Origin of the sequence: Streptomyces sp. NPDC028722 (assembly GCF_040637655.1) — a bacterium.
Taxonomy (GTDB): Bacteria; Actinomycetota; Actinomycetes; order Streptomycetales; family Streptomycetaceae; genus Streptomyces.
In genome coordinates, this window is the sequence record NZ_JBEZWU010000031.1 from 31051 (window position 1) to 88721 (window position 57671).

Consider the following 57671-nt stretch of genomic DNA (forward strand, 5'->3'; position numbering starts at 1 on the left):
GGGGCCGGCCGGTGGTGGGGACGGGCGGCCCGTGGTGGCGGGGCGGACCGTGTCGGACGTGCGTACCGAGGGGCCGGCCGGTGGTGGGGACGGGCGGTCCGTGGTGGCGGGGCGGACCGTGTCGGACGTGCGTACCGAGGGGCCGGCCGGTGGTGGGGACGGGCGGACCGTGGTGGCCGGGCGGACCGTGTCGGACGTGCGTACCGAGGGGCCGGCCGGTGGTGGGGACGGGCGGACCGTGGTGGCCGGGCGGACCGTGTCGGACGTGCGTACCGAGGGGCCGGCCGGTGGTGGGGACGGGCGGACCGTGGTGGCCGGGCGGACCGTGTCGGACGTGCGTACGGAGAGCGCGGCCGGTGGTGGGGAAGCGCGGCCCGGGGTGGCCGGGCGGACCGCGTCGGACTTGCGTGCCTCGGACGTGCGTACCCCGGACGTGCGTACCGAGAGCCCGGCCGGTGGCGGTGGGGACGCGCGGCCGGGTGCCGGGCGGACCGAGACGCGGGCACCGCTGTCCGCTCCCGCCGGTCGCGGGGGCGAACCCGGCGATCAGGGCCCGGCGCCCGCCGACCGCGCGTCGGAGCAGCAGCAGTCGGGGCACACCGGGGACCAGCCGTCACCGGCGCGGGACGGCGACGGAGGCACTCCGCCGCCTCACCCGGGCACCGGCGAGCAGGACGCCGGCATCGCGCCGGGCACCGGCGCGCACGACGCCGGTGTCCTGCCGGGCGGCGGTACCGGACGCTTCGAGCCGTACGCGTTCCACGGCGACGCCCAGGCGCGCGCCCAGCGGTGGAGCGAGGAACAGGGGCGCGTGGTCGGCACGCACCAGGGCCGGTTCGAGGAGGAACAGGACCGGTTCCGGCAGCAGCAGGAGGCCGACCGCCGGGTGGAGGAGGCGTTCGCCGGGCGACTGGCGGACCCCGACCCCGCCTTCCGGGGGCCCGACGACATCGACGCGATCCGCCTGCGGATCGCCGACATGGAACGTCAGCGGGCCGTGGAGGAGCGCGCGACGCTCGCGGAGAACTCCGACGGGGCCGCGACGGAGCAGGACACCGCTGCCCAGAGCACCGCTGCCCAGGGCCCCGCGGACCGGGCCGAGGTCACGCCGGAACTCGTCGAGCAGGTCCGCGAGCAGTGGATGCGGGAGGTGAAGTCCCGGTTCGACGAACGCTGGCAGGAGTCCTTCGACGAGTACCTGCGGGGCGAGATCACCCGTTCCGAGTTCGCCGAGACCTTCGACCGGCTCTCCGCCGGCCTGCACGACGAGTTCGAGCTGTCCGCCGCGGTCCACGTCGCCCGGCGGGCGGCCGACGAGGTGTTCGACGGCGGGTCCGGTCCCTGGCGGCACGCCCTGTCGGAGGCCGATCTGCTGCGGGTGCGCGAGGAGTTCGCCGCGGACGCCGCCGGTGAGGTACACCGCGCGGCCGAGGGCATGTGGCGGGACGGCGAGCGCGTCGACTCCTTCGACTGGTCCCAGGTGCACCGCGCCTACGACAGCGGGCTGCGGGACCTCACCCGGGGCCTGCGCACCCGGCTGGAGCTGGCGGCCGAGGCCGCCGACACGTTCGACTTCCTCAGCAGGCGGGTGGGCGCCGACGCGAAGGCGCCGTGGACGCGTGAGGCCCGTACGGACTTCCACACCGAGTTCGAGGTGACGACCCGGACACTGCCCCGCGGGGACGGCACACCGATCCGCCGGATGGACCACGAGCAGTGGCGGGCACAGCGCCACACCCTGCGCGACCAGCTGGAACAGTTCCGCGACCGGTGGGAGGCGCGCCTGCGTGCCCGGGTCACCGAGGAGGAGCTGAAGGCAGGAACCGGGCAGGAGGTCGAGGCGCGGCGCGCGGAATGGCAGCGGTCCACGCGGTACGACCTGGCGGAGGCCGCCGGCGTCGACACCGACGCGGTGATCGCCTCCCACCGCGCGGAGCTGACGGCCGAGGGAGAGAAGCTCCTGGCGGGCAGGGAACCGCGCGCACTGACCCGCGAGCAGTGGGAGGAACACGCCACAGAGCTGCGGAACACGCAGGACAGGCTGGCCGGCGAGCTGCCGGCCCGGCTGGAGTACCAGGTCGGCCTGGACCGGGCCCTGGCCGAGGCCGACCGGCTCTTCGAGCGGCTGGGGGCCGAGGGACCCGGCGCGCAGCGCGCCCACGAAGGGCTGCGGGAGGACGTCACCCGGGTCTTCCGGGAACTCGCGGGCCGCGCCGAGGACGGCACGTGGGGGCCGGACCGGGTCGCGGCGGGCGGGGACCTCTTCTTCCGCGAGTACCTGCCGGCCGTGGAACGGTCCCTGCCGGACCGGCTGCGGTTCGAGTGGGGCATGGAGCGTGCGCTGCGGGACGGCGGTGCCGCCTTCCACCGGCTGTCCGGGCCCGGGCTCGACGAGCTGACCGAGCGCCCGGTGCGCGGCTACACGGTCACCGAGGAGACCTTCGACCGGCTGGCGGAGGACTTCCGCGGTGACTGGGCCGGCCGCTACCAGGACATCTACGGCCCGTCCGGGCGGGATCTGCGCGGCTGGCTGGAGCGCGAGAAGGAACGCGGCGACGCGTTCGGCAGCACGGTCCGCGAGGAGTGGGAGGCGGACAGCGCCGAGCTCCGGGCGCCGCGGGACGCCGCCGTGCGCGAGCGCGCCCAGGCGGAGAGCCTCCAGTGGCGGCAGCGGGTGGCCGCCAACTTCCAGGGCATGCTCGGCAAGGGCGCGGCGCTGGAGGACCTGGCCCGTGAAGTGGAGATCCCGCAGGGCGAGATCCGTTCCGCCCGAGTGTCCGCCGAGTACCAGCGGGGTCTGTCGGAGCTGAAGTCGTGGTTCTCCCAGGAGTGGGACGCCGCCGGCCGCACCCCCTCCCCGGACGGCGAGGCGGGGGCCCGTGCCGCCCTGGTGGACGAGGCACGGCAGCGCTGGCAGCAGCTCGGTGAGCGGACCCGCGCCGAGGACGAGGCGGTCCAGGCGTGGCAGCGCGAACCGCGGTGGTCGCTGGACCTGGGCCGGATGGAGATCACCCGGAACACCCGTGCGCCGTTCGAGGAGACGGCCGCGACGGCCGCCGGTGACGGCGCGGGCCGGGCGGCCCGGGGCGGCGACCGGACCGGTGACGGGGACGGGCAGCTCCAGTCCCAGGAACTCCTCGCCGCCCGCGAGGAGCAGCCGGCCCCGCCCCCGCTGCCCGCTGCCGCCCCGCCCCGGGCGGCGGCCACCCGGACCGACGCACCCCCGGCCCAGGCGCCCGCCCCCGAGGCCCTGGCCGGGCTGCGCGACACCGTCGAGGCCCGCGACCGGGCGTACCAGGAGTTCGAGACCCGGCTGGCGCCGTTCCCCGAGCTGCGCACCCCTCAGGCCACGGACCGGGTCGCCGCCGCCCGGGAGGCGTTCGCCGACGCCTGGACCGAGGACCGTACGGCCACGGGCCCCGCCGAGATCACCGCCGCCCGCGACACGGCCCTCGCGGACCTGACCACGCGGCTGGCCTCCGTCCGCGACCGACTGACCGCGTACGCGGACGCGTCGGACGTCTTCCACCGCGACATCGCCTCGACCGTGCCGGACACGCGGCACGGCGAAGCCTTCGCGAACGCAGAGCCGGCGGTCGCGCTGGCGCAGGAGTTCGAGCAGGAGGCCGCCGGTCAGCCGCCGGCCCGCCTGGCCGGCCTGGTCCAGGAGTTCGGGCAGCGGTACACCGAGGCGCACGCCGCCTGGGTGGCCGGGCGACAGCACCGCGCCGCCTTCGACGCCGTACTCGGCGGCGCGGGCGGACGCGCCGACCTGACCGACGGCCGGGCGGACTGGAACGGCCCGGCACGCCGCTGGTACTCTGGACAGCTGGCCCAGCTGCGGCAGCAGTACGTCACCGACCGCGCCGAGGCCTCGGCCGTCGCGGACGAGGCCGAGCGCCGGGAACGGCTGGAACGGCTCGACGCGGACGTGCGCCAGAGCGCGCTGTACGAGCAGCGCCGGGCACAGACGGTGGCGGCCCACAACCGCGGCCTCGCCGACCACATGGCCCGGTTCACGGCCGACCCGGCCTGGGACCATGAGCTGACGGCCTGGTACGAGCAGCGGCGCCGAGCGCTCGCCGAACCGCTGACCGACCGGCTCCACCTGTACAGCCCGCAGACGCGCGAACAGGCGCTGGCCCGGTTCGACGCGCAGGCCGCCGCGCTGCGCGAGGTCGCCGACGCCCGGCACACGGCTTACCAGGACTTCGCCCGGCAGCTCGCCGGCGACACCCAGGACACGGTGACGCTGTCCCACGCCGCCACGGTCGACTGGACCCGGCGCCACATCGCCGCACTGCGCGAGGCGTATCTCGTGACCGCCCGGCAGACCGCTGACACCGCCCTGCCGACGGAGTTCCAGGCCGCGCATCCGCAGGCCGCCGCCGAGGACGACTGGCGGGTCCCGGCCTGGCAGGAAGCGCAGCGGGAGCTGCACCGCCGCTACGCCGATCTGCTGGCGCAGACCCGTACCGAGGACTCTGCGGCCGCGACCGACGCCGACGGCAAAAAGGCCGCTGGGGCCGCGGCGCAGGAGCGGGAGAGCGCCTTCGACGAGGCGTTCCGCCAGTGGGCGCGCGAGCAGGTCCCGGGCGTGTCCGAGGAGCGGCTGGCCGCGGTCCGGGAGCGGGTCCGGCAGAACCCGGACCGGTTCGGCGAGCCGACCGCCGACCGCCCGGCGGCGCACCGTCTGCGGGACGCCTTCGCCCTGGGGGCGGCCCGCGAGCTGGCCGTGGTCCGTGGCGAGGAGGCGTTCCACCATGCCTTCCGCGGCTGGGGTCTGCGGCTGACCGATGCCTGGCGCAACCGGCTCACCGACGGGGCGCCGGCGCCGTTCGAGCTGGTCCTGGACATGGCCGAGTCGGTGCACGAGCTGGCCGCCGGCGACTTCCGCGAGCGGTGGGAGGGGATGCTCCAGGACACCCTGGTCTCCGGCACCGACCTCCGCACCGGCGACGACGCGGTACGGCAGTCGGCCCGGCTGCTGCGCGGGCTCGTCTCCGGCCTGGACGGGGAGTTCGACCGGTACGCGCTCCTCTTCGGCCAGCTCTCCCGGCTCGACAGGGTCTTCGGGGAGCTGGTGGACGGGGCCTTCCTCGACCGCCTCGACCAGGGCAGCCGGGATCTGCTCGCCGGCTTCGACGCCGAGCACGTCGAGGTGTCGGAGGCGGGCCGGACCCGCATCCTCGCGGACGCCCGCCAGACGCTGAGGGAGGCGTTCGACAAGGTCTTCCCGAGCGCGGCGTCCGCGGCCGGGCTGGCCGCCGGCGGCGGCGCGCTGCCTGAAGCCTGGCAGGACCAGGTGCGCGGGGTCCTCGACGCGCTGCCCGGCCGGCTGGCCCTCCAGGCGGCGCGCGAAGCGGCGATCCTGCGTTCGCAGGAGGACGTCGCGGACGCCGTCGCCTCTTGGGCGGACTCCGGCGGGGGCACGGGCCGGGCCTTCCTCGACCGTTTCCCCGTCTCCTTCGGCCAGGTGCGCCCCCAGCTCCGCCGCACCCTGGACGTCTCGGTGGCCGCCGCCGTCAACGACCACTTCGAACAGCTCTTCGGCCACGACGGCCTGACCGCCGGCCTGGCGGACGTCCGGTCCCGGCTGGAGCGCTGGAACACCGCGTACGGCGAGCTGACCGGCCGGGACCGGCTGCACACCTGGCTCACCGTGCAGCACGCCCGGGACACCGTGGTCACCACCTCCGGGCGCCTCTTCGACGAACGGCTCGACCAGTGGCGTGCGGCCCACGGCCACCAGGCGCTCACCGAGGCCGACCTCGCCCGCGCCCGGTCCGGCCTGGACGAGCGGCTGCTGGCCGCCTTCGACGCGTTGTTCACCGGCCGTCCGGTCGGCTCCGACGAGCTGGCCGGTGCGGTACGGCAGTGGGACGCCCTGCTTGCCGAGCAGGCCCGCGCGCTGCCCGCGCACCTCACCTTCGAGTCCTGGACCGACGCCGTACTGCACGACGCCGCGCGGTCCTTCCACGCACTGCGCCCGGACGACGACACCGCGCGCGAGGAGTGGGAGAGACTCACCGAGGACTTCCGCACCGACTTCCTGGCCGCGTACGAACTGCTGTGGGCGCCCCAGGCGCTGTCCACGTCCTGGGCCGCCCACGAGGCCGAGTACGCCGACGCGTTCCGCGCGGGCCTGGAAGCCGCGCACCTGCGCGCCCTGGGTGGCGACGAGAAGGGCAAGGGCCGGGCCGACGGCGAACGGCCGGCCGAGTCGCTGCCGCCGGAACTGCGCGGACTGGACCACGACCGGCTGGCCGCACTGATCGGCAGGGCCGGCCAGCTCGTACCGGCGAAACCGACCATCAACGAGATGGGGGAGACCGAAGCACTCCGCGAGGCCCACCTCCGGCGCGTGCTGGAGGTCGCCCGCGTCCTGCACACCGAGGACGAGGCGGCGGCCCGGCGGCGGGCCACGGAACTGGGCGCCGACCCGGCGCCGGCCGGGATCCGCGCGGGTGCTCCGCCCGCGGACACGACGCAGCAGCAGGCCGGTCCTTCGTCCTCCGCACAGGGCCTCACCGGTCTCTTCATGCCGCGTTTCGGACGCGACGAGCAGCAGCGGGGCGCCGCGCCGCAGGAGCAGGCGGACGACGACCTGATGGCGGATCTCTTCGGCGACAGTCCCCCTGGGCAGGAGCCGGAAGAGTCCGAGGAGCCGGAGCCCGGCACCCGCACGCATCCGATCGAGATCGACGAGCACGAGCAGGCCGGGGCCGGAGGCGGAGCCGCAGAGCAGTGGCGGACCAGGCGGTGGAGTTCCCTGGCACAGCCGCCGTCCGTACGCCCTTTCTGGGCCGACTGGCTGTCACTGGACCAGCAGGCCGAGCTGTTCACCCAGCTGCGGGAACGAGGCGCTCAGTCGTCGGAGGTGACGTTCGGCAGCGTCGCCGACGCGGCCTTCGCCACCTGGGGAAAGGTCCTGGAGCCGCGGCAGCTGGAATGGCTGCACGCCGAGTACTGGACGCAGCACCGGCGCAGGCAGGGACGTGCTCCTGGGCAGAGGGGCAGCCTGCGCGGCTACGTCACCGGCGGGGCGGCACACCAAGTGGCAGCGGCGCAGCACTACTTCGACACGCACGGGAACCTCGAAGTGCCTGCCCGGGTGGACGGACGGACCGATCCTCTCGGCCACTACATCGATGTGCTGCGCCGGACGCCTTATACAAAACTTGCCCAGACGACCGTGGACACCTGGAACGCGAGGGGTATGCGCTGGGCGGACTCCACCGCGCTGGAGGCCGCCAAGGCATATCTGGAGAGCCGGGGCATCACCGGCGGACAGCTCGACGCGCCGCCGCCGGCGGAAGAGATCCGAGCGGTGCGGGTGCCCGGCTGGAAGTCCACGTTCGACCTGGCTCACTGGGGCAGGGTGCTTCCCCATGTGTCCCGGATGGCGGAGGCCAAGCGGAAGGAGATCCGCGACGTTCTCGGTCCGTCCTGGGCCGCGAGCATCCTGCCCGGCGAAGCCGCCCCCTCCGACGGCTGGCTGCGACCGTGGGGTGCGCCACCGCGTCCCCTGCCCGCGTCCGTCGCTCGGACCACCGCCCCGGTTGCGCCGGACACGGTGACGCCCGAGGAACTCATCGACCTGTTCTCGTACGTACGGGCTCGCGAGCGACAGCGGAAACGCAAGCTGACGCTCGGCGATGTGCGCGACTACGCCCAGAAAGTCCTGAACAGGAGACTGAGCCAGGAACTGCTCTCCCAGCTGAGCGAGGAGTACGCCGTCTGGCCCACCGGGCCCGGAAAAGCTCCCGCCATGAGGCAGCGCGCTGCACGGGTCTCGCAGCAGTTGGCGGCGTCCGCCCAGGGCCTGTCCGGCCCGGAGCGGACCGCGTCCGGTTCCGGCGTGAACCAGAGCCAGGGGGCCCCCGCGGACGGCCGGGAGGAGGCGACTCCTCTCGACGCCGTGAACGACGTGACGGCCGAGCCGGGGCCCGGACAGGCCATGCGCGACGACGGCCCGCTGGGTATCGCCGGCCCTTCGCACGACACCGGACCGCACCACGGCGCCGGCCAGGCCCCCTGGTCCGGCCAGGACACCGGGCTCGACGTGGGGAACGTCCAGTGGGACCAGTTCGGTCTCGGCGGTCCGGACGTCGCCGGGTTCGACCTGGAAGCCGAACTGGCGGCGCTGGCCCACCTGCTGCCCGACGCCGACCAGGGCCAGGACATGCTGCTCGACGACCCCTGGTGGGCGTGGCTCCAGGACGACACCGCCGGCCCGGCGCCGGACGAGTCGGCGCTGGGCCGGCCGGACGGTGACCTCGGCGGCACCGGCCGAGTGACGCCGGAAGCGGGGCCGTCGTCCATGGGCGGGGGCGAGGTCTCCGAAGGGAGAGTCCGTCCGCGGGGTGTGTCCCCGGAGCCCCGCTCCGGCGCGGTGGCCGACGACTCGCCGACCGATGCCGAGCGCGCCCACCTCACCGAGGGCGAGACCGGTCCGGAGACGCCCGGCGCCATGGAACTCCGGCTGCGCCAGGAGTTCGGCCATGCCCCGTTCGAAGCCCTCACCCGTCAGGCGTCCGCGCTGCTCCAGCCCGCCGCGCTGACTGCCGGGGACCCGGCGAGCGCACGGCTGATGGAGGCACAGCGCCGGGGGCTGCTGCGCCTCGTCGAAACGCTCGGGCGGACGAACAGCGTCGCGCGCGCCGTGGCGCTGGCCGACGAGCTGACGGTGGAGACACCCGGAATCTGGTCGCCGGCCCAGATGCTCGGCGGCGCCTTCGGCGCGGGCCGGGCGGAGCAGGACACCGGCCCGGCGGTCCGCGAGCTGCAACGCGGCCTCGCGTCCGGTTTCGAGGTCCGCCGCGGTCCGGGCCTCGGAGGCGATCCGGACGCCGAAGCGATCGCGAGGATCCTCGGCCCGGACGTCTACGGGCAGCGGCAGGCGCCCCCGGCGCCCGAGTTCCTGCGCGGCTACGACTTCTCCCAGCTCAAGGCCGCCCAGCGGGCGGCGTTCTTCACGGCCGTGGACATGACCCGGCCGGCCCCGCGCGCGGCGGAGCTGCAGCCCTCCGCGCTGCCCCGGCAGCCCCACACCGTGGTGGAGTCGGGCCGGCGGTCGATGAGCCGTGCCACGCTGCCCGCTCTGCCGAAGGCCACCAGGATCGCCAAGCTCGTCCACGCCATCTGGCTCGGCGGGCCGCTGCGGGACGAAGGGGCCACGAGCGGCTTCCGCCGGAACCTCCAGACTCTGGCTTCCTCCCAGCCGGACTTCACCGTCATCCTGTGGACCGACGTGCCCCGCGCCGACTTCGACACCGCCGAGGCCGCCGCGAAGATGCCGGACGCCACAGAATGGACGGAGCACCGGACGGCCGACGTGCTGGACATGCTCTACTGGGCCCGTGCCGCCCGGGTGCGGCTGGTCAGCATCGACGAGATCTTCTCCGCCACCTCGCCCATGGTGCTGGAGGGCATCTACAAGGCGGAGACCTCCCGGAGGATGGGCGCCGCGTACGCGGCCGCGAGCGACATACTGCGCGTCGAGATCCTCGCCCGGTTCGGCGGTGTGTACAACGACCCGGACGACGCGGTCTCCGGCGACCTGACCGGTGAGGTCCGCAGAGTCGTCGACTCCCCGTACGGCTTCGGCCTGGCGCGCCACGGGGGCCGGCCGTCCAACGCGGTCCTGATCGCACCCGCAGGGCATGCCTTCCTGGACCCCTACCGGGACGTGATCCGGGGCAACTACACGCGGACCCCGGCCGAGAACATGCTGCGGTCCATGCGGTTGCAGAACGACGAGGCACCCCCGGACGACCGGTCCGCGCGGCGTCCGCTCGCCCCCGACGTCCTGAACCACACGCGGCAGACGGTGCGCGACGAGGTGCTGATGCGTACCGGTCCCAGCCCGACGGTCTGGCGGACGCTGGCCCGCCGCGTCCGCCTGCCGGACATGCTGGACGGCCTGGTCGCCGTTTCGCCCCAGGTGTTCGCACTTGCGTCCGCGCAGTCCTGGCTCCCTCCGCACCCCGCGGAGGGCACGGCGGCGACTGCGGCTGCCGTGTACCCCGCAGAGGAACTCAGGGCCGCCCGCGCCGCGGTGGTCGCCCTCGTCCAGGGCCTGTACCGCCAGCCCGGCAACCTGAACCTGGCCCTGGTCTCACCGATGATCCGCAGCACACCCCACTCCGGTGACATCTGGGACGCGGTCGTCGGCTTCATCGCCGCCTACCCCGAACTGCGCGACCTGGTGCGGTCCGTCACCTTCAGCACGTTGGGCGGCACCCCGCTCCAGCCGGTCGACACGGTCGTCCTCCCCCCGTGGTCCCGGCGCCTGGTGCAGACCATGCCTGGCGCGCCCCGCGACAACCTGAGCAGCCATGTGCTGCCCGCCCGCCTCCTCGACCCGGCCGAGGCCGATCCCGAGCTGCTCCGGGCCGAAGCCAGGGAGCGGGACGGCGCCGCCAGGCCGGGCGGCGCCCCGTCGCGCCGTGCGCGGGGACAGCTGCCGGACGCCACGCCGGGGGCGGGACCGTCGAGGCCCCGGGCCGCGCGGACGGAGCCCTACGACACAGTGATGGAGGATTTGTCCGGCCGTACCCCGGCGCTGGAACAGCGGAACGCCCGGCCGGGCAGCTCCGCCACGGAAGCCATCGGCGTGGACGCCCTCCAGGAGGTGCGTGAGCCCGTACAACCGGGGGAGCGGGGGGTGCCGCGCAGTCGTACCGTGGCCCGTGGTCCCAGACAGAATTTCGAGCAGGCGGCCAGGGACTACTTCGAACAGTTCGGGCATCTGGAGGTCTCCGAGGAGGCCGAGTTCAAGCCGTTGCGCCAACACGTCTACTACGTGCGGAACTTGGATTACGCGCGCTTCACCCAGGAATTCGTCCGGCGGTGGGAATCCGTCGGCATGCGGTGGGCAACCGAGACGGCGATGCAGGCGGCGCGGGCGTACCTGAAGGGCAGGGTGCCCACCGAGGTTCCCCCGGACGAGGAAATCCGGGCGATCCAGGTGCCCGGCTGGAGCGTCCCCTTCGACCTCGCCCACTGGGCCAGGACGATGATGTCCCACGTCCAGACCAACATGATGCCCAAGCCGCACCTCAAGCTCATCCGAGACACGCTGGGGAAAGCCTGGGCTGCCCGTGTATTGCCCTCACGGCGGGCGCCACAGCCCGACGACGCGCTCCGTCTGCAAGCGGCACGGTCGTTCTTCGATCGGGAAGGTCACCTCGAAGCACCGCGGAATCGGCCCCTGTACGTCGGCGAACCGCCTCGGCCCGTCGAGCTCGGCAAATTCATCCACAGCCTGCGTACCGACGCGTACACGAGATTCCCGCAGAACTTCGTGGACGACTGGAATGCGGTCGGCATGCGATGGGCGACCCGGGACGCGTTGCAGGCCGCGCGGGTGTACCTGCGGGGCCGGGTGCCCGCCGAGGCTCCGCCGGACGAGGAGATCCGGGCGATCCGGGTGCCCGGCTGGGAGCCCACCTTCGATCTCGCCCAGTGGAGCAGGGTGCTGCGCCACGCGTCCCACATGTTGTCCGAGGAACAGCAGAACATCCGTGAGGTGCTCGGCGAGGCATGGGCCGTCAGGATCCTTCCGTCCCGGTGGAGCGGAGAGGTCCGTGCGACCAAGGGTGCACGCCAGTCGGCCGGTACCTCCGGTCACGACGCCGCCGCGCGGGACTCGACCGCACCTCGGACGGGGGACGACACGACCCGTACGGCCGGGCCGTCCACCAGGTCGCGACAGGCCGACGAGCGGCACACCATCGCGGCCCAGCCGGAACAGCGCGTGCCGGCCTCCGACGAGCCGGGGCCGTCTCCCGCCTGGTGGGCGCGGCAGTGGCCCATGCCCGGTGCGGCCGAGCCCGGCGCCCTCAGGGGCGCACAGCCGCTGTCGGCCGACGTGGTGGACAACGTGATCAACATAGTGCGCCGCGTGGAGCGGAACCGGCGGCGGCCGATGACGTTCCTGGAGGCCTCGCACCTTGTGCGCGGCGTCATCGGGAGCGCTCCGGACCTTGAAATCCTCGACTGGCTGAACGCGGAGTACGTACGTCGCTATCCGGTACGGCCGAAGCGCATGCGGGTAGTGGCGCCGGAGGCCGAGAGGGCAGGTCAGGCCGACGCGGGCCAGGCGCCGCCGTCCGGGGCCTCCATGAGCGGCGTGGAGCCCACGGGGTCCATGATCGGCCTGGAGCCCGCGGCACCCACCACGGCCCCCGGTGCGGCGACCGGGCGGTCCGACGGGACAAGGGCACCGGAAGGTGCCCGGCAGTCCGGAGCCCTCGAAGACGACCTCGACATGACGGGGGCCACCCACGAGCCGGACGCCGGACTCGGACTCGGTGCGGGGAACCGGCTGCCGGCTGAGTCGGACGTGTTCGACTTCAGCTGGATGACCGACTTGGGTGTGGGGAACGTGCTGCCGGCTGAGTCGGGTGTGTTCGACGTCAGCTGGATGACCGGTACAGAGAATCCGGCCGCCGACGCGTGGGCGGGTCAGGGCTTCGTGGACCTGCTTCCGTACCAGCCCGGCCTCGACGGCTCGTATCCCGAGGCGTTCGACTTCGCCTACCAAGTGGACGCCACGCCGGACGTGGACATGTGGCCGACGCCCTTCGAAACGGGTGAGGTGGCCGCGGACGCCGGTGGGTCGGCACAAGACGCGCTGCGGACGCAGCCCGGGACCGCCGCCGAGACGGTGGCGGACATGGAGTCGCGGCTGATCCGGGAGTTCGGTGAGAACCGGTTCTGGGAGTTGGTGACCGACGCGTCCGGGATGCTCGCCCCGGCCCTGCTGGCGGGCACGGATCCCGAGACCGTACGGTTGCGTGAGGCGCTGTACCGGGCGACGCTGCGGATCGCGGAGACGTACGGCAGGACGGGGAGCTACACCTGGGCCATTGCCCAGGCGGACGAGCTGGCCGTGGAGACGCCCGGTATCTGGGCGTCCGGACCGGTGGCCCCGGGCGGTTCGGACACCGCCACCGCGGCTGTCCAGGCCCGCGTCGCCCCCCTGCCGCCGCGCACCCGGCAGCTGCTCGACCAAGCCGCCGCCGAGGCAGCGCGCGGCCGCGGCGCCCCGGCGGGCCGGCACGACGCCCTGGCCGCCTTCCTGGCCAAGGCGGCAGCGCGTTCCTGGCACGAGGACTGGCCGGCCGCGGAACTCGCCCGCGTGGTGGCGGTCGACCGGCAGTGGACGGAACCCGCGCACGCCCGGCTGGTCGACGCGCTGACGCACCCAGGCCATCTGCACGTGCTCAGGGCGATCGTGGCCAATCCCGCTCTGGGGGCGCTGCTCCGCGTGCGCCCACAGCACCTGGAGACACTGTCCGAATCCGGCAGGCTGCTCGCGGGCCTCGGCGAGCTGTCCGCCCCGACCCTGAGCCTCTACGCGCGCACCCCGCGGTTCCTGGACGACCTGCTGGCCGCCGACGCGAACGGGCGGCGGGAACTGCTCGAGGAGATCGAGAGCCGGCCCACCACCAACTTCGTGCTGCTCTCCGCCGCCGGTCTGGCCACCTGGCTCCAGGGCAAGGTCGCCCACACCGTTGCCCTCTCCGTGCGGGGCCCCGTCGCGGCGACCATCGCCAGCCTCCCGCAGCTCGCCGAGGCGGTGCGGGCCGGCTCCGCGGACAGCGCGCGGGCGTTCGCCCACGAATGGACGCTGTCGCGCACCCTGCACGTCAACGCGCAGGCCCCCGTCCCCGTCCCCGTCGACTACGCCGCCCTCCTCGGCGACCGCGCCCTGCGTGCCGCCCTCCAGCTCCACGCCGATCAGACGCTTCTCCTGATCAAGGCGCCGCGGCTGCTGTCGGCGGTCGCGCGGGACACCGGCCTGCTGGACGTCCTCGGACGCGACCCGCGGCTGGTCGACGTCCTCGCCGACATCCCCGTATTCGCCGACCGTCTGGCGGCGGACGTACGGCTGGTCACCGAGGCGGTGGACAACCCGGCCGTCGCCGCCCGGCTGTCCCACGACCCCGCGTACTTCGACGGCGTACCGGACGACGGTCTGCGCGACGCCCTGCGGGACGCGACGCCGCCCGAGCACACCGCTCCCGCGGAGAGCGCCGACGGCGGACCGCTGGCGGAACTCCGGGCCACCCACCCCGGCCTGGACGTCGTGCTGACCGCCGAGCCCGGTCTGTCGGCGGTCCTGCAAGGGGACAGCGGCCTGGTGCGGACGATGCTGGACCACCCCGGACTGCTGTCGGAACCGCACGAGTACCGCCGGCTGCTCGACGACAGCGCCGCGGAACTGCGCCGACTGGTGCGCCCGGGCTCACCGCTGCTCGCCCCGCACCTGCTGAGGGCGGCGCTGCGGCACGCGACCCTGTCCCACTGGTTCACCCGGCTTCCCTCCGCCGTCGGAGCGGCGTCGACCGACGTACGCCAGGCGCTCGCGGCGGCCGCGCAGACCGACCCCCGGGTGGGGGAGATGGCGTTCACCAACCCCGGCCTGGGGCCCCTCCTCGAAGGCCGCACGGTCCTGCCCGAGGTGAACCGGCTCGTCCACCTCTGGGAGGTCCGGCGCACCGACGAACGGGTGTTCAGCCACTACTTCACCCCCGGCTTCGGGGACATCCTGATGCGCCGGGCGGACCCCGGGCGCCTGCTGGACGTACTGTTCCGCGACGACGCCGCCCTGTTCCGGCTGGCCGGGAACGACCGGGCCGTCCTGGACGCCGTCGATGCCGAGGCGGTGGACAACCTCCACGCCAACCCGGCCGTGGTGGCGGAGCTGGCCTCCCGGCCGCACCTCCGGCTCAGCGGCCGGCACTGGCACCGTTTCTTCCACACCCCGGACCTGCTCGCGGGACTGAACGCCGACCGGACCCTGCTCGGCCTCCTGGCATCGGCACCGGAGGCGCTCCGCGAGGCGATCGCGCGGCCCGGCCTCGCCGAGGTCCTGCACGACACCGGGTTCCAGGCCGAGCTGTCCCGCATCGCCGCGGAGAAGAAGGCACGCGCCAAGAAGAAGAGCCGGGCCTGGACGAAGGACCTGCACAGCGTGGTGACGACGTACGGCGGTGACGCCGTGCTGTCACCCGAGGGGGTCCGCCTGGAACCGGGCGACGCCTTCTGGGGCGATCTGTGGAAACGCCCGCAGGACGAGGCCAGGACCGCGGTGCGGGAGGCCCGGCCGGACCCCGGACAGCAAGAAGAGCTGCGCCGGTTCCTGGACACCGACGACAGGGTGCGCGGCAACGCGGCCCTGCTCGCCGCCGCCCGGCGCAGCCCCGCGCTCGGCGCCCGGCTCTTCCTGGACCCCGAGCTGGCCGAGACGCTGGAGGCCAGGCCCGCACTCCTCGCACGCGTCGAGGACACCGTCTCCTCGCTCCTGGTGCCGCTCCAGGGGACACCGGCGCTCACCGCCGCCCTGCGCACCGACGACTACCTCTACCGGTACGTGATGAACGACGAGGAGGCCGCCGACGTCCTCACCTCGTACCACGGGTTCGCCGAGAAGCTGACCCGCAACCCCGAGCTGGTCCGCCTCTTCAGCATGCAGGACAGGCGGTACGGCCTGGCGCAGACCAGACCGAAGCTGAACGGCCTGATGATGTCCTCCACGGACGTGGCGCGGGTCCTGGCGGACGGCGGGCCGGTCGCCGATCTCCTGTTGCGCAGCCCCGCCCTGTCCGACTCGCTGGCCGCACACCTCACGGACCGCGACGGGGGCACGGCGGTCATCCGGGCCGTGGTGAACAGCCTCCCGGTCGCCACGACCGTCGCACTGGCCCCGATCGTCGCCGATGTGCTGGCCCGCTTCCCCGAGGTCGCCCGTGCGGTGGGTGACCATCCGGAGGCGTTCCCGGACGCGGCGGCCTTCATGCGGTTCATCCGCCACGAGGATCTGATGCGCGCCTTCGAGCGGCATCCCGCGCAGGCGGACGTGGTGCTGCGCTCCGCCGAGCTGACCGAGACGGCGGTGCGCGCCCCCGCGACGGTGGCGGCCCTGGCGGCCGACGACGGCCTGGCGCCGCTGCTCGGACGCCGTCCGCTGGGCGAGGCCGTGCACCGTCTGCTGCGCGAACAGCCGGACCTGGCGGACCACCTCGCGACGGCCCCGGACCAAGGCGGTCGCACGCTGCGCACTGCGCTCGGCGCGGTACGCGGGCTGGCCGAGGCCATGGCCGCCGACCCGCGCATCGGCCGTGACCTGCTGGACGCGCCGTGGCTGGGCGGGGCGCTGCTGCGCGGCCACCGCCTGGTCGAGCACGCGGTACGGGACAGCGCGCTGTGGCGGGCGGCGCGGGCCGCGCGGACGTTCGCCGACGCCCTGACCCCCGCGCTGGTGCGCAGGATCGCCCACCGCGAGACGCTGCTGAGCCGGTTGACCGAACACCCCGGCGCCCTGGCGGACACCGACCCGCTGGAGCTCCGGCGGCTGCTGACCGACGCCGGCCTGGCGCGGTTCCTGGACGGCGACGGCGCGTTCGCCGAACGGTTCCTCGGCACGCCCGCGTGGCGCACCCGCGCACTCGCGTTCCCGGGCTTCGCCGACGAACTGCGGCGGCTGGCCCAGGATCCCGACGCCTTCCGGGGACTTGTCGCGGACCCGACCGGGGAGAACCTGCTGACCGCTCTGGCCCCCGCCACCGTTCCCGGTGCGGGCCGGGAGGCCGTCCGGGAACTCCCGGCACCGGACACCGGCACGCAGGACCGCCCCGGCACGGCCGCCGCCCGGGCGGCCCGGCCGGCGCCGGGCTCGGTGTGGGCCGAGGCGCTGGCCTCGGTGCCCGAGGCGGCGGAACTGCTGCTGAGCCCCGAGGCCGCGGACGTCGCGGGCGAGCTGGGGCGGCATCCGGAGCTGCTGCCCCTGCTGCTCGGCGCGCCCGCCGTGCTCGAGGACCTCGCCCGGGACCCCGCGGCCTGGCGGGACTACGCCTTCGGCGACTTCCTGACCGCGGGCGAGGACCGGCTCGACACCTTCGAGACCGACTTCCACGACTGGCTGGACCGCCTGGGCGCCGTGGTGGAGGGGGACCTGCACGGCCGGGTCCGCGACCTGGCGCGCGCGGTGTGGGACCGGGAGCGGGCCCGCCGGGGCGCGCTGCGGGCGGAGGAGGCCGCCCGCAGCGCCGAGCGGCTGGCCGCCTTCCAGCCCCACCTGCCCGACACCTGGGAGTACAGCGGACGGCTCGTCTTCGCCCGGCACGTCCGGGAGGACCGGCTGTCGCCGGAGCAGCTGCGGGACCTGCGCAGGGCTGCCACCGGGCAGCTCCGGCCACGGGAGAGCGAAGTGCGGGCGCACCAGGCGCTCCACGTCCACCTGGGCGGCGGCAGCGGCGGCGCGTCGTTCACGCACGTCCTCGCCGCCGACGGCCGGGTGGACACGCTGGTGTACGCCATCAGCGCGGTGCGGCACGGGAACAGGTACCTGTGGGACGGGCACGGGGCGAGCTACGTGGACGGCCCGCTGGAGATCGGTGCGGTGCGCAACGAGCCCGCCCTGGTGGCCTCCGGGGACCGGGTGCGCCAGGAGGCGGAACGGGCCGCGACCCGGGCGGCCGGGGAGCGCGGGAGCAAGGGCGGCAAGGGCAAGGCGGACAAGGGCAAGGCCAAGGACACGGGTGGAGCCCGGGACGCCCGGCCCGCCGACGAGCTGTCCGCGACGCCGGTGGATGCCGGGCTGGCCCGGCTCGCGGACGCCCTGGCGGCGTACCACGCGGCCGTGGCCGGGCAGGATGCCGTCCTGCGGGTACGGGACAAGCGGGCCCGGTCGCGTGAGCAGGCCAAGGTGCTCGGCGCGCTGCGAGACGCCCGGGACACGCTGCGGCAGCTGGGGCTGGAGACCGAGGCGCGGCCGGACGCGGACACCGCGGCCGAGCTGGCGGCGCGGCTGGACATCTCCGTCCCGGCCGCCACAGCGCTGCTGAGCAGGGCGAGCGGCTACGCCCGCGCGCCGATGCGGATGGACTCCGACGCGGCGCGGGAGGAGTACTACCGGCGACTGGCCGAGGTCGCCCGTGTCCTGCACACGGAGGGCGAGGCGGCGGCCCGGCGGCTGGCCGGGCCGAACACGAATCTTCTCCCGGCGGGCGCCGCCCGGGCCGCCGATGCGGCGGACGCGGCCGGCCGGGACCCGAGCCAGGCCGGGCCCAGCACCGTCACGGCCGAGCCGGTCATCGTGCCGGTGGACGCCGCAAGAGCGGCGGAGCTGGACGCGGCGGTCTTCGGCCCGCGCCCGGAAGGGCCGCGCAGCCTGGACGCCCTGCTGACCGAAACCTTCCACGACCGGCCCGCGAACCCGCGGCCGGTGTCCGAGGCCGAAGCGCAACCGGCGGTCGCCGTACCGGAACCGGAGGTCGTCGCGCCCGAGTCGGCGCTCGCCGCACCGGAATCGGCAGCCGCCGTACCGGAGCCCGCGGTCTCGGCACCCGAATCGGCAGCCGCCGTACCGGAACCGAGCGAACACGTCCGGACCTTCGGCTCGGTCTTCGACGGCGCCCAGGGCACCACCCACCTCGGTCCCGTGCCGGAGGAGACCGTCGCGTGGCTGCGCGAGCGGGTGGCCCGGAAACTGGAGGGGGCGGCCGGCCCCGACGAGGACCTCCGCCGGCGCATCGACGCCAGGCTGACCTCCGCCTACCTGGTCCACGAGTGGGCCGACGTGCGCAGCGAGACCGGACTGCGCCTGCCGCTGGAACACCGGGGCGTGCGCCGGACCGTCTACGTACGGCTGCGGCTGGACGACCCCCGGTCCGCGCCCGAGCTGCTGGACGGGCTGGCCGAAGGCGTGCCCAACCGGGTGCAGCGCTGGGGTGCGGGCTACTCGGAGGCGGGCAACTCCGCAGGCACCGCCGATCTGCGCACCTTCCAGTTCAACTACAGCCACGTGTGGGACGTGCCGACCGCCGGCCCGCTGCGCCAGGTCGCGGTGCAGCCGCAGGTCAACGTGGTCCGCAACCAGCTGTCGACGTCCGTGAGCGCCGCGGGCGGCGCACAGTCGCTGTCCATCACCACCACGCTCGGCGGGACGGTGCCGTTCGAGTACCGGATGCGCTGGCAGGTGCGGTCCGACGGTGCGCAGGCCGCAGGCGACTGGACGCCCGAGCGGGAGAACGGCCGGATCGCGGTCTGGTTCCCCGAGCACCTCGCGCGCACCGGGCAGGCGGTCGAGGACGGGGACGCGGCCCCGGAGAGCCCGGCCGGAGAGGACGGTCCGATCGCCGCCCGGCCGGGCGCGGCCGACCGGGAGGCCGCACCGCTGCGGTCGGCGGTGCACGAGACGCCGCTGTACGCCGTGGAGTCGGTGCTCGCCCCGGACCGCGTGCTGCACGCCGTGGAGGAGTCCTTCGCCGCGCACCTCGGCCCGGCGACGGAGGCGTCCCGGGAGGACCTGCGGCGCTTCTTCGGCGCCCGCAACCTGCGGGACGCGCTGCCCAGGATGCTGAGCGGATGGCACGACTCAGCGGTGCTGCTGGCCGGTGACGGCTCCGTGCTGGGCCACTTCCGGGTGCACGCGGCCCTCACCGGCGGCGAGCGAACCATGGGCCCGGCGGCTCCGGCGGCGGACCTCATGCACATGGTGGTGCGTTCGCTGCGGGTCACCGGACAGGCGACCGTCACCAACGCGGCGGGCGCCGACCTCAGTGTCTCGCTCGGCTTCTCCGCCCCGCGGACCGACAGCGTCACCGACCCGGTCGGCGGCGCGGTGTCGCTGAACGCCGGAGCGCGCCACCAGGTGTCGTACGGCCTGGGTTCCGGCGGCGAGGTCACCCGGTCCCAGGCGCTGGAGTGGGGCGGACCCCTGTTCCGGGTGCGGGGCGACGTGGGCTTCGTGGTGGAGCTGGTCCGCCCCGGCCGGGGCCGGGTGTCCCCGGCGCCGGGCAGCCCCCTGGACAACCGCACCGGGCTGGGCGCGTACCCCGTGGTGTTCCAGGTGCCGTCCCGCGCCGTGCTGGAGGGCGTCACGGACGCCGCCCCGCGCCGGCTCCCGCCCGAGGTGGCCGGGCTGCGCTCGCTGGGCGTCTCCACCACGACCCTGCGCGTCGACGGCGCCGAGCCGCTGTTCGGCCTGGCCGAGCGCTGGCTGCAGCAGCACGGCTTCCTGCCCTCGGCGACCGGCGACGGGTGGGCCGGTGAGGCTGCCCGGGCCCGCCGGCTGGTCAACGCCCGCGCCCTGGACCACGCCCGCTCCGGCGAATCGCTGCGCGCCGTGGCGGACGAACTCGTCGACGGCGGCCACACGGTGTGGTTCGAGCTGCCCACCACGGCCGACACCCAGCGAGTTGCGCTCCGGCTGTCCGCCGAGCGCGTGGGCGACGGACCGGTGGAGGCGGTGCGGGCGCTGCCCGGCGTGCAGGTGAACAACTGGGCCGGGTTCGCCCGCCCCGGCCAGGAACAGCGCACGGTGGCCCCCATCGCCTGGTCGGTGACCGGGGCCGGCCAGATCAGCAACCCGCTGGAGCGCCACGGCGACCTGCCGTTGCAGGGCTTCGCACCCGAGTACTCGTACAGCCGACAGACCGCCACGACCACCGGCACCGGGTCCCTGGTGGGCCAGGAGAAGTACGTGGTGTCCTCGGCGGACGACGGCCTTCAGGTCTTCGACGTCCCGGTGCGCCTGCGGCTGGAGCTGATGTGGAGCCACGGCCCGGCGCCCCGGCCGGCCGTCGCCGACGGCACGCTGGGCCTCGCGCTGCCCACGTACCGCACCGAGGCGTCACCGGAGCCGGCCGGCCCCGGGGCGCCCACGCCCCGGCCCGCCGCGGACGCCGTCCGGGTGAGCGACGAAGAACTTCGTCGGCTGCGGGCCGCCGCCGACTCCGGCGAGCTGCACCGGCTCCCGGAGACGGCCTTCGTCGACCGGGTGTCGGGCGGCGGCGCCCTGGCCGACGCGGTGAGCGAGGTGCTGGGCGCGGTCCGGACCGCGCCGGGGACCGAGGAGCCGTTCGACCTGTCGGCCGCCCTCAGCGACGACCTGGAGACGACCGAACGCCTCACCGGGGCGTGGATGTCGGACGGCGCGGCGGGACCGCTGGGGCGCTTGGTCCGGGCCGCGGACGGGGCCTGGCGGTGGACGGCGCGCTCGGCGGTGGGCGGTTCGCTCACCGACCCGGACAGCATGGCGCAGCAGGTGCTGCGCTCCGCGCTCTCCTCGCAGCAGCTCACCGGCAACGCCCTGGCCGTGTTCGGCGACGGGTTCGTGCTGGAGGGGATCGGCAGCCACGGACTGGCCTCGGGCACCGACGTCTCGGTGACGGTCAGGGCCTACCTGACCGACGTGCGGATCGGCGAGGAACCGCCGCCGATGAGCCTGGAGACCTGGCTGTACTCGGCGGACACCTCCTCGGTGACCCGGTCAGTGGGCAGCGGGCGGCAGCAGGGCCTGACCGTCAGCGGCGCCTACGGGCCGGCGGTCGGGTTCTTCCCCAGCGGGCGTTACGCGTACTCCGCGGGCGCCTCGGCCGATGTGACCGTCGCGGACAACGCGTCGAACGCACGGGTCACCGCCGACAACAACACCCGGCTGGACCGGGTCACGGCCACCGCCACCTTCGAGGTGACGGTCCGCGTGGGCCGCCGGAACGTGGTGTCCGGGACCCTGGCCGCCGGCCCCCACACGGAGCGGACCATCGGCATCCGGGTGCCCGACGCCGTGGAGTTCCTGCTGCCGAAGAGCGAGCTGGCCCGGCACTTCCCGCTGACGCCCGTGCTCGGCCTCGCCCCGGCCGTTCCGGCAGCCGACCTGGTGCTGCCGTCGTGGTACCGGGCGACCGGCCAGATCGGGCAGGGCGCCGTCACCCAGACCGTTCTCGCCGGCCCGCGCGGTGGCTTCCAGCAGCAGATCACGCGCGCCGTGGAACAGGCGGCGCGCGGGACCACCGTCCTGGGGCACGCCGCCTACCTGCCCGGTGTCACCACCTGGATCGCCGACCGCACCTCCCCGGTGGCGCTGCGCGCCCTGATCGCCGCGGGCCCCGAAGGACGCGTGGCGCTCCACTTCGTGTACCGCGGCTGGCTGACACCCGTCCTGGTCGAGGTGGCGTTGGCGGCACAGCCGAAGCCGGGCGCCGCCCTGGACGCCCTGCGTGGACGTCCGGCCCCGGACACCTCCGAGCTGACCCGCTCCGCCGCGCACGGCAGCGGGCGCGACGGCGACCTGCCGGTGCCCGGCGCCATCGGGCAGGGCGTCTCCCACTCCCGGGGCCACGAACTGGACGCCGTGCCCGTGCTCCAGTACCAGGGCCGGCGCGCGCAGACCACGCTGGCGCTGTCCGCCGAACGCGCGGTGGGTGCCTCCGTGTCCGCCTCCCGGGAGACGCGCGTCTGGCGCCGGTCGGGCCGGCTGGCGGAGTTCGACGTCCCGTACGAGATCCAGGCGTCCGTGCGCAGCACCCCGCTGACCGGGGCGCCGGTCGCCCGACTCGCCGACGCGGTGGCCGGCGGCGTCGCCATGGCGGACCTGCACGCCTCCGTCGACGCGAGCGTCACCCTCCGGTTCGACCGCACCGATCTGCCCGAGCCGGGCGACGTCACGCGGATGACGCGGCCCGACCCCGGCGTCCTCGCCGACGACCCCACCGAGTGGCGGGTGGCGCCCGAGGACGCGGCCGCCGTCGACGTGGAGGGTCTGCCGCTCGCCGTACGTCCCGCCCTGACGGGTGAACACTGGGTGCCGGCGCGGCCGTTCTCCTTCGAGGTCTTCGACGCCGCAGCGCAGCTCGCACAGGCCCTGCGACAGGTCGACCCGGCACTCGCCGGGGTGGACCGGATGCACACCTCGCTGTCGTACGAGGCCCTGCTGATCCGGCTCGCCCGACTGGTGCGGCCGGGCGGCGGCGACGCGGGCGTACTGCTCGACCGGAGTGCCGTGGGCCGTTTCATGGGACGCACGGGCACCAGTGACGCCACGTCCGTACGGCTCCGGTTGTTCCCGCAGGAGGTCCTCGCCGAGGGACCCACCGCTCTGGACGACGTCCGGGTCGCCTCCGACACGTCCGCCGCCAGCGCCTCCACCACCGTCACCCCAGCGGTCAGCACCCGCTTCACCACACCGCTGACGGCGGACCAGACCCACCGGGTCCGGCTCACCCTGCCGAATGCCCAGAACCGCGCCTTGCGGGGCCAGTCCACGGCGACCAACGTCTACCGGCGCGACATTCTCAAGTACGGCGTCTCCGCCCCGGCCGGCGCGGCCGGTCCGACGCCCGGCTACCTGATCCGCTCGCTGGTCGTGCTGCGGGTCGAGGGACCGTCCGGCACCCGCTGGGTGCTGGGCACCATGGTGCTGCGCACCCTGGACCTCCCGCCCGGCCTGGCGGTGCCCCGCCCGAACGAGGGCACCGAGCCCCCGGCACCTGCGGCGGAACCGGACCGGATGCCGGAGCCGGCGTCGGATGTGCAACCGGGCCGGCCGCCGGAGGAGCGGCGGGAGCCGTCCGCAGCGGTGGACGGCGGCGTGCTGATCGAGCTGGCCGGTGACGATTCCGCCCAGGCTCCGGCGGACGCGCAGCCGCGCGGCGGGAAAGCCAAGCGGCGCAAGGCGGGCCGGAGCGGCGCCGACCAGTCCGCGGAGCAGGCCGGCTCGCCCGCCACCGCCGGTGAGACCTCCGCCGCCGGCCGGACCGCCGGGCCCGCACCACTCACCGCGCAGGGGCGCAGGCTGCTGGAGGCGGCCGTGCGCGAAGCCGCCATACCCGAAAACCTCAAGCCCGTCGTGCGGGCGCAACTGATCGCTACCGCCCAGCGGTCCGGATGGTACGACGCGTGGCCGGTGCGTGCGATGACCCGACTGCTCGGCGAGGACGCCCGGTGGCACCAGCCGGAACACGCCGATGCTGTGACCCGGATACTCCAGCCCGACGCCGCCCACCTGATCGAGCAGGCGGCGGAGCACTCCGTCCTGACGCCCTTCCTGTTCGCCCACCCCGACATGCCGGAGGTGCTGGCGGTCTCGCCGGTCTTCCTGGACACCCTGAAGACACTTCCGTCCGAGCACCCGGACAGCGCCGCAACCCTGGTCGAAACGCCCGAGTACCTGGACACCCTGCTGGCTAAGTCCTCGTCGGGCCGACGGGAACTGGTCGATGCGATCGAGAGCCGGGTGGACTGGGCGAAACTGCTGTTCCTCTTCCCCGGACTGCCCTCCCACCTGAACGGGCAGACCGAGGTGGTCCGCACGGTCCTGGAAGCCAGGGACCCGGCCCTCTCGCTCGCGACGGTCCTCGACGCGATTCCGGAGGCGGCACAGGCGCTCCTGCGGACCGATCGCCCGGTGCATCAGGCCGTTTCCCTCCTGGAGGACCGGGCTCTGCTGGCGGGCCTCGTCACGATCACACGGCTGTCCGAGCCGGTCGAGATCGACTACCGGCGGCTCTTCGCCCACCGGGAGCTGCGCGCGGCCCTGCACGTCCACGCCGACCAGGCCCACGCCCTGTTCCAGGTCCCCGGCCTGCTGAACCTGGCGATGAGCGACCCGTCCGTGACCGAGACGCTGGCCGGCAGCCCCTTGCTCGTCGACGTCCTGCCCGACATCGCCGCCTTCGGCGCCAGGATCGCCCGCAGCGCCGAACTGCTCGCCGCAGCCGCCGGCAACCCGGCGGTCGCGGAAGCACTCTCCTCCGACCCGCGGGCCTTCGACGGGGTTCCCGACGAGCGGCTGGCCGACGCGCTGAAGGCGGCACGGCATCCGGAGGCCGCCGCCCGGACCGTGCCGGACGGGCCGGGCATCTCGGCCGTGGACCGGCTACGGGCCGCCATCCCGGCCCTGGACGCCGCGCTCGCCCTGCCGGGACCGGCTGAGGTGCTGCGGCAGCAGGAGGGGCTGGTGGCGGTCCTGGAGCGCCACCCCGGGCTGCTGTCCCACCCGCACGAGTACCGCAGGCTGCTGCTGCCGGAGAACGCCCCCGTCAGGGAACGGCTGACCGGAGACGACAACGAGGCTCTGCTGGTACCCGGCGTACTGCGGGCGGTTCTCCGGCACGGCCACTTGCGGGACCAGGTGTCCGGTCCCGACGGTGCCACCGTCCTGGCCCGGATCGAGGACGCCGCCGGGGAACACCCCTGGCTGCCGGCGGTGCTCGCCGCGAATCCCGCGATGGCGCAGTTCGTCGCCAGCGCCTCCTACGCGCTGCCCGCGTTGCGGGCGCTGGACGGCCAGGCGGACCGGCTGGCCACCGACGACCGTCTCCTCGGCCTCGTCGGCGCAACGTCCGGCGTGGAAGCGTTCTTCCGCCGGCTCGGCGGGGGCGAGGCCCTCGTGGACGCGCTGCTGGAGAACGACGGCGCACTCCGCAGGTTCTTCGGCAGGAACCCCGCGTCGCTGGCCGCCGTGGAGTCCGAAGGGCTGGAGAACCTGCGCCGGCACGGAACCCTCGTACGCGAACTGGCGAACCGGTACGGCACACCCGTCTCCGTGAAGCACTGGGAACACCTGTTCACAGATCCGCGGCTGCTCACCGCGTTGGCACGCCCGGCCAACGCGACCGCACTCGACCTGCTCCTGTCCGCCCCCGAGGCGTTCGCCGAAGCCATCGCACGTCCGGCCTTCGCCGAGGCGCTGGACTCCGGCCGTCTGGAGGCCGGCTTCGCCCGGGTCGCGGAGGCCCGCAAGGCCGGAAAGAAGAAGAAGAGCCGCGCCTGGATCAGGGAACTGACCGCTCTCGTCGACAGCACGGGCGAGCCCGTACTGTCGCCGGAGGGGATCGAGTACCAGGACGGGGACGCGGAGCTCGCGCGCACGCTGAAGCTGTCCCAGGAGGAAGGGGAGCGGCAGCTTCGGGCATGGGCCGAAGAGGGCTCCGTGTCCTCCGCGGACCGTGCGCGAGCGCTGTGGATCAACGAGGCGGTCCGGCAGGAACCGCGTCTCCTCGGCCTGGCACGCGAGCGGGAGGCGTTCGCCGTCGGCTTCTACCGCAACACCGAGCTGTTCGAGACGCTCCAGGCCAGGCCCGCACTGATCGAACTGCTCGCGGACCCCGCCGAGAACGCGCTGCCGTTGCTGTACGGCAATCCGGAACTCACCCGCGCGTTGCGCACCGACGACTACCTGTACCGGCTCTTCCTCACCAGCCGGGGCACCCGCTCCTGGCTCCTCAGCAGCCCCGCCTCCGCCGTGCTCGCCGTGCACAACCCGGAACTGAACCGGCTCCTGCTGTTCGCGGAGCCCCTCTACACCCGCCTGCACTCCGAACGCGACAAGCAGCTCGTCATGCTGAGCGTGGACGCGGCGCGTGTCATCGCCGACCAGGGGCCGGCCGCCGACCTGCTGATGGCCAACAAGGAGCTGCGGGACGAACTGTCCGAGCAACTGCTGGAGGACGGTGGACCACTGATCGTGCGCGCCGCGCTCAGCAGCCTGCCGCTGGTGAAGGCACTGGCGTCGCACCCCGACCGGCTGCTGGTGATCCGGACCGTGCCCGGGATGGCGGAGGCGCTGGCCGAGCACCCGGACCTGTTCTCCGACGAAGCCGACTACCTTCGGCTTCTCAGCACCAAGCCGCTGCGCCACGCCTTCTCGGCGCACCCCGGACAGGTGCCGGTGGTGCTGGCCGACGCCGAACTGGCGAGGACCGCGCTGGCCGCCCCCGCCGTGGTGGCGGCCCTGGCGGCGGACGAGGGTGTGGCCCGGCTGCTGGCAAGGCGCCCGGCGGCCCACCGGCTGCTGCGCCGGCAGCCCGAGGTGGCGGCGGACCTGGCCCGTGACGGCCAGACGCTGCGCCTGGCCCTGACCGCGGTCCGCGGCCTCGCCGAAGCGGTGACCGACCAGCCGCGCATCGCGGCGGAGCTGCGGCAGGCACCGTGGCTGAAGGACGCGTTGCTGCGCAACCACGGCCTGCTGGAGCAGGCACGGACGGACGGACCGCTGTGGCGGACGGCGCGGGCCGACCGCGTCTTCGCCGAGGCGCTGACCCCTCAGCTGACGCGCCGGCTCGCATCCCGGGAGGCACTGCTCACGGTGCTGGCCGACCGGGCGCCGGTACCGGAGGCGATGCCCGCGGCGGACCTGCGGCGGCTGCTGTCGAACGCGGACCTCACCCACTTCCTGAACGACCACCCGGCGTTCGCCGAACGCTTCCTGGGCACGGCCCAGTGGTACGAGCCGGCCCTCCGGAACGCCGACTACGCCACCGCGCTGCGCAACCTCGCCCAGGACGCCGCCCGTTTCCGGCAGCTCGCCGAGGACCCGTCGCCGCAGGCGCTGACGGGCGCGGTGTCCGCCGGCGCCGGTCCCGCGCGCCCGGCGCAGGCGCCCCGGGAGCGTGCGCCCGAGGAGGCCGGCCGCACCCGGTCGGCACGTCCCGGCCCCACCGGCGGGCGGACGGCGACGCGGCCCGCGCGGGAATCGGTCTGGGCGCAGGCGCTCGGCTCGGTACCCGAGGCCGCCGAACTGCTGCTCGGCCCGGCGGGCGGCGCGGTGGCCGGGGCGCTGGGCGAGAACCCGGAGCTGCTGCCCCTGCTGATCGCCTCACCGGCCGTGGCGGAGGAGCTGCGGCAGAGCCCGTCGCTCTGGCCGGACTACGCGTTCGGCGCGTTCCTGCGCACCGGTGAGGCCGGGCTGGAACACTTCGACACCGACTTCCAGGCCTGGCTGGAGCGCACCGCCGCGGTGCTGGAGGGCGACTACCACGGCCGGGTGGCCGACGTGGCGCGCGGTGTGTGGGCGCACTCGCGGGCGCAGCGGGAGGCCCGTGAGGCGGCGGAGTCCGCCCGGGTCGCCGAGCGCCTGGCGGCGTTCGCCCCGCTGCGGGCCGACAGCTGGGAGTACGGCGACCGGCTCGTGTACGCCAGCCACGTACGGCCGGAACAGCTGACGGAGGCGCAGCTGAAGGTGCTGGAGCGGGTGGCCGACGGCAGCCTGCGGCCCCGCGAGAGCGAGGTGCGGATCAACCGCGCCCTGCACGTGCACCTGGACAGCGGCAGCGGCGGCGCCTCGTTCGCCTACGTGCTGGCGCCCGACGGCCGCGTGGACGTGCTCGTCTACGCCGTCAGCACCGCACGCCAGGGCAACCGGTACAAGTGGGAGGGCCACAGCAGCCGGTACAGCGACGGCCCGCTGGACCTCGACGCCGTCCGCAACCACCCCGCGCTGGTGACCTCAGTGGAGCTGGTGCGGGAGGCGGCGCAGCGGGCCGAGGCGGAAGCCGCGGCGGCGCGTGCCGCGACCGGCAAGGGCAAGGCGAAGGGGAAGCCCAAGGACACCGGGGCGGCTCCCGCCGCGCGGCCCGCCGAGGCGCCCGCGCTCCTGGTGGACCCCGAACTGTCCCGCCTCACCGAGGCGTTGGCGAAGTACCACACCGCCCTCGCCGAGGACGGTGCCGCCCAGCGGGCCCACAACACCCGCGCGCTGCCCAAGACGCAGGCCCGGCTGGAGGAGACCCGGCGGGCGCTGCGCGACCTGGGGCTGGACCCGGACACCTACGGCACGGGCGACGTGCTCACGCTGAGTGCGACCGGCCCGCTCGCGCAGTGGGCGGACGAGGAGGCCGACGCACCGGAGTCCCCGATGTCGTACGACGACGACTCGGAGGACGACGGTTCGGCGTCCGCGATGGACGACGACAACGAGCTGCCCGACCTCGACGCCCGGCTGCTGTACGACACCGTCGGCAACGTCGCAGGCCTGGATCTGCTCGGCGGCACGCGCGAGGGTGGCGCGGACGACGTGCGCCCGCTGATCCCGCTGGACGGCTTCGTCCTGAGGTTCGACTACGACCCGGGCGTACCGCCCGCCGCGCCCACCGTCGTGGGTTACGAGGACGGCGAGCCGGTACGGCTGTCCCTGGACACGTTCGCGGAGCTGGCCGCCCACAACCGCGTCGGCGACCGCCCGCTGTGGCTGGTGACCGACGACGGCGCCCGGTACGGGCTCGACCTGGCCAGGACCGTGGCCGACCGGGCGGGCGTCACCGTGTGGACGCACAGCGGCCGGGTGGACCTGTTCGGGAACCCCTTCGGGGCTCTGGAACTGCGCACCGTCCGGGACGACGCCGACGCACCCGGGGGCCACTGGATGCGCGTCGATCCCGCCCAGGCGCCACTGCCCGCCGTCGCGGAGGAACAGGGTCTCGGAGCGGACGACTACGTCCGGTCCGTGACCGGCGAGCGGTTCCACTTCCGCAGCCTGGTGATGACACCGTTCGCCGACTCGCGCACCGGCCGGGTCATCGGCCACACGTCGCTGAGCACGCAGGACCGGGCCCGGACCGAGTTGGCCTTCCGGTCCATTCCGGACACCGGCACTTTCCGCGCCGGACGGGTCATGGACGGTGACACGGGCATCGCCGGGACCAACCCGTGGGGCGACGGCGCCCCGCGGCACTACCTGGTCGCCCACGGCCGGGTGGGCGGTGCCACCGTCCGCCTGCACACGCGCGACGACCGCCCGGTCGAGTTCGCCGGCGACCAGCTGGGCCGGGTGCTGCGCCGCCAAGCCGGCTTCGAGGCGTTCCGGCGGGGTGCGGTGAACTCCGTGGACAGCGCGGTGATCACCGTGATCTGCAACATAGGAAGCTCGCCCGCCCTGCCCGAGACGCCGTACATCCAGACGCTGGCGAACGTCCTGGGCATGACGGTGACCGGGCCCACCGGAACCCTCGGCATCGGTCTCGACACGCTGTACATCGCGCCGTTCCGGAACCGGGCGGGCTGGCTGACCGCTCGCCCCGGCATGACCGGCACGACGTTCCGCGGCGCGGAGATCGTCGAGGTCCCCGACGTCACCGGCACCGCTGCCGGCGCGGGCGCCCACGGCGGACCGCCGGTGACCGAACTGGCCGCGCAACCCGGCACCCCGGAGGCGGAGCGCCTCGACCGCGCCCTGCTGGAGCCGCGCCCGGCGACCATGCCCAGCCTGGACACGCTGCTCTCCGCCGACGACGCCGACGCCGACGCCGACGCCTCCGCGACGGCCGCGCCCCGGGCGCCGCAGCAGGAACCGGCCGCCACCGGTCCCGTCTCACGGCCCGCCGAGAGCCCCGCACAGGCCCGCGACCGCCGCGACGCCGAGCTGGTCTTCGCGCCGCCCGCCACCACCGTGTCCGCCGGCTTCCGGCACGGCACCGGCGCCGAGACGTACGCGTTCGCCGACGACCGGCTGCCCGCGGCGATCCGCGAGGGCGTCCGCGCGCTGCTGCCGGAGCGGGCGCGCGAGCGGGCCGGGGCCGCCCTGACGGAGTACTTCGAGACCGCCGGCGTCGCCGAGGCCCTGCGCCAGGCCGTCGCCGACCGGGTGACGGTGGTGCTCGGGCCGCCCGGCGGCCCGGTGGCCGTCACCGTACGACTGCGGCTGGGGGACTGGACCCAGCTCACCGACCCGCGCGGCGAACCGCTCGCCGACGGCGCCGGCACCGCCCGGTGGGAGACCGGCGACCGGCGCACCCCCCAGGTGCTGGACTGGCGCGAGACGGCGTCGGCCAACCGCGCGGTCACCCACGGGCTCGACGCGGCCGCCGCCCTGCCGTTCTCCCAGGCGCTCGCGCTCGTACCGCCCCTGGCCACGGCGGGCGCCGCGCTGCGGACGCTGCTCACCGGGTTCGGCAAGACCACCGACTTCACCGTCTCGTCCACCCTCGGCACCACCCGCGCCCTGCGGCCGGTCTCGGACCGGGCCGTGGACTTCCGGTACGACGTGGGCGTCGACCTCGTGGTGCAGAGCCGCGGACAGGCCCCGCAGCGGTGGCAGACGATCGTCGAGGGCTCCCTCGTCGGCCGCCACCCCCGCGAGGCCGTACGCGCACTGCCGCGCCCCGACGGCGCACGGCACGCCACCGCCCCGCTGTGGCGGGAGTGGTCCGGCGAACCCGAGGCCGGCACCGCCGCACTGCGCCTCGCCCTGGACTCCGTCCGGGACGGCCGCGCCCTGACGGCCGACGCGCACCACCTCGGGGTCCCGGCCGGCCGGGCGCCCCGCCCCGCGGTCGTCGGCGCACCGGTCGCCCTCCCGCCGGTCTCGTGGCTGGAGTCGGTCACCGGCGCGGCCGACTACCGGGCCGCCGTGCTCGCCGCCGTGGACCCCGCCCTGGCCGACCCGTTCTCCCCGGCCTTCGCCACGCTCGACGCCTTCGCCCGGGTGCGGACCCTGCTGGCCGGTCTGCACCAGGCCGCCGCCGGCGGGTACCGGTCGGCGCCGGTGCACTCCGCCACCGGTCGGCCCGACGCGGTCCGCGTGCGCGCCTCCTTCCACAACCCGCGGGTGGTGACCGATCCCGGCGAGCCGGTCCAGGCGGACGCCGAGGACGTCCGGGTCGGCGACGTGGGCGCCCCGGCCACCCAGTGGGACGCCTCCACCACCGGCGTGTCCGACGCCGTCTCCCTGGCGGCGACCGCCGTCGGACTCCCGATCCCGCTGCCCTCGCTGTCCTACGTGCACTCCGTGCGGTTCTCCCGGCCCGGCCAGCAGGCGGGCAGCGTGGAACTCAACCGGCTCCGGTACACGGACGAGCCCACCACCGTGGTGGAGTTCGACGTCCGGGTGGACACCCGGGGGCTCGACGGGCGCGGCGGCCCGGATACCTGGCTCACCGCCCGGGTGCGCATGCTCACGGCCGACGCGGACCGCCTCGGGCTGGGGCAGCCGGACCCGGCGGCACCGGCCGCCGACCGCACCGCCGACCCCGACGCCCTGCCCGGCACCGCCACCGACCCCGATGTCCTGGCGAGGACCGCCCCGGGCCGTACGCTGCGCCTGCCCGCCCTCTTCCGCGACTGGCTGCCGCCCACCAGCCGCGTGGACCACCTGGACGCGGCTGCCGCCGAGCGGGTGCGGCTGCGCACGCTGGAGCTGGTCCACGACTGCTTCCCGGGCTTCCTCGCCGCCCGCGACCCGTGGCGGGACGTCCCCGCACCGGAGGACGGCCCCCTCGTACGGCGGCCCGCCGACGCGCCGGAGCAGCACCAGGTCCGCAACCAGCTGGCCCTGGACGAGGCCCTGAGCGAGACCGGCCTGGCCCGCCGTATGCACGTGCTGACCGGCCAGGGCCACGCCCTGGTGCTGACCCGCCCCGGTCCGGCCGGACCGGAACGGATCAGGGTCACCGTCCGCGCCGACCTCGACCCGGACGCCTTCGCCTACGTCCGCTCCCGGCACGGTCAGATGGACGTCTACTACGGCTCGTACTACGACCTGACCAGCTCGGTGACCCGGCAGTGGAAGCTCGCCGCGGGCGTCGAACTGCCGCTCGCCGGGCTGTTCCCGGACACGGGCCTGTCGGCGGAGACCGCCGGCGGCCGGCTCGCCCCCGGCCTCAGCTGGAGCGGCTCCGTCACCGAGGCCGGCGGGTTCTTCGCGGGCGGGGCCTCCGGCGGCGGATCGCTGTGGCTGTCCGAGTTCAGCGGACCGGTACGCCTCCACGTCACCGTCGAGCGCGTCACCGGCCCGGGGCAGGCGGCGGCCGACCCGGTCGGGACCGGGCCGCTGCCGGTCGAGGCCGGCCTGCTCGTCTCCGAGGACCTGGTGCTGGAGGACGGCGGCGACGGCCGTCTCGTCCGCACCCTGGACCTGTCGAGCGGCCTCGACGGCGCCGGCGCCGCCGTCCGGACGCCGCGTGCCGCCGGGGACGGTCCGGCCCTCACCTGGACGCCCGCGGACGGACGCCTGCCGCAGGACACCCTGCACCTGGTGCGCACCGACCACCTGCTGCCGCACATCACGGACCTGCTGCGGCAGGCCGGCGTCCCCGCCCTGGACCCGCTCGACGAGGCGGCGCTGCGCACCGCCGTGACCGGACTGGGCCCCCGGGTACGGGACTTCGCCGGAGCCCCGTACCCGCTGTGGACCCGGCCGGTCGGCCGTGGCACCCTCGGCTTCCCGCAGTGGGCGGAGGTGTCGGTGCGGGCCACGGCCGGCCCGCTGACCGCGATCGGGGAGAGCGAGCACGCCTACCGCTACGACCACACCCTGGGCACCGCCCTGGTCCGGCACACGCAGACCGACGACAGCGTGTCCCTGTACGCGTCGCTCGGCACGTCCCTCTCCTTCGCCTCCGGCGACGCGGCGGAGCAGAGCCCCGTCGACGTGCCGCTGTCGGACCTCAACCGTTCCGGGCCGGAGTTCGGCTACACGCGCGGCGGCCAGGTGTCCGCGGACCGCGCGGCGAGCGGTCAGAGCGACCGGGTCGACATGACGACCGGCCCCCACGTGTGGGCCGACGCGCCCGTCACGTTCCACGTCACGGTGCGCCGCTGGTCGGAGCGGCCGGCCGGTTTCCTCGGCCGCTCCGGCTCCCGGCGCGCCACCGAGCGGGAGATCACCGGCGACCCGGTGGCGGCGCCCGGCCTGGCGCTGATGCAGCGGGAACCGGCCCTGGAGCGCGGGCTCGTCACGCCCCCGGCGGCACCCGCCCAGGAGCAGGAACCGGCACCCGCCCCCGCCCAGGCACCCGCCCCCGCCCCGGCGCTGGCCCCCGCCCCGGCGCTGGCCCCCGCCCCGGCGCTGGCCCCCGCCAACGTGCTGCGCGGCGACGGCTTCGACCACACCGCGCTGCTCGCGGTGCCCGACCTGCGGCCGTTCGTGCGGAGCCTGCTGCCCGCCCTCCGTGAGACCCTCTCCCCGGAACACGCCGACGCGGTGGCGGCCGAACTCTGGAAGACGGCCTCCCACCAGGGCACCAAGGGCCTCCTGGAGACCATGCTGGTGGGCCTGCCCATCCTGGTGCCCAACCGGAGCGGGCTGTGGACGACGACGGCCCGGGTCACCCTCACCGCCCGGCTCACCAACCCCCGGGCGCTGGGCCAGGAGCCCGGCGGCCATGTGCTGGAAGGCAGGAACCAGCGCGCCGCCGAACGCGCGAGCACCCCGCTCGGCGACGGCACCGGGCAGCCCTCCCGCGCCGACCAGCTGGCCCTGATCGACTCCGACGCCCCGCAGCGCGCCGTGTCGGGCTTCGCCCCCGCGGTCGGCCACGCCTTCACCCCGGCCGGACAGGCCCGCACCGGACACCGCGCGAGCACCGCCCTCCAGCACGCCGGCCGCCCGTGGACGACCGCGTTCGACGTGGAGGTCACCGCCGGTCTGGACGTGCACTGGGCGCTGAGCGCGTCCTCGCCCGGCGTCGGCATCGGCCTGCCGCTGATCGGACGGCACCAGCACCACCGGCTCGGCACCCAGGTACTGCCCGGCTCCCTCCGCCTCGGTTACCGGGAGGAACTCACCCAGCCCCAGCCGCGACCGGCCGCGCGCCCGCCGGCGCTGGTGGTGCCGAAGGCGCCGGTGGAGTACGCACGGCAGGGAGTGCGCCTGACCCCGGAACCGCTCCGGGAGGCATTCCTGGGCACCGTCGGCGACCTGGCCGCGCTGCGGGCGGCGACCGAGAGCCTGTTCACCTCGGGCGGGCCGCTCACCGGCGCGCTGCGGGCCGCCCACTCCTGGCAGGGCGGTCTGTTCGTGCTGCGGTCCAAGATCGCGGCGATCTTCAGCCCGCCCTACCTGAGCCGGTGGTTCCTCGACCTCGCCGCGCAGGGCACCCTGCACGAGCCGGTGACGGTGCCGGGCGCCGGCGCCGACCTGCGCGGACGCCTGGAGATCAGCGCCGACATCCGGGGACTGCGCGAATCGGCGCCGCGCGAGGACGGCGACGCCACGCTGCCCGGTACGGCCGTACAAGACCTCCAGCGTTCCGTGCGGGGCGCCTCCGGCGCCGTCGGTTCGGGCGCCCGGATCGCGAGCGCGCTCACCGGCTCCCCGGCCACCGGCCGGACCGCGCTCCGGCAGGACGGCCGCCCGTTCTCCCGGGTGGAAGCGACCTCCATCACCTGGCACATCGTCCACCGCCCGGCGACCGGCAGGCCGCGCGCCGTCGACGTGACCGTCAGCGACGAGGCGGCCGTCTTCTACGTGCCCGCCGAGCAGCTGGAGACACTGCTCGCCCTGGACGGCGACGCGGACCGGTCGCGGCCCGCGGCGGACAAGGGCAAGGCGCGGCAGGAACCGGACGAGCGGGAGGCGGAGCAGCCGACGGCCACCGTCCGCCCCACGCCCGAGGAGGAGATCGCGGCCCGGGAGGAGCTCGCCGACGCGGTCACCGAGCTGTCCCGTGCCGAGTCGGCGCTCAGGGCCCTGGAGGAGCACCGCAGCACGGGCGCCCACCCGGCGGCCGTCCAGCGCGTGACGGCCGCCCGCCGCCGCGTGGCGGACGCGGAGGCCGCCACGGCGGACCTGGAACACGGGGCCCTGATGGAGCCGCTGACGGAGGAGCAGCTGCGGACCCGGCCCCGCCTGCCGGGCGGCAGCCCACTGGACCGCTTCCGCGAGCCGGCCGACGACCACGTCTCCCACCGCATCCTCTCGGACGCGGGCACCGTCGTCGGGCGCGCCTACTTCGGACCGGCCGACTGGGCGGGCCGCGCCGGCGACTGGGCCCAGTACGACCCGGCCGCCACCAGTGTCTACATGCGCCAGCGGCAGCCGAACCGGCTCGACCAGGTGCCGGAGCCGGTGCCGTGGCGCGAGCCGGGCCAGTACTTCCTCACCTCGCACTCCAACGAGGCCCAGTTCGCCATGGAGGACGCGGCGGGCAACCGGCGGCGCCTGTACGGCCCGGAGCTGGCCGCCGTGCTGCGCCGGCGTCCCAGCCTGCGCGAGCTGAGGTCGCAGAACCCGCAGGCGGGCGTCGTCATGATCGCCTGCGACGCCGGAGCCCTCGACGAGGGTCTCGCCCAGCAGACCGCGGACCACCTCGGCGCCACCGTCTACGCGCCGACCACCGTGGCCGGGATGTACCGTCCCGCCGCGGCGGCCGAGGAGCCGGGCCGTCCCGCTCAGGAGCTGCCGGGCCGCCCGTACGCGAGCGGCCCGGACGGCCGGTACCGCACGTTCCGGCCGCGCCCGCAGGCCGCGGCCGGCGTCCTGTTCACGAGCGGCACCAAGGTGGCGGCCGACGGACTGCCGCTCATCGACCGCCTGGCCGCCGACACCGCTCGGGCCGCGCTGGCGGCCCGAGAAAACCCGCGGCTGAAGCCGGTGGTCACGATCACCGGGTACGCGAAGGGACGCTTCCCGGACAGCAAGGGCATCCACACCGGCAGGCAGCGGGCCGAGACGGTGGCCGGGCTCTTCCGACAGAGCCTGGCCCACCACCTCGCCGCCCGCCAGCACGGCCACACGGAGCCGCTCGGCACTGACGCCGTCGTGGTGCTGGAGATCTCCCGGGGCCAGGACCTCCCGGCCGAGGACGTCGCCACCGGACAAGAGCAGTCCGCCCTGCTGCGCCGCGCGACGATCACCGTCCATGTGCCACGGCCCCGGGCATCCGGGCCGGCGGCCTCCCAGGCGGCGGTCACGGCCCCCGGCCGACCGGGCTACTCCGCGCCCCGGCCGGAACTCCACAGCAGCGACGCCGCCCCGCCGGACCACGTCCCCGCCCCGCAGGACGAGGTCACCAGCCATCCGATCGTCTCCGACGCGGGCACCGTCGTCGGCCGCGCTTTCCACAACCAGGAGGACTGGGCCGCCCGCGCGGGACACTGGGCCGCCTACGACCCGGCGTCCGAGGCCACGTACCTGCAGACCGGGCAGTGGAGCAGGGTCGAGCGTCCGGTTCCTTGGACGGGGGACCGGAACTACTTCCTGTCGGCCCACGGACACGGCGGCGTCCTGGCCGTCGAGGACACCACGGGCGGCCAGCGGTTGCAGTACGGCGCGCAGGTGGCGGCGATGCTGCGTCGGCGTCCCAGCCTGCGCGAGCTGAGGTCGCAGAACCCGCAGGCGGGCATCGTCATGGTCGCCTGCGAGGCCGGAGCCTTCGACGACGGCCTCGCCCAGCAGCTGGCGGACCACCTCGGCGTCACCGTCTACGGGCCGACCACGTCGGTCGCCCTCATGCGCGGCCCGTACGAGGAGACTGCCCGCCCGTGGCTCGACAGCGAGGAAGGCGACGCCGAGTACCGCACCTTCCGCCCCCGGCCCGACGCCGCGACCACCGTGTCGTTCGCCGACGGCTCCAGCGAGCTGACCCCCGGCCAGCTCTCGGTCGTCGACGACCTGGCCGTGGAGACCGTCCGGACCGTGCTGTCCGGCGTCGGCACGTCCCTGCTCAAGCCCGTCGTCACGGTCACCGGCTACGCGCCCGGCAGCGGCACGGACCGCCAGGGGCTCGACACCGGTCAGGCGCGCGCCGACAAGGTCGCCGGGGCCTTCCGCGACGCTCTCGCCGGCCACTTCACCGCCTTCGGGGAGGGCGGGACCGAACGCGCGGCGGCCGTCGTGGTGCTCGCGCTCTCCCGGGGCCGGGACGTGCCGGACGACGACCTCGCGGCAGCCCAGGACCCGGCTGCCCTGCTGCATCGCGCCACGGTCACCCTCCACGTGCCCCGCACCCCCGCCCCGCCGCCACGGCCCGCACCGGACGAGGACGAGGACGAGTACGAGTCCGGGTACGACCAGGACCTTGAGTACGGGTACGGATACCGCCGCCCCGACCCGCGGCTGCTCAACGCCGCGCCGGCGGACGGCGACGAGCCCCTGTCCCACCGGATCGTCTCCGACGCGGGCACCGTCGTCGGGCGCGCCTACTTCGGGGTGGCCGAATGGGCGGACCGCTCGCGTGCCTGGGCGCAGTACGACCCGGCCACGACCGGTGTCTTCATGCAGCAGCGGCAGTCGTACGACCCGTTCGTCCAGCAGCCCGCGCCGTGGTCCGGGGCCGGTCACTACTTCGTGTCGTCGCACGCCGAGGCGGCCTACCTCGCCGTCGAGGACGCGACGGGCCGGCAGCGGCCCCTCTTCGGTCCCGAGGTGGCCGCCATGCTGCGGCGCCGGCCCAGTCTGCGCGAGTTGAGGGCGCGGCACCCCGACGCAGGTGTGGTGCTGGTCGCCTGCGAGGTGGGCGCCCACGACGACGGTCTCGCCCAGCAGGTGGCCGATCACCTCGGCACGACGGTGTACGCGCCCACCGGAGAGGTGGATCTCAGCGGAATCGCCGAGCACGGTTCGCCCCGGCCCTACGTGACGACCGCCTACGGCTCGGCCGCGGGCGACTACCGCACGTTCCGGCCCCGGTCCGCCGTAGCCGCCACCGTGGTGTTCGCGGAAGGCTCCAGCGAGGTGCCGGCCGACCAGGTTCCGGTCATCGAGGGGCTGGCCGCTCGTGTCGCGCCCGACGCCGTACCGGGGTTCGCTGAGCCGCTGCTGCGACCGGTGGTCACCGTGACCGGTTACGCGTCGGGGACGGATGCCGACGGACTCGGCCTGGACACCGGCCGCCGCCGTGCCGAGACGGTCGCCGCGCTGCTGCGTACGTCCCTCGCCCGGCGCGTCGCCGCGCTCGGCCGGGAGGGCACGGGGGAACGGGAGCCCGTCGTGGTCGTCGCCGTCTCCCGCGGCCAGGACCTGTCCGGGGACGACCTGGCCACCGGCCAGGACCGGGCGGCCCTGCTGCGACGTGCCACGGTCACGGTCCACGTGCCCCGGGTGCCGTACCTCGAAGAGGTCTTCGAGGACGAGGACTTCGGCGAGATGTCCTTCGGGGCGCCTGGCGGCGCCGACCACGCCGACAGCTCCGACGAGGACCATTCCGACGGCTTGCCGCGCGGCTTCCGCCCCCTCGCCGCGCAGCCGGCCCCCGTCCCCGCAGAGGCGTCCCCCGTCCCGCCCACCGCCGTCGCCGAAGCCCTCCAGCCGCGCCCCGAGCACCCCTGGTACCTGGACCACGGCCCGCTCGGGCACGCTTCCGTGAGCGACGCCGGGACCTTCGACGACGCGGGCGCCCGCGCCTGGGCCCGGACGGTCGCCGACGGACTGCCGGACCAGGACCGGAACCTGGCCCGTGACGTCGAGAACGCGCTGCACACCATGCTGGCCACCACCGACCGGCACGCCTGGGAGGACCACCTGACCCACGGCGTGACGCTGGCCTCCCACGGCCGGCTGGTGTGGCTGCGCCCGCTCCTGGCGGATCTGCGTCCGGCGGAGGGGCGGGAGTCGGCCGTACGCGAGTACAGCGTCCGGTTCGCCACCACCGGCGGCAGCGGGGAACGCCACCGGGAGCGCACGCTCGGCGCGGACTCGGCCCTGCTGCTCGGCTTCAGCACCGCCTCCGCGGTGGCCTCCTCGATGATCCTCGGTCTGCCGCAGGTGCGGGCCGAGTCGGCCGCCCGGCGCTCCGAGACCCGGCGGCGCAACGTCATCTCGGGACGGACGATGTTCATCGCCAGGAACAAGCCGTTCCTGGCCGGGCTGCGGGTCGAGATCTTCGTGAACGGTGTCGCACACCGGCCCGCCGACGTCCACGACCGCGGTCTGCGGGTCGAGTTCCCGGCCGAGTACACCGGCGCCGACGCCCCGCGTCCTCCCCTGAGCGAACCCGCCCGGGCCCTGCCGCCCGGCGAGGCCCGGCTGGGCCCTGACCGGGTCGTGCTCAACGCCGTCGACACGGGACCGCTGGTGGCGGCGCTGCACCGCCGGCTGCACGAGGCCGGGATGGACGCCACCACGGCCGAGCATTTCATGACCCACGCGCGGGAGATGCTCAGCGAGCGGGCCGCCCGCACGCGCGGCCGGTGGTGGATGACCAACGGCGACATCTCCGGCGAGATCCAGGTACCGGGCTCGGCCGGACGGCGGTCGTTCCGCGGCCGTCTCCGGGTGCTGGCCCAGATCGACGCCCTGGAGTTCGCCGGGACCACCGACAAGGTCCAGATCCGCGAGGACCTCGGCGGCGGCACGGCACTGGGCCTCGGCCGGTCGGGCAGCGGATCCGCCGGCCTGGCCTTCGGCTACAACGCGGCCGGCTTCGCGCTGCCCCTCTCCGACGGCGCCCCCGGTCCGGCGGCCAAGGGCCTGCTGCCGATGTTCGGCGTCGGGTTCGACCGCGGCACGGGCAGCGGTCTGTCCGTCACCTCGCAGACCCTGGGCCACACCGTCCTCAACTTCCGCGAGACCCAGGCCAGGTACCGGGCCCGGCTGCGGATCACGGTCACCGTCGACTCCCCGACCCACCCGCGTATCGGTGCGGTGTCCGAGCTGTCCGAGGCGGAGATCGGGCTGCCGTGGCACGACGGGCAGGGCGCGGCCGGCTTCGAGCGGCGGGTGCTCGGCGCCGTACACACCCCCGGGCTGGAGCCCGACGCGTCCGCGGACCGGTCCGAACCGGTGGAGACCTCCGCTCCGGTACGGGAACTGCTGCGGCTGTCCGGCACCGCGCCGCTGCGGTCGATGGAGCCCCCGCGGGCCCTGGACCCCGCCTACTGGCGGGCCCCGGACGCGGCAGGCCGGCGGAGCACGGACGCCGCGGGCGAGTCCGAGCCGGTCCCCGCCGAGCCGCCGGCCCTGGCCGCGCGGCGCGGCCTCGGTTTCGCCATGCCCCTGGACATGGCGGGCTCGGAGGTCGTCCAGGACCAGCTGAGCTGGGCGCTGCGGCAGATGGTCCCGCCCTCGGTGCGGCGCTCCGCCGACTGGACGGCGGTCGAGGCCCAGCTCAACCTGTACTTCAGCCGGCCCGCACTGGAGGGCAAGCTGCCGCTGGAAGAGACCGTGCACATGGTGACCGTGGGCCGGGAGCGCTACCGAGCGTCGGTCAAGGCGATCCTGCTCGACGGCAAGGCCGGGCGCAGCTACCCGATGATCGTCAACGCCCGCGCCGCCCGCACCGAGACGGTGCTGGGCCGGCGGGGCACCGAGTGGAGCGCCCAGGCCGGCGGGGGCGGTGGCGTGCTGGTGCCGCTCGGCGGTTCGACCCGCCTGCGGATCGGCGGCATGACGGCCCGCGGCGGGTTCGGGCGGTCCCAGGAGGAGCAGTTCACCGGGGCCAACACCGCCTACTACCGCACCGAGACCGAAGGCGAGGTCGACGAGCACGTCTACCGCACGGTCTACGAGCTGTCACTGAGCCCGGAGCACCCGGACCGGCGGCACCGGGTCGAGCGCTGGTGGATCGAACGGCCGTACCTCACCACCACGATCGCCGTGCCCCGGCAGAGCGTGCCCGCCGAGCCGCGCGACCCGGTCCGGGCCGCCGAGGTGGGCCGGACGACGTACCTGCGTACCTGGCCTACCACCACGCGGCAGGAGGTCGACTTCACGCGGGGCGGCACCGACGCCGTGTTCCCCGCCTTCCTCGCCATGCCGCAGCTGACGCACCTGGTGGCCTCCGGTTACGCCCGCCTCGCCGGACTGCCCGACGGGTGGCTGGCCGACTCCGCCAACTGGCCCCAGGAACTGTCGCAGCTGACCGACTCCGCGGCGCTCGCCGCCCGCCTCGGTGCGCTGACCGGCCCGGACGGGTACCGCGCCGTGCTGCCCAAGCGCAACGGCTGGCGCTACGAGGTACGGCTGAAGGTGCGCGCGTTCTCGGCCAGGGACCTGGGCAGGACCGCGGGCGACACGGAGATCGAGCACTACGCTCAGTCGACCGACCGGTACGCCCGCGCGCAGAAGACGGAATGGCAGGCGGGCCTGAACGCCAACGTGGGACCGCAGATCGGCGTCGGCGCCCTGGCGGGCGGCAGCTCGCACGACGAGGGCGCGTCGGTTCTGGCCCGGCAGGACGGCGGAGCGGAGCTTCCCGCCCACGGAGGCCACCGGCAGGGCGGAACGGGACTGCGGGCCGTCGCGCTGGCCCAGGCCGGGGTGCGCTGGGCGTGGGGACGCGGCAAGGAACGGCTGCGGGGCTCGGTGGAGATCAGCCGTGCCACGTACCGGGAGCAGACGCACGTCATCGAGGCGTCCCCGGTCTTCATGGTGACCGTGACGCGCTCCAAGGGCAGCAAGCGGGAGGAGTCCGTCCGCTATCTGCGCGTCGAGCACGGGCTGGAGATGCTGGTGCCCGAGCGCCGCGTCCCGGACCTGCTGCCGCCGCGCACCGCGGCACCGGCTCCCGTCTCCGGCACCGCCTCCGCCGGGACGGCCGGGGACGGCGCACGGACCGTGCCGGACGACGGGCCGCAGGCCGGGCCTTCGCGGATCGCACAGCCGGAGACCGGCCCTGCTCCGACCGCACCGATGGAATCCGCACCGTCCCTGTCCGGCGTGCTGGCCCGTACCCACCTGCTCGGCCGCCCCCTGCCCGGCGCCGCGCACGTGGAGCGGCTGCGCGCCGACGACGTGCTGACGACGATCGTGGCGCGGCTGGACGCCCGCGGCGTGCTGGGCAGGAGCGGTTCGGCGCGCGAGCACCTGCTGTCGGCGCTGGGCTCCGCGTTCTCCACCGACTCGCTCCGCAACCAGTACACGGCCCTGACCGGTACCGGTGTCGCCCGCTGGCTGCCGGTCAGCGGCCCCTTCGGCAGCACCCGGTACGTGTGGGTCATGGTGACCGCCGACCTGGAGGCGCCGCACGCCCACCGGCCGCGCCCGAAGGTCAAGCTCACCCTGCGCTCCGAAGGGGTCACCGAGGAGAAGACCGGCAGCGAGCGTTCCTTCCACGCCGGCGCCGGCGTCAGCGCCCGCACCCGCATCGGCGACCACGACGCCCACGGGGGCACCGAGATCGAGGCGACGTACGGGATGAGCCGGGGGCGGTCGCACGAGACCGCCCGTCAGGTCGTCGACATCGCGCGGGCCAACACCCGGGAGGGCTCCGAGGAGTTCGAGCACCGGCTGACCTTCCGCATCCGGATGGGCGCGACCACCGAGCCGCCCGCCGCGCTCTCCGTGCCGGCGCAGGCCGTGCGGGACGCGGCGCTGCGCGTGGGGGCGCTGGCGCGCGGGCGGGACGCGGCCCGCCGGACCGATCCGGTGCGGGTGTGGACCTGGCAGGACGACGGCCTCGGCGACCGGCCGCCGGTCACCGGCGACGTACGGCTGCTCGTCCCGTCGCACCTGACGCTCCCCGCCGAACAGCCGGTGCCGCCGGTCGTCGCACCGGTGCGGCCGGAGGGGACGCCTTCGTGGACGTCTCCGGTCGCGGACCGGTCCACGGCCCTGCCCGACGCCCTGACCGACTACATCCACCCGTGGGACGTGCCGGCCGCGCACGCCACCCAGCGGTGGGCCAAGGTCGCGGCGCACACTCCGGTGCGGGCGCCCGACCTGACCCGCGAGGGCGCGTGGGAGGTGCCCGGCCTGGAGCCCCTCACCGCGGCCGGCTTCACCTACGACCACCACACCTCGACCACGATGCTCCGGGCCAACGTCCCCGAGCTGCTGAAACACCGCTACCAGGTGCCGGTCGGCGACCGCACCGTCACGGTCGGCTTCGAGCTGACCGCGGCCGAGGTGGTCGGCCCGGTCGAGGGCGTCGAGTTCAAGGCCCGCCGGTACCAGCAGGACCACACCAGCCCCAAGAGCGAACAGAGCAGCTCCCGCGGCGGCGTGCTCTCCGTCGGCCCCGAGGCGGGCGGCATGGCGGACGGGCACCGCGTCTTCGACCGGGTGGCCTTCGACGTGTACGGCGTGCACACCGGCCAGAAGGAGGGCTTCGAGGCGGGCGGCACCCATGAGGTGAACCGGGAGGCCACCCGCAGGTACCGGCACTACCGGTTCCACGTGAGGGTGGTCGCCCAGCTGGAGAAGGGCGCCCGCCGGGCGCTGACCATCGACGTGCCCGGCGGTCTGTACGCGATGCTCCCGCTGGACCGCGACGGCCACCTGGACGGCGGGCTGGAGCAGGCCCTGCCCCACCTCTTCCCGGCCCCCCGGCCCACCGGCGTCCCCCGCGGCCTGTCGCTCGGCGAGCCGCTCGACGTGCAGCCCGCGGCCCGGACGATCGGCATCCCGCGCGCCGGACTGCCCCACGTCCCCGAGGTCGTACGGACCCTGCGGACCCTCGTCGGGCGGACGGGACGGAGCGTCCCGGACGCCGTCTGGGACCAGCTGCCGCAGCGCCTGCTCAGCAACTACCGCTACCTGGTGCCGGGCGAGGGCGGCTTCGCCGACGCGGGCCTGCTCGTCCCGCTGGGCGGCGCCGAGGCGCTGATCACGCTCGACCCGCGGGACCCGCGGGCGGTGCGCGAACCGGCCGGGGCGTACGACGGCTCCGCACGGCTGGCGACCATCCCCGAGGAACCGGAGCCCGCGGAAACCGGCGCGACCGCGACCGGCGTGCCGTCCGGTCCGCTCGGCCTGGTGCCCGCCCGCGACACCGCTGCCGAGCCGTTCCACGCCAACCAGGCGATCAACGCCTCGTACCTGACCGGCGCGCATGTGGAGGGCCACTCGGGCCCGACCGGCGCCGCCCGCGCCGGGATCTCGGTGTCGTACGGCATCGGCCTCGGCCCCGGCGTGCTGGAGGTCGCGCGGGTCGGCGCGGGCGTCTCCGGTACGGCCAACGCCTCCGGCAGGTCCACGAGCCGGGTGGGAGACGCCGAGGGCGGCCATGTGGAGCTGGCCAACGTCGACTCCGCGATGGTCGCCTACCGGCCGCACTGGACGGTGCGCGTCCGCACCGAGGCCCGCCGCCGCTGGGAGGACGTGCCCCCGGTGGAGGTCACGGCCGAGGACGACAGCAGGCTGCTGCTCTACGTGCCGGAGCACTATCTCCAGCGGGCGCCCGAGCAGGTCGTCGCGACGGGAACCGGCGGTCTGGAGCACCGCCTGCCCGCGGTGTACTACGCGTCCGGGCTCACCGGTCTGCCCGCCCTGTTCGACCGGATCGTCGCCGCCGCGCACCAGCAGGGCCTTGAGCTGCCGGTCGGCAGCGTGCCGCGCGACGAGCTGCTCCAGAAGCTGTGGAACCTCGACTCCCACCTGGACGCGGCCGTCGGCGACCCGCACGGCTATGTCTTCGCCCTGCACGACCGGCACGGCAGGCCGGTCGCGACCGTCCGGGTGCACACCGTGCGGCAGTCGCGCGGCACCCGGGTCGGGGCCACCAGCGACCAGGCCCCGATCGAGAACGTCAGGACGGCGATCGACGGCACCAGCGGCGGTCACACGATCGGCAACTCCACCACGGTCAGCCTGCCGTGGGCCGAACTCGACCTGGCCCCGGTGCCGTTCCAGCGGCCCGACGTCGGCCTGGGCGTCAGCGCCGGGCTGGCGATGACGTGGTCCAACTCCGACGGCATCAGCGCCGGCCGTACCGGCCTGTGGGTCGTGGTGCCGCGCTTCACCGGGCACACGGCCGCGTACCGGCTGGAGTTCACCCACAGCGCCGTGGTGGCGGTGCGCGGCGCGGAAGGGGTCAGGACGCCGGACGTGTCCGGCCAGGGCCTGGTGCGGATGCCGGAACCCGAGGCGTTCCGGTACGGCTTCCCCGTGGACCACGAGGCGCTGCCGGCGGACGGCCCGGCCGCACCGGCCGCGACGCACGGTGAGGCGACCGCGCCCGTCGAGGCGACGGCAGCCGTCCCGGCGCCGGCGCGGACGGTGCCGTACGAGCCCAACCGGATCCGGGGCGCCGTCCGGCGCCCGGACGAGCACGTGGACGTCCCGCCGCACGTCGCCGAGGGCCGCGGCATCGGCATGGGCATCGTCGAGTTCGACGAGGGCACCGTGCGGGAGCTGCGGGAGGCCCTGTACCGGGAGCTCGTCCGGCTCGGCTTCCTGCCCGCCGACGAGGCGTCGCCGCTGGGCGCCGACCGCTGGTGGACGCACGCCGACGGGCTGGACAGCCTGCTGGAGAACCTGGAGAAGCTGAACAAGTGGGTCTCCTTGCGCGGACTGGAGTCGCACTTCGATCAGCTGCACCAGTCCGGCCTGGTCATCACCCTGTACCGGCGCCGTGGCACCCTCGGCACCGACTTCGACCTGGACGCCGTGAAGATCACCCTCCGCGCGTCCGCGTCGCCGGACACCGCGCCGGAGTACCTCGGCGCCACCGACGAGATGGCCGTGGTCAACCTCGCGATGGGCATGGACACCGCCGGCCAGTCCACCGGCGGCAGCACGTCGGTCGGGCTCAGCTTCCGGGTCAAGGCCATGACCAGCCAGCCCAGGGGAGCGGTCACCGGATTCGACGTACGGCGCTCGGTGGGCGCCGCCGACGGCGTCTCCTTCCTCAACAACCGCCCCGAACTGCTGGAGTACCCCGGCACCGTCCACAAGCACGCGCTGTACGTCGACCTCACCGCCACCCTGGAACTCCAGCACAGCGGCCTGCGGGGCCGGCTCCGGCCGGGCGCGCGCGACCCGCGGCCGATCACGCTCTCCCGGCAGCGGACCATCGCCTACCTGCCGCCGCTCGGCGGTCTCGACCACCCCGGCACGACCTCGGTGCCCCGCACGCCCGCCGCGGTGCTCGACCGGGCGGTGATCTACCACGTCGACGCCACCGGCCTGCACGACGCGGCCACGACGGTGCTGGGCGAACTGACCGGCCCGCAGGGCCATGCCGACCAGGAGATCACCTCCTTCACCAGCACCATCCAGGTGCGGGCGCACCTGAAGGAGATCCTGAACGGGCGCTACACCACCGACCAGTTCTTCGACACCGGTTTCCGCGACACCTTCGGCGCGGTCGACGTGCGTGGGCGCATGGGCCGCTCCCAGTTCGCCGGGGCCACCCCGGACAAGTTCGTCCTGGGCGTGATCCGGCTGTGGATGACCCAGACCAACGGCACCGACACGTCCTCCGCCGGCGTGGCCTGGACGCAGGCCGGCGTCACCGTCGGCGGCGCGGTGGGCGACGCGTCCGTCCAGGGCGAGGCCGGCGCCTCCCGGAACTGGCAGTGGAACTCCTCCTCCAGCCAGGGCCGCACCGGCGCCAAGGAGCTGATCCAGCTCGACTTCAACCGGGCGTACGCGTACCGCACCGAGGTGGACTTCGAGGTCCGCAGCCGCCTGGAGAAGACCTCGAAGCTGCTGCCGGACACGTACCGGTCGGACCGGCAGCAGGTCACCGGCCGCACCGCCCTGTACCTGCTGTCCGAGCCGGACGCGCTGGAGCAGTACGCCAAGGACGTCCTGCCGGTCTCCGACCAGCAGCTCGTCGACGTCATGAACCGCTGGCACGACGGAGAAGTCAGGCTCAGCGGCAACACGGTCGCCGGCCTGCTGCTGCGCTGGGTGGTGGACGCCCCCGAGGCTCCCGAAGGGCTGGCGGCGAGCCGCGAGAACCTGGCCGCCCTGCTGGCCCGGCTGCACGGGAGCGGCGCCCTGCCGGTGCTGGACGCCCGGACCCGGTCCGCGTTCGCCCGCCGCTTCGGGCACCAACTGACGGAATCCACGCACCGTTTCCCCGACGTCGGGTTCCCGGAGTACCTGACCCGCCAGGACCGCGGCGGCCGGCTCCTCGGCCACAGCGGGGTGCACGCGTTCGGCTACGACGACGGCCGCTCGACCTACGACATCGTGCGCGAGCAGGTGGACCGGGTCGCGCCCGGACTGCTGGCCTCCCGGCCGGAACTGTGGACGGGCGCCGGGCGCCGGGTCGGCCGGCTCCAGGGAGCGGTGAACATGCTCCAGTCGCTGCTGGCGGAGGGCCGCGACGCGGCGATGCTGGAGGATCTGCTCTCGTCCCACGGCCACACGTTCTACCTGGTCAACCCCATCGGCTGGCTGCTGTCCGATGTCGTCGCGATCAACCTGACCACCACCCTCGAATCCGGGCCGGAGGTGCTCGACTTCCGGCCCGCGACCGGTCTGGAGAACTACGGGCACGGCTACACCAGCACCGCGGTCAGCACCTCCCGGGACACATCCCAGGCCGTCACCGCCGGCCGGCTCGGCGCCGGTGAGACGCACACGTCCCACAGCGCCGGGATCGGCGTCGGCCAGGGCGCCCACCGGGGCGTCACCCGGGCCGAGACGGGCACCACGGAAGAGACCGCGTACGCGTGGAAGGACGGCACCCGCGTCGTCCGCTTCCGCCAGCTGCTCACCGTCAAGGTCCAGCGCCTCGACATGGCGGGCCGGCCGCTGAACAACTGGCTGACCGGGCTCTACCGCAGCCTGTCCACCGCGCGCTCCACCACCGGCACCACCAGCGTCTCCGGCGTCCTCGACCTCCAAGTGCCGCGCGGACTGTCCGAGTTCCACCCGCTCAACGGACCGAAGGCCGACCGCGACCTGCGGCCGCTGCCTCCGCTGCCCGGCGACGCGTACCTCACCGGCGTCCTCCTGGACGACGCGCTCCCGGCCGCCCTGAAGCTGATGACCATGGTCTTCGGCCCCGACGCGGACGGCGCGCGGGTACGCACCAGCCTCAGCGTCCGGCAGATGATGAGCCGCGGCCACCTGCTCCTGGCGACGGCCGGCGGACGCCACCTGCTCACCGACACCCTCTTCGTGCCGGGCCACTCCGCACGGCGGGCCAGGCTGTACCTGGAGGGCGACCTGTTCGACCTGGAGGTCCTGGGCCCGGTCCACGGCACCGGCACCGGCCGCTACACCAAGCACCAGAGCGGTACGACGGTCAGCGCGAGCAACGACCGCTGGCGCCCCTCCGCGAGCGCGGGCACCTCCGCGTCGGGCGTCCTGGCCCCGCACGGCCCGGCCCGGACCGCGGACGGCCACGCCTATCCGCCGTACACCGGGTCGGGCGGCGCGTCGGCGTCCTGGAACACCGGCAGCAACCTGGCCGGCGCGGGCACCGAGAACTACCGGCGCGAGCAGCACATCAAGCAGCAGGGCCCGGTCCACCTGGTGCGGCTGCGCGGGCGCTACCGGCTGGTGGCCCAGCGGTACACGCGGAACCTGCTGGGTCCGTCGACCACCGAGGGCGACACCCTGCACAGCGACCCGTTCACCGGGGACGTGTACGCGGAGCTGTTCCAGGCCGAGGTCGAGGAACTGCTGGCCCGCCTGAAGGCGGCCCCCGCCCCGTCGGCCCTGGACACCGCCCGCTGGGCGGCCCTGGACAGCGCCCACGCCGTCGACCTCGGCGCGCTGATGGAGCAGGCCGCGGACGAGCCGGGCATGTCCGCGGCCCGGCTGCACCAGACGGTGGCCCGCCGCGTGCGGGACATGGCCGCCGGCCCGCTCGACGCGGTGGCGCTCCGCCTGGACCGCACGGCCCTGGACGCCCGCGCCCACCGCACCGCCCTGCGCTGGGCGGTGGACACCCTCCGCGCCGACCTGGCCGCCGCCCGCTCGGCGAACCCCGGGACCGAGATCCCGGCCCCCGAGAGCCTGACGCGGTACCAGCGCCTGCTCGACGCCGGCGACGCCGATGTCTCCGTCGATGCCGTGATCAGAGAAGTCAACCGGGTCCGCGACGTACTCACCACCCGCGAGGGATTCCTCCCCGGCCCGGCCCGGCTGCCGCTGCTGCTGACGTTCACCGCGCTGTCCACGGACCACCTGGCCCGAGACCTCGCCCACGAGCTGGACCTGCCGGTCCGCGTCGACGTCACCGCACCGGACGGCCGGACCGTCAGCCGCTGGGCCGAACCCTTCGGCCGCGTCCACCCGTTCGACCCCCGGACCCAGGAGGCGGACGGCACGCTGACCACCGAGCGCGCCGAGGCCGCCGGACTGCTCACCCCGGTGTCCCGCCGCGCGGTCGCGGAGCTGGAACTCGACCCGGCCGCACTGGGCGCGCTCCACCTGGCGTCCTGGCAGCCCGGCGGCACCCTCGACCCCGCGGTCCGCACCGAGGCCGAACGCCGCCTGGAGCCCCTCCACCCCGATCTGCCCGACCTGCTGTACCGGGCCTGGGACGCGGCGGAACGGCTGGACGCGGGCCACCCGGCCGGCGCGGCCGACGACGCCCGGCAGGCCCTGGACGCACTGCGCCGCCTGGCCCACGCTGCCCGCGACGCCGAGGACGGCACGGCCGCCCGGCTGAGCGAGATCCTGGCGCGCACCGAAGCACTCCTCACCCCGCACCTGCCGGCCGACGACCGGGCCCCGCAGGACGTGGCCAGCGAAACCGCGCCGGAGGGCGAACCGGCCGCGCCGCGCGCGCTCACCGCACAGGACCGCGAACGAATCGGCCTGGCCTTCCGCCTCCGTCCCGGGGCCGGGGCGGTGGCGGCCCTGGAGGACCTCCTGCTGGCCGCCGGCCCCGGCGCCCGGTCACTCGTGGTGCCGGAGCGCCACCTCGCCGGTTCCGGCGGCCAACTGTTGGCCGTCAACGACCGGGGCCTGATCACCTGGTCCGACCACGGCGACACCGCCCGCCCGCTCCCGGAGCCGCCACGGCTGACCGGCCTGGTGGCGTCGATCGACCTGGACGCGCGCGGCACCCTCCTCGACCCGCCGCAGGAAATCCAGGCCCTGGGCCCCGACGCCGCCCGCTTCCCCCGGCTCGCCCTCGGCGCCGACCTGCCCCACCTGCTGGGCTTCACCGAGGAGCCGTCGCGGGCCGTGCCGGCGGACGGCGCGGACACGGCGGCCCGCGGTGACGCCGCCGTACCGGCCGCGTCCGCGCCCGCACTCACCGACGTCCACCGGGCGCGTACGACGTTCGAGCGAGCCGTCGGCGCCTACCACCACGCGAGCCCGGAGGCGCTGGCCGCCGCCCGCGCGGCCGTGGTCCGGCTGTGGGACCTCCTGCGCGCGGCCTACCCGGAGCACGGCGAGGAGGCCGTGGCCGCCTCTTTCTTCACCACGGACCCGACCAGCTCGGGCCAGGTCGGTCCGGCGGACGCCGGCGCGTCCAGCCGAGAGCGGCTCGACGGACTGCTGGCCGACGGCAACGTGCGGGAACTGATGACCGCGTTCCTCAATGCGGTGGGCCGCAAGGCGCTGTTCGAGAACGACGACACCGTCCCGAGCCTGACGGGCGTGTTGAAGTCCGTACTGGCCCCGCCCACCGCCGCGGACTCCGGACCGCTGTCCGGGGCGGGCATGGCCGAGGCCGCCCGGCTCGGCCTGGACGCGGCGGCGCTGGAGGCGTACGCGACCTTCCTGCACGGCGGTCCGAGGGAGGAGCTGGAGCGGCGCACGGCCGAGGACCCGGCGACGGCATCGCAGGCGCACCTCTTCTCCGTGGCGGACCCGTTCGCGCTCGGCAGCCTGGCCGCCTACCGGACCGACGGCGACTCGCTGAAGGACCCGATGGAGGTGGTGCACAGCCAGGCCGCACGTGTCGTCCGGACCCAGGAGCAGCGCGCGACCGGCGAGCGCAAGAGGACACCCAGCGACTACACCTATCTGGGCGCCCCGCTGAGCGACCGGGAGCGCACGTTCCTGGCGCGGTACGAACGCCCCCTGTCGCTGGTCGGGTTCGACACCGAGGAGATCCCGCTCGGCTCCCTGGAGTTCGACGCACTCTCCGGGGAGCCCGTGCTCGACGGCATACTGGCCCGTCCCGACGTGCTGACGGTGGAGGTGCGGCGCCGGTCCGTCCCCGCCGTCCAGGTGGGGGAGGAGCACGACGTGCCGCGGGCAGCCGGGGCCACCGGCCCGGTCGAGCGCGTCGTCGCCGTGGTGCGCACCCCGGTGACCGCCGCGCACCCGCGGAAGGGCGACCTGACCCGGGACGGCGAGCAGGGCCCCGAGCTGCCGCTGAGCTGGGTCGAGGGGACCTCCTACTTCGACCTGGACGAGGAGTCGTCCTGGTACCGCGAGTGGCACGGCGAGCACGGGATGCCGCTGGTCGCCGGTGTCTCGGGCAGCGCGCTGCGCCTGCTGCGGGCCCACCAGTGGCTGAACGTGGCAGACGCCACCGGCGCCGGCTTCCGTCGCGCGCTGCTCGGCTGGATGCTGCCCGGCCAGGACCACTCGCTGTTCGAGGTCATGCGGGGCGCCTACCTGGCCGACGCCACCACCCCGGAGGAGGAGCGGGCACTGAACGGTGACGTCCACCGTCTCTACGCCCTGCCCGGCCTCGTACCGCTGCACCTGGACCCGCCCGGCGTCGTGCGCCCGGCACCGGAGAACCCGGACGTGGCTCCGGCGGTGGACTACTCCGTCATCCACCCGACGGATGTCACCTATGTGGTCGAGAGCGGTCCTCACGAGATCCTGTGGCGTTTCTCGGACTCCGAACCCGAACGCGTGTTCACTCACGGGTTCGCTGCGGAAGACCCCCAGCGCATCCTCACCCTGGAGGAATGGACTTTCCTGAACCCGCCCGCCCCGTTCGTGTCGACAACGCGCAACCACAACCTGTGGTTCCGGGACAAGCGGTACCGGTACGAGATATTCGCGGCGGCCAACCACGACCCGACCGGAGTCGACATCACTGCCAGCCTGGAGCGGCAGGGGGTGACGCCCGACTACGAGGAGGAGGAAGAGGTCGCCTTCACCCACGGCGTCAGCGCGGAGGCGATCACCATCGTCTACGACGGCAGGTTGGACCGCAGCGGAACGTGGGACCCCGTGACGCAGCGGGTCGACTGGAGCCCCGGCATGCTGAGCGACGCGGTACCGCCCGTCACGCTCAGGGTCGCCAACGCGGACCCGGACGACTCCTCGGACGACGAAGCCGCCGGAACGGCCGGGCAGGCCAACGCGGACGGCGCTCCGGCGGTGGACTACTCCATGGTCCACCCCGACGACCGTGACCACGTGGTCGAGAGCGACCGCGACGAAATCCTGTGGCGCTTCTCCGACAGGCGGCCCGAGGAGGTCTTCACCGAGGGGTTCGAGGCGGACGCCACCTGGGCCCCGGTGTCGCTGCCGCAGTGGACCGCGATGAACCCGGCCGCCCCCTACGTGTCCACCACCCGCAACTCCATCCTGTGGTTCGACGGGAAGCGTTACCGGTACGAGATCGTGCCGGCGGACAATCCCGACCCGACCGGCGTGGACGTCCTCGCCACCCTGGCGAGGCGGGGCCTGACCGCCAGCCATCCCGATGAGCAGGAGGTCGCGTTCACGGGGAGCATCAGTCCGGACGCCGTGGCCCTGGTCTACGACGGCGTTCTCAACCGGTCCGGCCTGTGGGACGGCAGGCAGGTCGTCTGGCAGCCGGGGGAGTACACCCAGGCCGCCGAGGTGCTGCCCGAGGGAACGACCGGCACGGACGCGAACCCGGCGGTGGACTACTCCCTGGTGCACCCGGCCGACCGGAACGACATCGTGGAGAGCCGGCCCGGCGAGACGGTGTGGCGCTTCTCGGACAAACGGCCGGAGACGGTGTTCCTCACCGGTTTCCGGGCCGACGACCCCGAGGCCCTGGTACGACTGAGGCACTGGGTGGAGGACAACCCGACGGCCTCCTACGTGTCCACGACCCGCGACCGCACCATCCGGTACATGGGCAGGCGGTTCCGCTACGAGATCGCGGCGGCGCTCGGCGCAGACCCGACCGGAGTGGACGTCAACGCCACGCTGCTGAAGACGGAGGGCATCCCGGAGTACCGCGAGGCGGAACAGGAGGTCGCGTTCACCGGCAGCATCGGTCCGCGCGCGGTCGTCAGGGTCTACGACTACAGCTACCGCCAGACCGGGACATGGGACGCCGGGGCCGGGCAGATCGTCTGGACGTCCGGGGACGCTGCCGCGGCGGGTACCGGCCTGCGGTCCGCCGACGTCGGTCCAGGGCTGCCGGCGAACGGAACGAGGACGGTGACGACCCGTGCCGCTGCCGGGACCGGCCCGGTGTCGTTCGGACCGGTCGTGGGCCGGGGAGAGGTCGGTAGCGAGCGGTGGCTGCCCTTCCGGTCCCGGCTGGGGCAGGACGGGCAGGAGGCGGCGGGAGCGTTCCGGTTCACGACCGGCCGACCGGGTGAACGGCCCGAGGTGAGCAGGCCCGCGGGGTCGGGCGAGCGCACCGAGGTCGGGTACGACTGGATCCGGTACGGCGCCGGCCCGGCCGGCGACGAGGTGCTGCTGCTGACGCGGCGACTGCACCTGGTTCCGGCCGACGGGGTGACGGATCAGGAGCTGGCCGGTCTGCGACGGGCCCTGACGCGGACCCTGGAGCAGTTGGTCAATGCCCCGGCGTACCGTTTGCCCGATCTCCAGCCGGACCGAGTGGCCGGACCGGTGCGCCCGGGGCCCCGGCTGCGGGCCGAGGTGAAGTTCACCGCTACGCCCGGGGCCGCGCATGCCGTCGTCACCGTCCGGCGGGGAGTGCCGGGGCATCGGGCCATGGTGCAGGGGGTGTGGTTCACCGGGGTGCATCCCGCGGCCTACGTACACGAGGTCGTCCACGGTCTCGGCGTCCTCGACGACACAGCCGATCCGAGGGTGCTGCTCACGCCGGGCGGACGCGCGGCGCAGAACGTGCCCGAGGGCCGGACGAGTCTGATGGGGACCATCAAGGGAGGCGCCGCCGCGTCCCCGCTCGTCCTCACGCCGGACCACCTGCGGCAGATCGCCGAGGTGTTCGCGCCCTACGCGCACCGGGGAGACGGCCCGTCCCACGCTCCCGAGATCCGCTGGCACTTCTCGGACCACCCGCCCCAGGAGGTGTTCCGCGCCGGGCTGCGGTCCGACGCCACGACCGGGGACCCGCTGCGGGAGGGGGTCGGCCGCTACCGCTACCGCCTCGACGCGACGCGGATCGAGGACGCGCGGGGCGTCTCCCTCGAGCGGGCCGCGGTCACCGGAGGGATCCCGGCCGCGGCGGTGCTGGGCGTGTACGACAGGACGCTCGACCGCACCGGCGCCTGGCACGAGGAGCGGCGGACGGTCGACTGGGAACCCGGCGGACATGTCGTCGACGACCGGGGCCTGCCGGTGGCTTCGCACCCGTCCGTCGGCCCGGCGCAGGCACGAGACACCGACGCCGCACCTGCGGTGGACTACGCGATGGTGCATCCCGACGACCGCGACACCGTCGTGGAGAGCCTGCCCGGTGAGACGGTGTGGCGTTTCTCGGCCAAGCCGCCGGAAGTGGTCTTCGCCGAAGGGTTCCGCGCCGACGACCCCACGGTCCAGGTGCCTCTGGAGGAATGGGCGAACTACAACCCGAAGGGGCCGTACGTCTCCACCACCCGCGATCGCAAGGCGAGGTATCGGGGGAGGCAGTACCGCTACGAGATCGCGGCGTCCGCCGATCCCGACCCGACGGGAGTGGACATCAACGCCACGCTCGCCGCGACAGGGCGCATACCCGACTTCCCGCACGAGAAGGAGGTGGCGTACACCGGCGCCATCAGCGCCGAGGCGATCGTCGCGGTCTACGACTACATCAGCCGGATGACGGGCACCTGGGACTCCGCGAAGCAGCAGGTCGTCTGGACGCTGGGGGACAGGGCCGTGGCGGGCGACGGCCGAGGGGCCACCGACACGGCGCCGGGGCTGCCGCACGGCTGGGCGGACCCCGTCGTTGCAGGGACGAGCGGGACAGATGGGCCGGCGGCAGCCGGCGCGACGCTGGGGGACGAGTTCGCCGTCCTGTCCTCCGATGGGCGCGACGGCCAGGGACTGCCGCAGACGCGAGACGCCGGGCCGGCCGTGGCCGAGCGGCCGACCCAGGTGCCGTGGCAGCGCAGCGTTCCGGTGCCGGACGCGGTGCCGATCGTGGCGGACGCGGGCACCGGCGGCGCCCTGGGGCTGGACTTCAGGCCCGCCGACGCCCGCCCCCTGGACACGGCCGAGCGGACGGTCCCGGTGCCGGACGCGGTGCCGATCGTCTCCCGCCGGAACACCCGCGCGGACCTCGGCCTGGACTTCCGTCCCGGCGGAGTGCGCCGCCTGGACGAGACGGCGCCGCCCGAGGTGTGGACGACCTACGTCCCCGGACCCACCGGCCCGGGGGAGGCCGGGGCCCACCGGCCGGAGCGACCGCCGTGGTACTCGGTCTCCGTGTCGGCGCCGGCGCCGTACCTCGTGGTGGCCGACACCGCCTACGGAGCCGTTCTGGTGCGTACGGCGGAGGGAGGCGACGCGATGCGTCCGGCGGAGTTCGCGGACCATCTGGCGTCGCTCCCGCAGGTGCGGGCGCTGCCCGCCGACGTGCCGGTCGTGCTGCTGATGTCGCGCGGCGGCGCGGGCGGCCTGGAGCTGCCGCGTCTGGTGGCGGCCCGCACGGGCCGTGCCGTGTGGGCGCACAGCGGGGAACTGGAACTGCGCCCCGCGCCGGACGGCACCGCCACGCGGATCACCGTGGTGGGCGAGGGGGAGTCGTCCGGGCGGTGGCTGCGCAGCCTGCCCGACGATCTCGGCGCCGTCTCGGCCGAGGAGCGCGCGCGTGTGGTGCCGCCGCGGGCCGCGCGGCTGACCTCACTGGACGGCCGGCCGCTCGCCGGCGCGGACATCGTCCACCACACGATCCAGGACGAGCAGCACAGGCCACTCGGCCGGGCCTCCCTGGCGCCCGGGCAGTGGGCCCTGACCAAGTACGGGGAGCGGGCCCGCCGGCTCGGGACCAGAACGGCCTCCCGGGTGTGGGACACCGTCGACGGCGAGCACGTGACGCGGCCCGACTCGCGCCGGCCGCTGCCGTGGACACAACAGGCGCAGGGCGTGACCCCGTACTTCTTCATGGCCCATGGACTGCCGGACCGTGTGCTCCTGCACACCGGGTCCGGGGACATCCAGGTGGACGGGACGAACCTCGGCAGGTTCCTGAAGCGCCGGCCCAGTCTGAGCCGGCTGCCGTCCCCCGTCCCGATCGTGCTGGCCGCCTGCTGGACCGGCGGCGAAACGGCGCAGCCCGGGCGGAACGTGGCCCAACTGCTGGCGGACGAGACCGGCCGTGTCGTCTACGCGCCCACGGCCCCCGTCGAGACCGGATTGCAGCTCGCCCCCGTGAGTCCCGATGACCGTGGCGAGTGGCTGGTCTTCCACCCCAGGCCGGACACCGCCGCGCCCGCGCCGGTACCTCCCCGGCGCCCGGAACAGCCCGCGCGCCCGGAACAGCCCGCGCACCAGCGTCCCCGGACCGGCACCAGGCATCGCTCCCGGAGCCGTCACCGGGGCCACGACGACGACCGACACCGAGGAGAGCGATGACGACGAACGCTGATGCCGCCCGGACGGGGGCCGGCGCGGTGGCGCGGGATGCCGCCCCGGACGCCGACGGCCTGCGCGACGCCCCCGAGATACCGCCCGAGCTGCGCGCCGCCGCACGGCGGGCGCCCGATCACTGGCTGGGCATGGTGGACCCGGCGTGGTCCGGTGACGGGCCGCCGCCGACCTGGGCGGTGCGGGGCCAGTGGCGTTCGGACGCGGCGGGCGAGATCGTCGAATGGCGGGAGAACGAGGAGTACCGGCCTTCTCCCTCGGCCCGCGGCTGGCCGCCGCCGACCGACGAGGTCGACGAGGCCATCCAGCTCGCGGTCACCGGTTACGGGCCGGCCGAGGAGGTGACGCGACGCCTGGCGGAGGCCGAGGTGGCGGTACCGGTCGATCCCGACGGACGGCCGCTGCTGGCCTCCACTCCGGACGGCGTCCCCGTCATCCCCGTCCACACCTCCGCCGCGCAACTCGACGCTCTCGGGCGGTTGGCCTACGACGCCGTGCCGGTCACCCTGCTGCTGGACCTCCTGGAGCCGGACCAGCGCCTGCTCGTCAACCCGAGCGGCGCGGCCAGTCTGCTGCTGGAGACCGACGCGCTCAGACGGGCTGTGGCGGGGGAGCGGCCCGCGGACTGATCCCGGGCGGGACGGGCGCGGGCTCGACGCGTCCGTCCGGCAGCACAGTCGCGGACGCCGAGTCCACCGTTCGACACCCGCCGGTAACCATCCGTCCCCTTCGGGTAAGCCCGCTGTCCCCTCGGACATCCCACGGCGCCGGACCGGGCGGCCGGGGGCCCTCCGCCCCCAGACTGCTCCGAGCGGTACGGCCAGGGGCCCTTCCCGGTGCGCGCGGCGCGCCGTCGGCGGCTCGCCCCGGTACCGAAGCCCTGGCGTCGGCCGCATGTCATGGACCGGCCAAGCGGGTGGTCCCGTGCCGCCCGCCGGTTCCCTCCCGCGCGGTCCCCGGCTCCCGCACAGTGCGGACACTCCGAAGGTGAGCAACCAGCATGAACGAACGCACGGCCGCGACGGATCTTCCGCGATCCGCTGCCGCGGCGACGCCCGGCGGCACCACCCACGTCGACGCGGGTGACGCCGGCTACCACAAGGACCTGAAGTCACGGCACGTCAAC

3 protein-coding genes (1 of these 3 running past the window's edge) are annotated in these 57671 nt (G+C 75.0%); all 3 read left to right on the forward strand.

Annotated features, from left to right (window positions below):
* Positions 1-127 precede the first annotated feature (127 nt).
* A complete protein-coding gene (locus AB0F03_RS32500) occupies positions 128-56533 on the forward strand; it encodes a hypothetical protein (protein ID WP_361998629.1) in 56406 nt (18801 codons plus the stop codon).
* On the forward strand, positions 56530-57174 hold the full coding sequence (locus AB0F03_RS32505; protein WP_361998632.1) for a type VII secretion system-associated protein: 645 nt from the start codon (positions 56530-56532) through the stop codon (positions 57172-57174). Before AB0F03_RS32500 ends, AB0F03_RS32505 begins: the two co-directional genes overlap by 4 nt.
* A gap of 371 nt (positions 57175-57545) precedes the next feature.
* Positions 57546-57671 carry the beginning of an amino acid permease gene (locus tag AB0F03_RS32510; RefSeq protein WP_361998635.1) on the forward strand. It continues 1356 nt past the right edge of the window, so 126 of the gene's 1482 nt are visible here — the first part of the coding sequence; it begins with the start codon at positions 57546-57548; its stop codon lies beyond the right edge, outside the window.

Coding starts and splice junctions, on each gene's coding strand:
- AB0F03_RS32505 (WP_361998632.1), top strand. CDS start 56,530: ATGACGACGAACGCTGATGCCGCCCGGACGGGGGCCGGCGCGGTGGCG.